At 68.8% G+C, this 57671-nt stretch carries 52 protein-coding genes (1 of these 52 running past the window's edge); 33 read left to right on the forward strand and 19 right to left on the reverse strand.

Annotated elements, in window-relative coordinates; translation table 11 throughout:
* The first annotated feature begins 111 nt into the window (after positions 1–111).
* Positions 112–1551: an HNH endonuclease signature motif containing protein gene (locus tag MHN84_RS22330; protein WP_241206705.1), complete on the forward strand. Its 1440-nt coding sequence runs from the start codon at positions 112–114 to the stop codon at positions 1549–1551.
* A gap of 7 nt (positions 1552–1558) precedes the next feature.
* Here the strand turns inward: MHN84_RS22330 and MHN84_RS22335 are convergent, their stop codons facing one another.
* The 3 genes from MHN84_RS22335 to MHN84_RS22345 are packed head-to-tail and all read right to left on the reverse strand — an operon-like array spanning position 1559 to position 5619.
* Positions 1559–2983, reverse strand: a complete 1425-nt coding sequence (locus tag MHN84_RS22335; RefSeq protein WP_241206706.1) for a wax ester/triacylglycerol synthase family O-acyltransferase — start codon at positions 2981–2983, stop codon at positions 1559–1561.
* Between the two features lie 22 nt (positions 2984–3005).
* Positions 3006–4463, reverse strand: a complete 1458-nt coding sequence (locus MHN84_RS22340) for a YdiU family protein (RefSeq protein WP_241206707.1) — start codon at positions 4461–4463, stop codon at positions 3006–3008.
* Positions 4464–4473: 10 nt separating this feature from the next.
* A complete protein-coding gene (locus MHN84_RS22345; protein WP_241206708.1) occupies positions 4474–5619 on the reverse strand; it encodes a hypothetical protein in 1146 nt (381 codons plus the stop codon).
* 183 nt (positions 5620–5802) lie between these two features.
* Here MHN84_RS22345 and MHN84_RS22350 point away from each other — a divergent pair, with 183 nt between their 5' ends.
* The 3 genes from MHN84_RS22350 to hrpA are packed head-to-tail and all read left to right on the forward strand — an operon-like array spanning position 5803 to position 10986.
* Complete coding sequence (locus MHN84_RS22350; RefSeq protein ID WP_308192979.1) at positions 5803–6696, forward strand: mycobacterial-type methylenetetrahydrofolate reductase; 894 nt, start codon at positions 5803–5805, stop codon at positions 6694–6696.
* The gene (locus tag MHN84_RS22355) at positions 6693–7076 is read left to right on the forward strand and encodes a VOC family protein (RefSeq protein WP_241206710.1); all 384 of its coding nucleotides are present in this window, start codon (positions 6693–6695) and stop codon (positions 7074–7076) included. The genes MHN84_RS22350 and MHN84_RS22355 overlap by 4 nt, the downstream gene beginning before the upstream one ends.
* Position 7077: 1 nt before the next feature.
* On the forward strand, positions 7078–10986 hold the full coding sequence (hrpA, locus tag MHN84_RS22360; protein ID WP_241206711.1) for an ATP-dependent RNA helicase HrpA: 3909 nt from the start codon (positions 7078–7080) through the stop codon (positions 10984–10986).
* A 6-nt stretch (positions 10987–10992) separates the two neighbouring features.
* Here hrpA and MHN84_RS22365 read toward each other — a convergent pair whose 3' ends face one another.
* A complete protein-coding gene (locus tag MHN84_RS22365; RefSeq protein ID WP_241206712.1) occupies positions 10993–12630 on the reverse strand; it encodes a GAF domain-containing protein in 1638 nt (545 codons plus the stop codon).
* 99 nt (positions 12631–12729) lie between these two features.
* On the opposite strand from MHN84_RS22365, the gene MHN84_RS22370 reads away from it, so the two are divergent.
* From MHN84_RS22370 to MHN84_RS22400, 7 genes are read left to right on the forward strand one after another with little or no spacing between them, the layout of a single operon-like run.
* A complete protein-coding gene (locus MHN84_RS22370; protein WP_241206713.1) occupies positions 12730–13779 on the forward strand; it encodes an ABC transporter substrate-binding protein in 1050 nt (349 codons plus the stop codon).
* Positions 13776–14612 carry an ABC transporter permease gene (locus MHN84_RS22375; protein ID WP_241206714.1) on the forward strand — a complete coding sequence of 279 codons (837 nt, stop codon included), beginning with the start codon at positions 13776–13778 and terminating at the stop codon, positions 14610–14612. Before MHN84_RS22370 ends, MHN84_RS22375 begins: the two co-directional genes overlap by 4 nt.
* Positions 14609–15379: an ABC transporter permease gene (locus MHN84_RS22380; protein ID WP_241206715.1), complete on the forward strand. Its 771-nt coding sequence runs from the start codon at positions 14609–14611 to the stop codon at positions 15377–15379. Before MHN84_RS22375 ends, MHN84_RS22380 begins: the two co-directional genes overlap by 4 nt.
* Positions 15380–15394: 15 nt before the next feature.
* Positions 15395–16141, forward strand: coding sequence for an ABC transporter ATP-binding protein (locus MHN84_RS22385; protein ID WP_241206716.1), 747 nt, complete (start codon positions 15395–15397; stop codon positions 16139–16141).
* Positions 16138–17133: an amidohydrolase family protein gene (locus tag MHN84_RS22390; protein WP_241206717.1), complete on the forward strand. Its 996-nt coding sequence runs from the start codon at positions 16138–16140 to the stop codon at positions 17131–17133. Before MHN84_RS22385 ends, MHN84_RS22390 begins: the two co-directional genes overlap by 4 nt.
* Positions 17126–18334, forward strand: a complete 1209-nt coding sequence (locus tag MHN84_RS22395; RefSeq protein WP_241206718.1) for an FAD-dependent monooxygenase — start codon at positions 17126–17128, stop codon at positions 18332–18334. Before MHN84_RS22390 ends, MHN84_RS22395 begins: the two co-directional genes overlap by 8 nt.
* 14 nt (positions 18335–18348) lie before the next feature.
* Positions 18349–18783 carry a hypothetical protein gene (locus MHN84_RS22400; RefSeq protein WP_241206719.1) on the forward strand — a complete coding sequence of 145 codons (435 nt, stop codon included), beginning with the start codon at positions 18349–18351 and terminating at the stop codon, positions 18781–18783.
* On the opposite strand, the gene MHN84_RS22405 is transcribed toward MHN84_RS22400, so the two are convergent.
* On the reverse strand, positions 18780–19940 hold the full coding sequence (locus MHN84_RS22405; protein WP_241206720.1) for a zinc-binding dehydrogenase: 1161 nt from the start codon (positions 19938–19940) through the stop codon (positions 18780–18782). The genes MHN84_RS22400 and MHN84_RS22405 overlap by 4 nt on opposite strands.
* Positions 19941–19970: 30 nt before the next feature.
* Here MHN84_RS22405 and MHN84_RS22410 point away from each other — a divergent pair, with 30 nt between their 5' ends.
* The 6 genes from MHN84_RS22410 (at position 19971) to MHN84_RS22435 (ending at position 26622) form a co-directional block, all read left to right on the forward strand.
* Entirely contained in the window at positions 19971–20762 is a 792-nt protein-coding gene (locus MHN84_RS22410; protein ID WP_241206721.1) for a glutaminyl-peptide cyclotransferase, read from the forward strand.
* 14 nt (positions 20763–20776) lie between these two features.
* A complete protein-coding gene (locus tag MHN84_RS22415; RefSeq protein WP_241206811.1) occupies positions 20777–21649 on the forward strand; it encodes a DUF1295 domain-containing protein in 873 nt (290 codons plus the stop codon).
* Entirely contained in the window at positions 21646–22746 is a 1101-nt protein-coding gene (locus tag MHN84_RS22420; RefSeq protein WP_241206722.1) for an FAD-dependent oxidoreductase, read from the forward strand. The genes MHN84_RS22415 and MHN84_RS22420 overlap by 4 nt, the downstream gene beginning before the upstream one ends.
* 158 nt (positions 22747–22904) lie before the next feature.
* Positions 22905–23489 carry a (2Fe-2S)-binding protein gene (locus MHN84_RS22425; protein WP_241206812.1) on the forward strand — a complete coding sequence of 195 codons (585 nt, stop codon included), beginning with the start codon at positions 22905–22907 and terminating at the stop codon, positions 23487–23489.
* A gap of 2 nt (positions 23490–23491) precedes the next feature.
* On the forward strand, positions 23492–24469 hold the full coding sequence (locus tag MHN84_RS22430) for a xanthine dehydrogenase family protein subunit M (RefSeq protein WP_241206723.1): 978 nt from the start codon (positions 23492–23494) through the stop codon (positions 24467–24469).
* Positions 24466–26622, forward strand: coding sequence for a xanthine dehydrogenase family protein molybdopterin-binding subunit (locus tag MHN84_RS22435; RefSeq protein WP_241206724.1), 2157 nt, complete (start codon positions 24466–24468; stop codon positions 26620–26622). Before MHN84_RS22430 ends, MHN84_RS22435 begins: the two co-directional genes overlap by 4 nt.
* A 9-nt stretch (positions 26623–26631) precedes the next feature.
* Here the strand turns inward: MHN84_RS22435 and lipE are convergent, their stop codons facing one another.
* The 3 genes from lipE to MHN84_RS22450 form a co-directional block, all read right to left on the reverse strand.
* On the reverse strand, positions 26632–27873 hold the full coding sequence (gene lipE, locus MHN84_RS22440) for a lipase LipE (RefSeq protein WP_241206813.1): 1242 nt from the start codon (positions 27871–27873) through the stop codon (positions 26632–26634).
* Complete coding sequence (locus tag MHN84_RS22445) at positions 27870–28304, reverse strand: hypothetical protein (RefSeq protein WP_374238404.1); 435 nt, start codon at positions 28302–28304, stop codon at positions 27870–27872. Before MHN84_RS22445 ends, lipE begins: the two co-directional genes overlap by 4 nt.
* 83 nt (positions 28305–28387) lie before the next feature.
* Positions 28388–28792, reverse strand: a complete 405-nt coding sequence (locus MHN84_RS22450) for a heme-binding protein (RefSeq protein WP_241206725.1) — start codon at positions 28790–28792, stop codon at positions 28388–28390.
* Positions 28793–29079: 287 nt separating this feature from the next.
* Between MHN84_RS22450 and MHN84_RS22455 the strand changes: the two genes are divergently transcribed.
* Together MHN84_RS22455 and MHN84_RS22460 are read left to right on the forward strand one after the other, a co-directional pair.
* Positions 29080–29466, forward strand: a complete 387-nt coding sequence (locus MHN84_RS22455) for a VOC family protein (protein ID WP_241206815.1) — start codon at positions 29080–29082, stop codon at positions 29464–29466.
* Positions 29463–30323: a rhomboid family intramembrane serine protease gene (locus MHN84_RS22460; protein ID WP_374238405.1), complete on the forward strand. Its 861-nt coding sequence runs from the start codon at positions 29463–29465 to the stop codon at positions 30321–30323. The genes MHN84_RS22455 and MHN84_RS22460 overlap by 4 nt, the downstream gene beginning before the upstream one ends.
* 15 nt (positions 30324–30338) lie before the next feature.
* Here the strand turns inward: MHN84_RS22460 and MHN84_RS22465 are convergent, their stop codons facing one another.
* From MHN84_RS22465 to MHN84_RS22485, 5 genes are all read right to left on the reverse strand, one after another.
* Positions 30339–31823, reverse strand: a complete 1485-nt coding sequence (locus tag MHN84_RS22465; RefSeq protein WP_241206726.1) for an APC family permease — start codon at positions 31821–31823, stop codon at positions 30339–30341.
* 30 nt (positions 31824–31853) lie between these two features.
* Positions 31854–33593 carry an NAD(P)/FAD-dependent oxidoreductase gene (locus MHN84_RS22470; protein WP_241206727.1) on the reverse strand — a complete coding sequence of 580 codons (1740 nt, stop codon included), beginning with the start codon at positions 33591–33593 and terminating at the stop codon, positions 31854–31856.
* Positions 33590–33934, reverse strand: a complete 345-nt coding sequence (locus MHN84_RS22475; RefSeq protein ID WP_241206728.1) for a hypothetical protein — start codon at positions 33932–33934, stop codon at positions 33590–33592. Before MHN84_RS22475 ends, MHN84_RS22470 begins: the two co-directional genes overlap by 4 nt.
* Before the next feature lie 40 nt (positions 33935–33974).
* Positions 33975–35408 (reverse strand): gamma-aminobutyraldehyde dehydrogenase, encoded by a 1434-nt coding sequence (locus MHN84_RS22480; RefSeq protein WP_241206729.1) that lies wholly within the window; start codon positions 35406–35408, stop codon positions 33975–33977.
* A 197-nt stretch (positions 35409–35605) separates the two neighbouring features.
* Complete coding sequence (locus MHN84_RS22485) at positions 35606–36283, reverse strand: GntR family transcriptional regulator (RefSeq protein ID WP_241206730.1); 678 nt, start codon at positions 36281–36283, stop codon at positions 35606–35608.
* 157 nt (positions 36284–36440) lie between these two features.
* Between MHN84_RS22485 and MHN84_RS22490 the strand changes: the two genes are divergently transcribed.
* The 6 genes from MHN84_RS22490 to MHN84_RS22515 are packed head-to-tail and all read left to right on the forward strand — an operon-like array spanning position 36441 to position 46456.
* Positions 36441–37604 carry a phosphotransferase gene (locus tag MHN84_RS22490; protein WP_241206731.1) on the forward strand — a complete coding sequence of 388 codons (1164 nt, stop codon included), beginning with the start codon at positions 36441–36443 and terminating at the stop codon, positions 37602–37604.
* A 32-nt stretch (positions 37605–37636) separates the two neighbouring features.
* Positions 37637–38956 (forward strand): aspartate aminotransferase family protein, encoded by a 1320-nt coding sequence (locus tag MHN84_RS22495; RefSeq protein WP_374238408.1) that lies wholly within the window; start codon positions 37637–37639, stop codon positions 38954–38956.
* Complete coding sequence (locus tag MHN84_RS22500) at positions 38953–41841, forward strand: FAD-binding and (Fe-S)-binding domain-containing protein (RefSeq protein WP_241206733.1); 2889 nt, start codon at positions 38953–38955, stop codon at positions 41839–41841. The genes MHN84_RS22495 and MHN84_RS22500 overlap by 4 nt, the downstream gene beginning before the upstream one ends.
* Positions 41838–43370 (forward strand): NAD-dependent succinate-semialdehyde dehydrogenase, encoded by a 1533-nt coding sequence (locus MHN84_RS22505; RefSeq protein ID WP_241206734.1) that lies wholly within the window; start codon positions 41838–41840, stop codon positions 43368–43370. Before MHN84_RS22500 ends, MHN84_RS22505 begins: the two co-directional genes overlap by 4 nt.
* Positions 43371–43379: 9 nt before the next feature.
* Complete coding sequence (locus MHN84_RS22510; protein ID WP_241206735.1) at positions 43380–44084, forward strand: beta-phosphoglucomutase family hydrolase; 705 nt, start codon at positions 43380–43382, stop codon at positions 44082–44084.
* Positions 44084–46456 carry a glycoside hydrolase family 65 protein gene (locus tag MHN84_RS22515; protein ID WP_241206817.1) on the forward strand — a complete coding sequence of 791 codons (2373 nt, stop codon included), beginning with the start codon at positions 44084–44086 and terminating at the stop codon, positions 46454–46456. The genes MHN84_RS22510 and MHN84_RS22515 overlap by 1 nt, the downstream gene beginning before the upstream one ends.
* Here MHN84_RS22515 and MHN84_RS22520 read toward each other — a convergent pair.
* Complete coding sequence (locus MHN84_RS22520; protein ID WP_241206736.1) at positions 46439–48316, reverse strand: potassium transporter Kup; 1878 nt, start codon at positions 48314–48316, stop codon at positions 46439–46441. The two genes, MHN84_RS22515 and MHN84_RS22520, sit on opposite strands and share 18 nt — an antisense overlap.
* Before the next feature lie 52 nt (positions 48317–48368).
* Between MHN84_RS22520 and MHN84_RS22525 the strand changes: the two genes are divergently transcribed.
* A complete protein-coding gene (locus MHN84_RS22525; protein ID WP_241206737.1) occupies positions 48369–49157 on the forward strand; it encodes a hypothetical protein in 789 nt (262 codons plus the stop codon).
* A 47-nt stretch (positions 49158–49204) separates the two neighbouring features.
* Positions 49205–49510 (forward strand): hypothetical protein, encoded by a 306-nt coding sequence (locus tag MHN84_RS22530; RefSeq protein ID WP_241206738.1) that lies wholly within the window; start codon positions 49205–49207, stop codon positions 49508–49510.
* A 7-nt stretch (positions 49511–49517) separates the two neighbouring features.
* Here MHN84_RS22530 and MHN84_RS22535 read toward each other — a convergent pair whose 3' ends face one another.
* Complete coding sequence (locus tag MHN84_RS22535; RefSeq protein WP_241206739.1) at positions 49518–49856, reverse strand: aminopeptidase; 339 nt, start codon at positions 49854–49856, stop codon at positions 49518–49520.
* A gap of 102 nt (positions 49857–49958) precedes the next feature.
* Here MHN84_RS22535 and MHN84_RS22540 point away from each other — a divergent pair, with 102 nt between their 5' ends.
* Positions 49959–50885 (forward strand): DMT family transporter, encoded by a 927-nt coding sequence (locus tag MHN84_RS22540; protein WP_241206740.1) that lies wholly within the window; start codon positions 49959–49961, stop codon positions 50883–50885.
* On the opposite strand, the gene MHN84_RS22545 is transcribed toward MHN84_RS22540, so the two are convergent.
* Both MHN84_RS22545 and MHN84_RS22550 read right to left on the reverse strand, forming a co-directional pair.
* Positions 50861–51436: a sigma-70 family RNA polymerase sigma factor gene (locus MHN84_RS22545; protein WP_241206741.1), complete on the reverse strand. Its 576-nt coding sequence runs from the start codon at positions 51434–51436 to the stop codon at positions 50861–50863. The two genes, MHN84_RS22540 and MHN84_RS22545, sit on opposite strands and share 25 nt — an antisense overlap.
* Before the next feature lie 114 nt (positions 51437–51550).
* Entirely contained in the window at positions 51551–51964 is a 414-nt protein-coding gene (locus MHN84_RS22550) for a TIGR03668 family PPOX class F420-dependent oxidoreductase (RefSeq protein WP_241206818.1), read from the reverse strand.
* Positions 51965–52082: 118 nt separating this feature from the next.
* Between MHN84_RS22550 and MHN84_RS22555 the strand changes: the two genes are divergently transcribed.
* From MHN84_RS22555 to MHN84_RS22570, 4 genes are read left to right on the forward strand one after another with little or no spacing between them, the layout of a single operon-like run.
* On the forward strand, positions 52083–53231 hold the full coding sequence (locus MHN84_RS22555) for an ABC transporter substrate-binding protein (RefSeq protein WP_241206742.1): 1149 nt from the start codon (positions 52083–52085) through the stop codon (positions 53229–53231).
* 1 nt (position 53232) lies between these two features.
* Positions 53233–54075, forward strand: coding sequence for an ABC transporter permease (locus MHN84_RS22560; RefSeq protein WP_374238406.1), 843 nt, complete (start codon positions 53233–53235; stop codon positions 54073–54075).
* Positions 54072–54845 carry an ABC transporter permease gene (locus MHN84_RS22565; protein WP_241206744.1) on the forward strand — a complete coding sequence of 258 codons (774 nt, stop codon included), beginning with the start codon at positions 54072–54074 and terminating at the stop codon, positions 54843–54845. Before MHN84_RS22560 ends, MHN84_RS22565 begins: the two co-directional genes overlap by 4 nt.
* The gene (locus tag MHN84_RS22570; protein ID WP_241206745.1) at positions 54842–55876 is read left to right on the forward strand and encodes an ABC transporter ATP-binding protein; all 1035 of its coding nucleotides are present in this window, start codon (positions 54842–54844) and stop codon (positions 55874–55876) included. Before MHN84_RS22565 ends, MHN84_RS22570 begins: the two co-directional genes overlap by 4 nt.
* Positions 55877–55951: 75 nt before the next feature.
* Here MHN84_RS22570 and pyrE read toward each other — a convergent pair whose 3' ends face one another.
* Positions 55952–56530 (reverse strand): orotate phosphoribosyltransferase, encoded by a 579-nt coding sequence (gene pyrE / locus MHN84_RS22575; RefSeq protein WP_241206819.1) that lies wholly within the window; start codon positions 56528–56530, stop codon positions 55952–55954.
* 38 nt (positions 56531–56568) lie between these two features.
* Positions 56569–57381, reverse strand: coding sequence for a HugZ family protein (locus tag MHN84_RS22580; RefSeq protein ID WP_241206746.1), 813 nt, complete (start codon positions 57379–57381; stop codon positions 56569–56571).
* 175 nt (positions 57382–57556) lie between these two features.
* On the opposite strand from MHN84_RS22580, the gene MHN84_RS22585 reads away from it, so the two are divergent.
* Positions 57557–57671, forward strand: partial view of an MSCRAMM family adhesin SdrC gene (locus MHN84_RS22585; protein WP_241206747.1) — the 5' end (the start) only. Its footprint extends 890 nt past the window's final position; the window shows 115 of its 1005 coding nt (coding positions 1–115); its start codon is at positions 57557–57559; the stop codon falls past the right edge of the window.

Below are 57671 nucleotides of genomic sequence, written 5' to 3' on the forward strand. Positions count from 1 at the left end.
CATGGAAGTTCACCGCTTCCGCATCATCTACAACACCATCCGACCCCACCAAGCACTGGCCGACCACACCCCCAAACAGGCCTACCTCGCCAACAAAAACCTGCCACTTTCTTGACTCAAGACACGGAGGCGCGGGAGGCGGTGGCGGGGCTACGGGCCGCCGTCGATGCCGTGCTCGCCGCCGATCTCGATCTCTCGACCGCCCCGGAAATCACCGAGCTGCTCGACGAGCTCGAATCCGCCGGCTGCCGCCTGCCCGCGGCCCGGCACCGGGCGTTGGCGCGGTTGCAGGACGAGACGTCTGCGGTGCAGATGGGGGCCAAGAACTGGCGCGACGTCCTCGCGACCCGCTACCGGATCAGCGGGTCGGAGGCGCATCGCCGCCTGACCGAGGCCGCGCTGCTCGCACCGCGGCGGTCGATGACCGGAGCACCCCTGCCGCCCGTGTTGCCGGCGACCGCCTCTGCGCAGGCGCAGGGGCGCATCACGCCCGAGCACGTCGAGATCATCCGGAAAACCGTCGACAAGCTGCCCGGCTTCTGCGACACGACCACCCGCGAGCAGTTCGAAGCTGACGTAGTGCGCATCGCCACCGGCGCCGGGCCCAAAGCCACCCACGACGCCGCAGAACTGGAACTGTTTCTCCTCGACCAGGACGGCCCCGAACCCGACGACACCGAACGCACCCGGAAGCGGGCTCTGAGCAAGTCGCGGCAGGGCCGGGACGGGATGACCGCGTGGCGGGCCGATCTGACCCCGGAGGCGGCGGCGATATGGGAGGCGATCTTCGCCAAATACGCCGCCCCGGGCATGTGTAACCCCGACGATGATGAGCCGTGTACGTCGGGGACACCCACGCAGGCCCAGATCGATGGTGATCACCGCAGCCTGGCCCAGCGCCAGCACGATGCGCTGGTCGCAGTCGGACGGATCGCCCTGATGAGTGGTGAGCTCGGTCAATTGAACGGGTTACCGGTGACCGTGATCGTGCGCACGACCCTGCAGGACCTGGAATCCCGGGCCGGGATCGGGACGACGGGTGGCGGCACCCGGCTGCCCATCAAGGACGTGATCCGCATGGGCGCGCACGGCAGTCACTATCTGGCGGTGTTCGACCGGGCCACCGGTGCCGCTCTGGACCTGTTCCGGACACGGCGGGTGGCCTCGGCGGCGCAGCGGGTCATGCTGATCGCCCGCGACGGGGGCTGCACCAAACCCGGCTGCCCCGTCGGGGCCTACGGCTGCCAGGTCCACCACGTCACCCAGGACTGGGCTGATGGTGGGCTCACCAACGTCGACGACCTCGGCCTGGCCTGCCCACCCGACAACCGCAGCGTCGGACCCGGCGGCTGGACTACCTCGATGAACACCCGCCACGAGGTCGAATGGGCCCCACCCGAAGAGCTCGATACCGGCCAAACCCGCATCAACACCCACCACACCCCCGAACGACTCCTCCGACCACCCGACGACGAGGAAGGACCCACCCAGGAATCGGCCGATCCGTCAGAACCCGGCGGACCCGCACCACCCGACAACGAAGCGGCGTGAGTGCCGACTAGCCCTCGGAGGCCGCCTCGAGCTCGGCCAGGGCCTCGCCGCTGTAGACGGCCAGGCGCTGCAGATGGGGCAGCCGGTCGCGGCAGCCCACGAACCCGATGTTCAGAGTGTCGGCGTAGCTCTGCAGCGTGATGTTCAGCGCCATGCCGTGGATCGGGATGGACACCGGATAGGTTGCCTCCAGCCGAGAGCCGTTGAACCACAACGGTTCCCGCGGACCCGGCACATTCGAGACGCAGAGGTTGAACGTGTAGGGCCACGGCGCCTTCACACCGGTCAGGGCGCCGGCGATCTGGGTGCCCGCGGGCGCCAGCAGAGCGGCGCTGTAGGCGATGATCGCCGCCGGCGACATGTTCTGCAGCTGGGCCTTGGCCGCTCCCGTCGCAGCGGTGATGGTGCTCAGCCGTTCCACCGGATCGGCGATGTCGGTGCCCATCGGCGCGAGGATCGCACCGACGGCATTGCCGCCGCCCTCATCGCCCTTGGGTCGGACGTTGACTGGCAGGAAGGCGATCAGCGACCGGTCCGGCAGTTCGTCGATCTCGGAGAGGAACTTGCGCAGACCGCCGCCGAGGATCGCCAACGCCACGTCGTTGATCGTCGCGCCGTGCTGGGAGCTCAGCTTCTTGAGGCGGTCGAAGTCGTACTGCTGAGTCGCGAATCGCCGATTGCGGCTGATGCGCGCGTTGAGGATGCTGTGCGGCGCCGACGCCGAACCGGCGATCTGGGCGTACTCGCCGTCACGGCGGATCTGCGTGTTCACCACCGCGGTCGCGAGGTCGACCGCCGAGCTCACGCCGCCGGTGACCGTCGAGCCGATGCCGCCCAGCGCGCGCAGCGTCGCGGAGATCGGGTTCACCGTCTCGGTGCTGGGAAGCGGCCGTTCACGGGCGGGCAGCGGCACGTTGAAGAACATCCGGGTGTCCCGCGACTCCGGGTCGGTGGACAGGCTGCGGGCGAGCATCCGCATCGCGCTGTAGCCGTCGACCAAGGCGTGGTGGATCTTCATGTACAGCGCGAACCGGCCGCCTTCGAGGCCCTCGATCACGTGCAGCTCCCACGGCGGCCGGGTCAGGTCGAGGTGGTTGCTGTGCAGCCGCGAGACCAGGACGCCGAGCTCGCGTTCGTCACCGGGGCTCGCCAGTGCCGAGCGGCGCACGTGGTAGTCGAAGTCGAAATCGGTGTCCTCGACCCAGCTGTGCAACGGGCTGAACTGCAACCGCGGGTGGGCGAGCTTGAGGTTCCACGGCCGCATCACCTCCTGGCGGCGCGCCTCGGCGATCATCTCGCGCAGGTAATCGGTCGTCGCGTCGGGCGGCGGCGTGAACGGCAGCAGGCCGGCCACGTGCATCTTCGAACTCGGTGTTTCCCCGTAGATGAACAGCAGGTCCTGCAGACCGAGCCTCTTGCTGGTGGCGCTCACGCCGCCACGGTACGCGGTGTTCTCAGGTCCCACAGAAGGTTCGGAACGAGGCGGAGAACTCCTGATGGCCGGGCTCTGCGTAGCGCTGCAGATCCGGACGCGGCTCGAACGGTGAGCGCACCGCGGCGAGCAACGATTCCACCGGGCCCAGCTCGCCGACGGTGGCGGCGGCCAGGGCTTCCTCCACCAGATGGTTGCGGGGGATGTAAACGGGATTCACCGCGTCCATGGCCGCCGGATCGGGATCCAGCGCGCGCCAGCGGGCCAGCCAGACGTCGAACCCGGCGAGATCGACGAACTCACCGCGCACCGGCTCGGCGTTCCCGCGGGCCGCCTCGGCCAGCCGCCGGTAGAACGACGTGTGGTCCACGCCGCTGTTCTGCATCTGAACGAGCAGCTCTTCGCTGAGCGCATCGGCTGCATCAGCAGGTGCGCCGGCGAGCCCCAACTTGGCCCGCATGCCCCGATTCCACCGCGCCAGGTAACGGTCGCGGAACCGCCCCAGCGACTCCTCGGCCTGGCCCACGGCCGTGTCGATGTCCGCGTGGAGCAGCGGCAGCAGTGCCTCGGCGAAGCGCGCCAGGTTCCACAGCGCGATGCCCGGCTGGTTGCCGTAGGCGTAGCGGCCCCCGTGGTCGATCGAGCTGAACACCGTCTGCGGATCGAAGGCTTCCATGAACGCGCACGGCCCGTAGTCGATGGTCTCGCCCGAGATCGTCATGTTGTCGGTGTTCATCACGCCGTGCACGAAGCCGACGAGCATCCACTGTGCCACCAGGTCGGCCTGCACATCGATGACCGCCTCGAGCAGGGCTCGGTAGGGAACCTCCGCGTCCGCGCAGGAGGGGTGATGACGCGCGATCGCGTAGTCCGCCAGCCGGCGCAGCACACCGATGTCCTTGGTCTGACGGGCGATCAGCGACGCGTACTCGAAGCTGCCGACACGTAGATGGCTGGCCGCGACCCGGGCGAGGACGGCCCCGGGCAGCTCGGTCTCGCGGTACACCGGCCGTCCGGTCGCCACCACCGACAGCGAACGGGTGGTCGGGATGCCGAGCGCATGCATCGCTTCGCTGATCACGAATTCCCGCATCATCGGTCCGATCGCAGCCAGGCCGTCGCCGCCGCGCGCGAACGGGGTGCGCCCCGACCCTTTCAGATGCAGGTCGCGCACCTGCCCGTCGGCGTCGACGAGTTCGCCGAGCAGCAGCGCCCGCCCGTCGCCGAGCCGTGGGACGAAGCCGCCGAACTGATGACCCGCGTAGGCCTGCGCCACCGGCGTCGCGTCGGCCGGGACCGCGGTGCCGGCGAGCAGCCGCACCCCCTCGGGCCCGCGCAACCATTCCGGGTCCACACCCAACTCGGCGGCCAGGGCCTCGTTGAGCACCAGCAGCGTCGGGTGGGGCGCGTCCTCGGCCTGCCATCGCACCGCGAGTTCGGGCAGGTCGCGAACGAACGTGTCCTGCAGCGCGATACTCATCCTTCCCAGCCTACGGAGACGGCTCGACGAGCGCGATGGCGTCGACGTCGTCCTCGACGGGGATCCTGCGGGAACTCTCCTCGACCACCAGCGCACCGGCCGGATCGCCGTACCCGTCGCTGTGCGGCAGTACCAGCGCCCGCTGCCCCGGAGCCAGCTCGGTGGTCTGCAATGCCGACGTCGGCGGGGTGACCTGCGCGATGTGATCCCCCGTCAACTGCCACACCACCGGCGGCGCGGCCTGCGATTGGCCGCAGCGCCACGTCGTCAGGCTCAGCTTCGGCGGACCCTCGCGGGGCCACCACAGCTTGGTGATCCGGAATCCCGCCGCCGGGTCGGTGGCGGCGACGTCGAACGTCTGCTGGTTGCCGTCGGCATCGGACTGCACCACCGCCGCCGTTCCGCAGGCATCGCCGGTCGCCCGGTAGACCGCGTAGGCCAGCGACCCGCCGTCGGGGGAGAGCCGGGCGACCGAGACCGGGCTGTTCGCGTCGACTTGTCCCAGCGACGTCGGGGGGCCGGAGCCGCGTACCGCATAGAGGGTGTCCGGGCCGCCGAACGGAGACGGCGTGCCTTCGACGCGGGCCAGCACCGCGGTCCCGCCGCGCGCGACGATCAGCCGGGGGTCGCCCGCCGGGACGGGCGGGAGGTCGACGGTCTGCAGCAGCCGCGGTGTCGCGTCGGATGCGGACAGGTCGAGACTCATGAGCCGGTTCGGCTGCTCCCACCACACGATCGTGCTGCCGCCCGCGGTACCCAGCGTCGGGCCCACCGGAACCTGGCGGATACCGCCCCGCCGGTTCTGCACGTCGATGACGGCGACGTGGTTGTCCACGGTGCGGGCGAAGACGAATCGGCCGTCCTCGGTGGTGATCAGATCGTTGTTGGGCGTGAAGGCGCCGGCCACCGTGGCGATCTTGGTGGTGCCGTCGACGAGGCCGATCTCGTCGGCGGCGCGGTAGGCCAGCATCGGGCCGGTGGGTGCGGTCGGGGTCGTCGACGGATCGAACGGCGAGGTGACTTGTGGCGCAGCAGGGTCGGTGCTGGTCGATGACGTCGGCCCGGGCGGTGACTGCATGCCGCTGCACGCCGCGACCAGAACGGTCAACAGCGCGAACAGCGCGGCGGTGAGGGCGGGTCGGAACGAATTTCTCATAGGGGATCGCTCTCCATGTAAGCCGAAGAAAAGGCCGATCGGGGCCGCAGGGTGGGTGCGCGGCGCGCCCCGCGCCGCCCCGCTCGGTATGGTGATTGCTCGCCGGCGACGGGGGAATCGTGGGCTGACGAGCAACGTCGGCCGGACAGCCGGACTCGAGAACCTCAGATGTGGAGCAACGCTGTGAGTCTGAACACCATCGCTTTGGAGCTGGTGCCGCCGAACGTCGACCGCGGTCGCGAGCAGGCTCTCTCCGACGCCGAGAAGGTGCTGCGCTGCTCGGCCGAGGCAGGCGTCGGCGGTCGGGTCCGGCACGTGATGATCCCGGGCATGATCGAGGAGGACGACGACCGTCCCCTCGAGATGAAGCCCAAGCTCGACGTCCTCGAGTTCTGGTCGATGATCAAGCCCGAACTGCCCGGTGTGCGCGGGCTGTGCACTCAGGTCACCGCATTCATGGACGAGCCGACGCTGCGCGGCCGGTTGACCGAGCTCAGTGACAGCGGATTCGACGGCATCGCGTTCGTCGGCGTGCCGCGCACGCTGAGCGACGGTGAGGGCTCGGGGGTGGCGCCCACGGATGCGTTGACGATGTTCGACGAGGTCGTCGACAACCGCGGGGTCATCCTCATCCCCACCCGCGACGGCGAGCAGGGCCGCTTCACGTTCAAGTGCGACCGCGGCGCCACCTACGGCATGACCCAGCTGCTGTACTCCGACACGATCGTCGGCTTCCTCACCGAGTTCGCCGCGACGAGCGAGCACCGGCCCGAGATCCTGCTGTCATTCGGCTTCGTGCCGGCGGTGGAGACCAAGGTCGGCCTGATCAACTGGCTGATCCAGGACCCCGGCAACGCGGCCGTCGCCGCCGAGCAGGAGTTCGTCAAGCAGCTGGCCGGCGCGGAGCCGGTGGAGCGGCGCAAGTTGATGGTCGACCTGTACAAGCGCGTGGTCGACGGCGTGGGCGAGCTCGGCTTCCCGCTGAGCATTCACTTCGAGGCCACCTACGGCATCAACACCCCGGCGTTCGAGACGTTCGCCGAAATGCTCGCCTACTGGGCGCCCGATACCCCATGACGCAGACCCCCGTCGGCACGCTGGGCTCGACGTCGATCGACTGCCCGAACCCGGGCGAGCTGGCCGATTTCTACTCGGCCCTGCTCGGCATGCGACGGCTGGTGGAGACGCCCGACGGCGGCGTCGTGGCGATCACCGACGGAAAGGCCATCCTGGCGTTGATGCGTGTCGACGGTTACGTCCCACCGACGTGGCCGGACCTAAAGGTGCCGGCCCAGATGCATCTCGATGTGTCGGTGACCGATGTCGAGGCCGCGGTGGCAGCCGCCGAGCGGCTCGGCGCACGCCAGGCCGAGGTGCAGCCTCAGCCGACGCTGTGGCGGGTGATGCTGGACCCGGTCGGTCATCCGTTCTGCCTGACCGCGGTGACCGCCGGCTGAGATGCCCGACGCGAGATCCGAACAGGTCCGTGCGCTGCGCGCGCGGCTGGACGGCCTGACGCTGCGGGATGCGTCGCGGCTGGGCCGCAAGCTGCGCCAGCTCAGATCTCCCGAGCCCGCCCAGCTGGACCGGCTGACCCAGCAGATCGCGACCGCCGAGGCGTTGGTCGCCACCCGCAGGGCTGCGGTTCCGACGATCAGCTACCCGGATCTGCCGGTCAGCGAGCGCCGCGATGACATCGCCGGCGCGATCGCGGCGAACCAGGTGGTGATCGTGGCCGGCGAAACGGGGTCGGGCAAGACCACGCAGCTGCCGAAGATCTGCCTGGAGTTGGGCCGCGGGATCCGCGGCACCATCGGGCACACGCAGCCGCGCCGGCTGGCCGCGCGCACGGTGGCGCAGCGGATCGCCGACGAGCTCGGCACCCCGCTGGGTGAGGCGGTCGGCTACACCGTGCGCTTCACCGACCAGGCCAGTGACCGCACGCTGGTGAAGCTGATGACCGACGGCATCCTGCTGGCCGACATCCAGCGTGACCGCCGCTTGCTGCGCTACGACACCCTGATCATCGACGAAGCGCACGAGCGCAGCCTCAACATCGACTTCCTGCTCGGGTATCTGCGTCAGCTGCTGCCCCGTCGGCCCGACCTGAAGGTGATCGTCACGTCGGCGACCATCGAGCCGGAGCGTTTCGCCCAACACTTCGCCACGGACGGCCTACCCGCCCCGATCCTCGAGGTCAGCGGACGCACGTACCCCGTCGAAATCCGTTATCGCCCACTGGAAGTCCCCGTGGTCATCGACGATGAGGATCCCGACGATCCCGACCACGAGGTGGTGCGCACCGAGGTGCGCGATCCGACCGAGGCGATCGTCGACGCCGTCGCCGAGCTTGCGAGCGAGCCCCCGGGCGACGTCCTGGTGTTCCTGTCCGGCGAACGCGAGATCCGCGACACCGCAGAGGCGTTGCGCGCTGACCTCGGCGAGCGGGCCGAGATCCTGCCGCTCTACGCCCGCCTGCCGACCGCCGAGCAGCAGAAGGTGTTCACCCCGAGCCGGGCCCGCCGGCGAGTGGTGCTGGCCACCAACGTCGCCGAGACATCGCTGACGGTGCCCGGCATCCGTTACGTCGTCGACCCCGGAACCGCACGGATCTCGCGGTACAGCCGGCGGACCAAGGTGCAGCGGTTGCCGATCGAACCGATCTCCCAGGCGTCGGCCGCGCAGCGGGCCGGCCGATCGGGGCGTACCGCTCCGGGTGTGTGTATCCGCCTGTACTCGGAGCAGGACTTCGAATCCCGGCCCCGCTACACCGATCCGGAGATATTGCGCACCAACCTCGCCGCGGTGATCCTGCAGATGGCCGCACTCGGGTTCGGCGACATCGAGGGGTTCGGCTTCCTGGACCCGCCCGACGCGCGCAGTATCCGTGACGGCATCGCGCTGCTGACCGAACTCGGCGCCTTCACCGACGGTGAGCTCACTCCTCTCGGCCGCCGGCTGGCGCAGATCCCGGTGGATCCGCGCCTGGGCCGGATGATCCTGCAGGCCGATGCGGAGGGCTGTGTGCGCGAGATGCTGGTGCTCGCCGCAGCGCTGTCCATCCCGGACCCGCGGGAGCGGCCCAGCGATCGGGAGGAGGCAGCCCGGCAGAAACACGCGCGCTTTTCCGACGAACACTCCGACTTCGTGTCGTTCCTAAATCTGTGGCGCTACCTCGGCGAGCAGCGAAAGGAGCGTTCCGGCAGCTCTTTTCGGCGGATGTGCCGCGATGAGTTCCTGCACTACCTACGGATTCGGGAGTGGCAGGACCTGGTCGGGCAGCTGCGGGGCATCTGCCGCGATCTGGGCATCACCGAATCCGACGAGCCGGCCGACGTGGCGCGGGTGCACGCGGCACTGACCGCGGGCCTGCTGTCGCACATCGGGATGCGCGAGGGCGACGCCCGGGACTATCTGGGCGCGCGAAACGCCAGGTTCGTGCTGGCACCCGTCTCGGTGCTGACCCGCCGCCCACCGCGCTGGGTCGTGGTGGCCGACCTGGTCGAGACCAGCCGGCTCTACGGGCGTATCGCGGCCCGCATCGATCCCGAGGCCGTCGAGCGGGTGGCGGGGCACCTGGTCGTCCGCACGTACAGCGAGCCGCATTGGGATGCCGAGCGTGGCGCGGTGATGGCATACGAGAAGGTGACGCTCTACGGGCTGCCATTGGTGGCACGGCGGCGGGTGAACTACGCGCAGATCGATCCGCCGGTGGCCCGCGAACTGTTCATCCGCCACGCCCTCGTCGACCAGGAGTGGCGCACCAAACACCATTTCTTCGCCGACAATGCCCGGCTCAGAACAGAACTCGCCGATCTCGAGGAGCGCGCCCGCCGTCGTGACCTGCTGGTCGGTCACGAGGAGATCTACGCGTTCTACGACGCCAGGATCCCCGCCGACGTGGTGTCGGCACGGCATTTCGACGGGTGGTGGCGCAAACAGCGGCACCGTACCCCCGAGCTGCTGACGCTGACGCGAGACGACCTGCTGCGCAACGAGTCCGGTGCCGATCAGCCCGACGCCTGGCAGGCCGACGACGTCGCGCTGCCCCTGTCCTACCGGTACGATCCCGGTGCCACAGACGACGGTGTCACGGTCCACGTGCCCGTCGACGTCCTCGCCCGGTTGGGTGGTGACGAGTTCGCCTGGCAGGTACCGGCCCTGCGCGAGGAACTGCTGACCGCGCTGATCAAGTCGCTGCCCAAGGACCTTCGTCGCAATTTCGTGCCCGCGCCCGACACCGCCCGCGCGCTGCTGTCGTCGATCACGCCCGATGACGGCCCGCTGCTCGACGCGGTCCAGCGCGAATTGCGGCGCCGCACGGGCGTTCTCGTTCCGATCGACGCATTCGACCTGGACAAGATCCCGGCGCATCTGAGGGTGACGTTCGCGGTGGAGACCGCCGACGGCACGGTGGTGGCTCGCGGAAAGGATCTCACCGAACTGCAGCACACGCTGGCCGCGCCGGCCCGGGATGCGGTGGCGGCCGCGGCCGGTGACCTGGAGCGCACGGGCCTGCGGGCGTGGCCCGACACGGACGAGCTACCGCGCGTGGTGGAACGACCGGGGCGTTCCGGCAACACGGTGCGCGGCTACCCCGCGCTCGTCGACGAGGGAGCGTCGGTGGCGGTGCGGGTGTTCGCGAGCGCCGCCGAGCAGGCCGTCGCGGCGCCTGCCGGTACCCGGCGCCTGCTGCGGCTGACGGGGCCATCGGTGGCCAAGCAGGTCGAGAAGGCTCTCGACATGCGAACCCGGCTGTCCTTGGGGACCAACCCGGACGGCTCACTGGCGGCGTTGATCGAGGACTGCGCCGACGCCGCGATGCAGCTGCTGGTACCCGAACCCCTTTGGACAAGAACAGAATTCGAGCAGGCCCGCAGCCGCGTGACCCGGGAGCTGGTGCCCACCACCCTCGACGTGGCGCGCCGGGCGGAGAAGGTGGTCACCGCCCTGCACGAAGTGTCGCTCGCGCTGCCCGACACGCCGTCGGCGGCGCAGGCCGATGCGATCGCCGACATCCGTGCCCAGCTCGCGCGGCTGGTGCCCGCCGGCTTCGTGGCAGCGGCGGGGGCGCCGCGGCTGGCCGACCTCACCCGATATCTGACCGCGATCAGCCGCAGGCTCGAGCGGCTACCGCAGGCGCCGGTCGCCGACCGCGAACGGATGGCCCGGGTGGATGCGATGCAGGACGCCTACGACGAGGTGGTCGCGGCGCTGTCCCCGACCCGGGCGGCCGCGGCCGACGTGCGCGACATCGCCTGGATGATCGAGGAATTGCGGGTCAGCCTGTGGGCGCAGCAACTCGGTACGCCCCGCCCGGTGAGCGAGCAGCGGATCTACCGCGCGCTGGACGCGATCACGGCCTGACACTGCTCACCCCAGCGCGGCGATTCGGGCGACCGTCAGCGCCGACGTCAGCTGCAGCAGGTCGGCAGGACGCGACATCGCCAACCCTGTCAGTTCTTCCAGGCGGCGCATCCGCTGGGCCACCGTGTTGGGATGCAGGTGCAGCCGTGCGCCGGCGGCGCGCCGGTCGAGCCCGGCGTCGATGACCACTCGGGCCGTGTCGAGCAGCGCCGTCGAGCGGGTGCGGTCGTAGTCCATGGCGCGGCCCAGCACGGATGTCGCGAACTCGGTCAGGCGCGCCGTGTCGCCCAGCTCGAGCAGCAGCTGGTCGACCGTCAGCTGGGTCAGGTCGATCACGGCCGGGGCCCCCGCGCCGGCGGCCAGGTCCAGGGCGCCACGGACGGCCCGGAATGCGGCGGGCAATCCCGCGGCGTCGACTGTTCTCGACACAGCGGCGATCACCCCCGGGACGGCGACGGTGTCGAGCAGCCGGCGCGTTGTCTTCATGGCATTTCCGTGGGGCCAGAGCAGGATCACGTCGCCGCGGTGCACGGCGGACAGCGGGCGCTGCGTCGTGTGCCGGAAGAAGCGGTCGGCCGCGGCCAGCAGAGTCTCACTGTCGTTGCAGCGCAACGCGATCAGTGTCTGTGTGCCGGCGAGATCCCAGCCCAACCGCCGGGCCCGGTCGATGATCGCGGGCAGCCCGCCGGGATCGGTGCCGAGTACGTCGGCCACCAGTGAACCCCGCAGGCGCTGTTCGACTTCAGCCGCTGTGCGCGCACGCAGCAGCTCGAGTGCGGTGACGACCGCGGCTTGTTCGACCGCGCGAACGTCCACGGCAGACAACGGCTCGTCCGTCGCAGCGACGTGGATGTGCGCCACCGGGGCGCCGTCGAGGATCACGTCGGTGACGGTCGTGGGCTCGGTGTCCATGGGCGAGCCGGCGGCGGCCAGTTGTTCGCCATAGACGTCGTCGATCAGCACCGGCCGCCCCAGCAGTCCGGCCAGTGCCTCGGCGACACCGGTGACCCCCTCACCACGGAGGGCCGTCGCGGTCAGCAATGTGTGCACCTCCGCGGCGCGCCGCAATTCGGCGATCGTCGCCTGTTCGGCGGCGCGCAGTTGGGCGGTGCCGAGCGCGACGGCGACCTGGGTGGCCAGCGTGCTGACCAGTCCGACCTCCGCTCGATCGAACCGGTGCGGGCCGGCGCGGTATCCGTTGAGTGCCCCGACCACGGCACCCGAGCGGCGCAGCGGTACCGAGATCAGTGCCCGATAGCCCTGCTCGTGCGCCACCCCACTCCAGGTGAAGTGCGGTTTGCGATCGATGTCGTCGACCGTCACCACCTCGCCCGTCCGAAACGCGATGCTGGTCGGTGCCTCGGACTCGTCACGCACGTCGAGCAGGATCGGTCGGTCGGCGTTGACCTGGGCGACGTAGTCCGGCGACAGTCCGTGCGAGCCGACGATCGTCAGCGCAGTGCGATCGGCGGTCGGCAGGAACACCGCGCAGAAGTCGTACCTGAGCAGCGTGCAGGCGGTCTCGGCCACTCTGTCCAGGACGGCCTCCACCGGAGTGTTCCCGCCGACGGCTTCCCCGATGTCCGCCAGGGCGGCCAGCCAGACCTCCAGCTGACTCTCGCCGCTGTATGTGTCAACCGACATGAGAATTAGCGTAAGTATGTCTGTCAAGACATTGCCTCTGCCGGCGCCGACCTCCACAGTGAGAGTCGTGACCGCGGTCACAGACCAAGGAGGTAGCCGGTGACACTTTCGATTCGGACCTGGGCGCGCGCGGCGCTCGCCCTGGTCGTCAGCGCGGTCCTGCTGGCCGCGACCGGCTGCGCGGCCGGGCTGGGCGGGCCGGCATCGTCACGCACCGCTCGTGACGGCGTCATCCGGTTCACCTTCGCCCCCGACCCGATCTGGGACTACATGAACGAGACCGGCGTGGTGGCGCAGTGGGAGCGCGACACCGGCTACCGCATCGAGACCAGCGCGACGTGGGACGAGTTCGGCCTCTTCGCCGGCGGTCATGCCGACATCATCTCCACCGCGTCGTTCGAGGTGCCCGGCCTCGAAGAGCAGACCCGGCGCGAGACCGTCATCATCGGCCGCTACAACGCCGAACGCAGCCGCATCCTGGTGCGCGCCGACGACCCCGCACAGACGCTCGCCGATCTGAAGGGCAAGCGGCTCGGTGTGTTCACCACGGTGTCGGGCACGCTGGTGTGGAGCGCCCTGGTCAAGCAGATGCACGATGCACAGCTGGTCGACGGGGACTACCAGATCATCGTCGCCGACATCCAGAACCTGTCGAACCTGTTGGCCCGCGGCGAGATCGACGCCTGCATCTGCTATCCGGACCTGTCCGCCCGCGAGCTGCGGGATGGCTCGGTGCGCCCGCTCTACGACGGGAAGTCATCGGCCGATCTGTTCGCCGAACTGAACGCGCCGGGCCACGACGGCCCGATGGGCAACGTCTTCGTGGGCCGTAAGGACTGGGTGGACGCCCACCCGGGTGAGGTGTCGGCCTTCCTCGACCTGTGGGACCGCGGCCTGGCCGAATGGCAGGCCCACCGCGACGAGATGATCGAACGCTACCCCCAGCACTTCGCCGTCAGCACGCCCGAAGACATCGCGTGGATGAAGGCCTATGTCGCAGAACATGACTGGGTGGTCGACGAGGTGCGCTTCGACCCGAAGTGGGCCGCCGACGAGAGCTCCGTCTTCGACCTGATGCGCGCCACCGGCGTCATCGGCGATGACGTCACCGATCCGAAGTTCCTGCCGACCGAAGGAGTTCAGCCGTGACCTCGACCGTCGCCCCGCCGGATTCGCCGTCCGTACCCGCGTCCGCCACCCGGCGCCCCCGCCGGCGGCGCCCCGGCCTGACCGCGAACCTGCGGTGGCTGGCCTCGGGCACCGCACTGGTCCTCGCGGTCGCGATCTGGGCGGCCGTCGCCGCGTGGATCGACGACCCGATCGTCCCCCGTCCCGCCGGGGTCGCCGAGCAGGTGGGCGCGATCGTCGTCTCAGGCGAGGCACTGTCCAACTTCACGGTCAGCATCGCCAAGATCGCCGCCGGGTTCGTGATCGCGATGGCCGGTGGCCTGGTCATCGGATTCCTGATGGGTCGCAGCCGGTTCATGACGGCGTACTTCTCGCTGCCGCTGTTCGTTCTCGGCAACATGCCGGGGCTGACGTACGCGGTGTTCGGACTGCTCATCTTCGGTGTCGGCGCAGGCGGTCCGATCGTGGTCTCCGCGTTGGTGGCGCTGCCGTTCATCGCGATCAATGTCGCCGAGGGAGTGCGCTCGGTGGACGGCAAGCTGCTGTCGATGTGCCACGCCTTCGGCCGCAGCCGCACCGACGTGTTGCGCCACCTCTACCTCCCTGCAGTGACGACGTTCGTCTTTGCCGGCGTGCGATACGGGTTCGCGATGGCGTGGAAGGTGGAGGCGCTGACCGAGGTGTTCGGCGCGAGCAGCGGCGTCGGCTTCATGATCCGCAAGGCCTACCAAGAGTTCCGCGTCGACGACATGCTCGCCTGGACAACCCTTTTCATCGTCGCGATGGTGCTGATCGAGCGCGGGCTGGCCGCGCTGGAGAATCGCTTCTTCGCCTGGCGCAAGGAGATCGCATGACCACCATGACCCGCCGGATCTCGAGCGGATCACTCTCGGCCACAGCGGTTCTGGCCGCCGTGGCGAGCATCCTGGCCGCCTGGCAGCTGGCCGTCGTCCTCGGCAATCGCGTGCCATCACTGCCGGACGCGGTGACCCGGCTGGGTTCTGAAGCCGCCGCCGGCGAACTCTGGGGCAACCTGGCGATCAGCATGAACCGATTCGTGCTCGGGCTCGCGGCCGCGCTGGTGGTGGGCGCCGCGCTGGGCGTGCTGATGGGACTGTCCCGGGTGGCGGATCTGGCCTTCTCCGATCTGACCGCCGCCGGACTCGCCATCCCCGCGGTGATCTGGGCGTTGCTGACCACGATGTGGTTCGGTTTCGGCTGGCTCACCCCGGTGGTGACGGTGTTCCTGTCCGGGCTGCCCTTCGTCGTGGTCAACATCGCCAAGGCCACCCGGGCTGTGCCCGCGGAGTTGGTGTTGATGGCACGGGCGTTCGGGGTGTCACGGGCGAAGGTGCTGCGCCAGATCGTCGCACCGGCGGTGGCCGGGTCCACCGTGGCCGCCGTGCGCTTCGCGATCATGAGCGCCTGGAACGGGCTGCTGCTGGCCGAATGGTTCGGTTCCACCTCGGGCGTCGGCTGGCGCGCCCGCTACTGGTACGACGCCAATCAACTCGACGGGTTCCTCGCCTGGGTGCTGGTGTTCATCGCCCTGCTGGTGGTCGCCGATCTGCTGATCCTGGGTCCCATCGAGCGCCGCACCACCCGCTGGCGCACCGTCTAGAAAGCGAGAAAGTCCATGGCTGCAATCGAAATCCAGAAATTGATCAAGGAATTCACCGACCGCCGCGGAGCGGTCACCCGGGTCATCGACGAGGTCGACCTGACGATCTCGGGCGAGACCTTCGTCTCGGTGGTCGGCCCGTCGGGCAGCGGTAAGACCACGCTGCTCAACATCGTCTCCGGCATCGAGTCCCACACATCCGGCACGGTGTCGCTGCGGGCCGGCTCGCGCGACGCCCGGGTCGGCTATGTGTTCCAGGATCCGCGGCTGCTGCCGTGGCGCACCGTGATGGCCAACCTCGGCTTCGTCCAGCACGAGCGCGACGGGTGGCAGGACCGCGCGCGGCACTACCTCGACCTGGTCGGCCTGAGCCACTGCGCCGACCGGTTCCCCGCGCAGCTCTCCGGTGGTCAACAGCAGCGCATCGGCATCGCCCGCGCGTTCGCCGTCGAGCCCGACATCCTGCTGATGGACGAGCCGTTCAGCCACCTCGACGCGATGACCTCGCGCACCCTGCGCGAGCATCTGGAACGAATCTGGCTGGAGTCGCGCCGCACGGTCATGTTCGTCACCCACGACGTCACCGAGGCGGTGCAGCTCTCCGACCGCATCGTCGTGCTCGCCCCCGGCGGTCGGGTGCACGAGATCATCGACGTGGACCTGCCGCGCCCGCGCCGCGCCTCCGATCCGGCGGTGGCTCTGCTGCAGGCCGAGGTGCTGGCCCGCTTCGAGGCGCTCGAGGCGATGGGTTCGGCGGCATGACCGTGCGCTCCGGACCGATCGATGTCCACGCACACTGGTTGCCGCAGCACCTGTTCGGGCTCGCTCCCGGCTCCCCGCTGCCCCCGTTGCGCGATCACCACGGCGAACTGCACTTGGGCGAGTTGCCGTTGTCCATCGAGACCGAGGCGATGAGCGACGTGTCCCGGGTGCTGGCGGACACCGACGCCGCGGGCCTGGGCGCCCGCGTGCTGTCGGCCCCGCCGTTCGCGTTCCCGGTCGCCGGCACTGGCCCCGGAGCCGAGGTCGACGCATTCGTCGGTACCTACAACGACGACCTCGCCAAGGTCTGCCGGGACAGCGATGGCCGGCTGGTGGGTATCGGGCTGGTGTCACTGCACGATCCGGAGGCGGCCACCAAGCAGATGGCGGCGCTGGCCGGCACCGACGGGATGTGCGGGATCGCCATGCCGCCGTTGCTGGGCACGGCGTCGTTCGATGTCGACCCGATGCGGGAGATCGTCGGCGCCGCAGCGGATCTCGGTCTGGCGGTACTCGTGCACCCGATGCAGCTGCCCCGGCCGGAATGGTCGTCGCACTACCTGGCGAACCTGATCGGCAACCCCGTCGAATCCGCCACGGCGGCAGCCGCACTGACCCTCGGCGGTGTGCTCGACGAGTTCCCGACCTTGCGGATCTGCCTGGTGCACGGAGGTGGCTGCGCGCCCGCCCTGGTGGGTCGCTGGGCGCACGGCTGGCAGCAGCGCACCGACGTACGCGGTGCCGGCACCCGGCCACCGCGGGAGATGTTCTCCCAGTTGTGGTTCGACACGCTCACCCACGACGTGCCGGCACTGCAGATGCTGCTCGCGCATGCGGATCCGGCTCACATGATGGCCGGCAGCGACTACCCGTTCGACATGGGCACCCCCACCCCTCTCGACCTCCCGCATGCGGCGGGCATCGACGACGCCGCACTGGAGGCCAACGCCCGAGCGTTCCTCGGGCTCGACACAGGAGAACACCATGAGTGACGTGAATTGGAGCGGGCACCGGGCGCTGGTGATCGGCGGATCGATCGGAGGCCTGACAGCCGCGCTGCTGCTACGCCGCCTCGGCTTCGACGTCGACGTCTACGAACGCACGCCGACCGATCTCGACGGGCGCGGCGGAGGCATCGTCCTGCAGCCCGACACACTGCGCTGGTTCGCCGAATGCAGCACCCAGCACCCGGAGACAGTGAGCACCAGAACACATTTCGTGCAGTACCTCGGGCCGGACAACACCGTCGTCCATCGTGAGGACGCGCCGTGGAGCTACACGTCATGGGGCACCTTCTACCGGGCCCTGCTCACCGACTTCACTGATGCGGCGGGCACGGGCCACTATCACCTCGGCGAGTACGCCGCCGGCTTCGACCAGGACGCCGACGCCGTGACGGTGCGGTTCGCCTCGGGCAGAATCGAATCCGCCGAGATCGTCGTGTTCGCCGACGGCATCGGGTCACCGAGCCGGCGCCGCATCGCGCCCGACGCGCGCATGGAGTACTCCGGGTACGTCGGCTGGCGCGGCACGGTGCCCGAGCGTGAGGTGTCACCCGAGACGTTCGAGCTGCTGCATGACTCGATCAGCTACAGCGTCGCGCCGCACACCCACATCAACGTGTATCCGATCCCCGCGCCGGGGGGCGGTTTGGCCGTAGGGGAGCGGCTGCTCAACTACGTCTGGTACCGCAACGTGCCCGAGGGCCATCAGCTCGACGAGCTGATGACCGACAAGCGCGGCTTCGTGGCCGGGGTGTCGCTGCATCCCGGCCAGGTGCAGGACCGCTTCGTCGACGAGATGCGTTCGGCGGCAACCGAACTGCTCGCACCCTCCGCCGCCGAGGTGGTGCTGCGTACCGAGCAGCCCTACCTGCAGGCCGTCTATGACGTCGGCGTGTCCCAGATGGCACTCGGCAGAGTGGCGCTCGTCGGCGACGCCGCCAGCGCAGCCCGGCCGCACGCCGCGGCGGGTACCGCCAAGGCCGCCGCGAACGCGTGGGCTCTGTATGACGCACTCTCCGACAGCGCCGACATCGCCGAGGCGCTGGCCAAATGGGAGCCCGGCCAGCTCGAGCTGGGGCAGCGGCTGCTGCGCCGCGTCAAGGAGATGGGCACCCGCTCGCAGGTGGACTGCACCTGGGTGCCCGGCGACCCCGACAACCGATTCGGCCTGTACGGCCCGGGCCACTGACTCAAGGAGAGACCATGACCAGTACCCGTGAGTTCCTCACCGAAGCCCCGCTGGCGGGGACGCTGGTGGGTACCGACTTCGACGGCTGGAGCGACGACCTGCGCGCCGAGTTCGCCGAGCACGCGCACGACGGGCATGTCGGTTCCCGGCTGCTCAGCGAGAACGACCGCGTCCGGGTCTGGGAGATCCGGCTCGCACCGGGCGAGCGCTGGCATGCGCACCGCCACGTGCTCGACTACTTCTGGACCGCGGTCAACGCCGGGCGCAGCAGGCAGCACACTGCCGACGGCACCACCCGTGAGGTGTCCTACGCCGCCGGCGAGACCCGCCACTTCCGTTTTGCCGCAGGGGAATTCCTGCTGCACGACATCGAGAACGTCGGCGACACCGAGCTGGTGTTCACCACCGTCGAACACCTCGACTCGGAGAACGCGGCGCTGTCTCTCTAGGGGGCGACGGCAGCACTCGCCGGATCGATGAGGATCTTGGCGTGCGTCTCGGGATCGCCGAGGGCGTCGAACGCCGCGGCGACCCCGTCGAGGCCCACCGTGCCGGTCACCAGCGCCGAGGCGTCGAGCTTGCCGTCGGCGAGCATGTGCAAGGTGTCGCGGAACTCCAGCGGCGTGTAGCCGAACACGAACCGGACGTCGACTTCCTTGCCGATCGCCATGGCCGGCCGGATCTTGTCGTCGCCCATGCACACGCCGACCACGACGATCCGCGACGCCAGCGGGGCGGCGCCGATGACGCCGTCGATCATCCCGGGCACTCCGACGCACTCGAAGATCACCGGCCGCTTGGGCGCCGTCCCGCCCAGGCGGTCGGCCAACCGGTAGACGTGCGACCAACCGGGCACCTTGCGCAGTTTCTCCATGGAGCCCATGCCGAACTCGTACAGCGCCGGGAGTTCGGTCATCCCGCGTTGTTTGGCGGGCACCGCCTCATAGGGCGAGTCCGCGGCCGGGTCGACGACGACGTCGGCGCCGCAGCGGGCGGCTAGCGCCCGCCGGCCGGGGGAGAAGTCGCTGGCGACGATCGTGCGGACGCCGAGTGTCTTGAGGTGACAGATCACCGCGAGACCCACGGGCCCGCAGCCCAGCACGATCGCGACGTCCTTCGTGGCGATCTCGCTGCGCCGCACCGCGTGATACGCCACCGCCATCGGTTCGGTCAGAGCCGCGGTCGCCGGGTCCAGCCCGTTGGGCACCGCGAACGTCATCGCGGCTTCGGCCAGCACCTGCTCGGCGTAGGCGCCCGGCGCCAGCGGCGAGAGACCCGTCAGGTGCACTCCGCCGTGGGCGCGCAGCAGCGGGAACGACACCACCGTGGTGCCGGGGGCGAACTCCTTGCCCACCTTGCGGCCGCGCTCGGCGACCACGCCGCAGAATTCGTGGCCCATCACGACCGGGGTGTCGCTGCGCATGAAGTCGGTGTAGCCGCCCTCGGCCATCACCTCGGTGAGTTCGTCGGCGTGGTTCCTGGCGTGCAGATCGGATCCGCAGATGCCGCAGCGCAGCACCTGGAGGACCAGCTGGCCCCCGGCGGGGACGGGATCGGGCGCCTCGACCACGTCGAGGGAACCGTGCGCACAGGAGACCGCTTTCATCGGCCCATCGTCGCACGGTAGAACAACGGTATGACCAGACGGCAGAAGTGGGCGGGGATCGCACTGGCGGTGCTGGCCGTCGTCACCGTCGTGCCGGGCGCGCACGCCGAGCCTCAGCCGCCACCGGGGACCGCCGCCGTGCCGATCGTCGAGCCCGTCGTGCTCGGCGAGATCCCGCACGACCCGATGGCGTTCACCGAGGGCTTCGAGATCGACGGCGATGTGCTGTACGAGGGCACCGGCGAGGTCGGCACCTCCCAGCTGCGCGAGCTCGACCCCGACACCGGCGCTGTCCGCAAGGCCGTGGACATGCCCGGCCGCTACTTCGGCGAGGGCGTCACCGTCGTCGGTGACAATATCTGGCAGCTCACCTACACCGACGGCGTGGCCGTCGAATGGGATCGCGCCACGCTGACCCCGATCCGGGAAGTCCCGCTCGCGCCGCAGGGCTGGGGGCTCTGCCGCGACGGTGACCGGCTGATCCGCAGTGACGGCACCGCCCGGCTGCGCTTCCAGACCACTGCCGATCTGACCGAGACGGGCGGGGTCGACGTCACCAAGGACGGCCGGCCGGTCACCGGCCTGAACGAACTGGAGTGCGTCGGCGACCGGGTGTGGGCGAACGTGTGGCCCACCGACCAGATCGTTCGGATCGATCCGGCCACCGGCGTGGTGGATCTCGCGGTCGACGCGAGCGGGTTGCGTGCGCGCGGCATCCCACCGACGGCGCAGGTGCTCAACGGTATCGCGCACGTCGCCGGTGACGAGTTCCTGCTGACCGGCAAGTACTGGCCGACCACCTTTCGGGTCAGGCTGGGGTGACGCCGGTGACCGAGATGAGCAAGGCGCGCTCGCTGTCCATCGTGACCGTGGCCTACGTCCTGGCGGTCGCCGTGGCCGCGGCGTGGCTGCTGTGGGGCCCAGGCACCGGGCGGTTGTGGCTGGACACACTGATCGCCGACGTGCTCGCCACGCTGGTGGTGTTCGCGTTCAGCCGCGCCTACGGCAATTCCAGCTTCTATGACGCGTATTGGAGCGTGATCCCCCCGCTGCTGCTCTTCTATTGGTGGAGCCAGGGCGAGGGCGACACGCTGCGCTCGTGGCTGTTGGCCGTGCTGGTGGTGGTGTGGGCGGTGCGCCTCACGGGCAACTGGCTCTACGCGTTTCCCGGCCTGCACCACGAGGATTGGCGCTACCCGATGTTCCGTGAGCGGGCCGGTCGCTGGGAGTTCGTGGTCGACCTGGTGGCGATCCACCTGATCCCAACGCTGCAGGTGTTCCTCGCGATGGTCCCCGCCTACATCGCGGTGACGAGGCCGGAGCGCGGCCTGGCGTGGCTCAGCATCGTCGCGTTCGTGCTCGGAATGGCCGCGGTGGCACTCGAATTCGTCGCCGACGCGCAGATGCACCGCTTCGTGCGCGACCGGCGGCCCGGTCAGGTGATGGACCGCGGGCTGTGGGCGTGGTCGCGGCATCCGAACTACTTCGGGGAGTTCGGGTTCTGGTTCGCGGTGGCCCTGTTCGGCGTGGCGGCATGGCCGACGGCGTGGTGGTTGTTCGCGGGCGCGGCCGCGATGCTCGCGATGTTCCTCGGCGCGAGCATCCCGATGATGGAGGAGCGCAGCCTGGCGCGCCGGCCGGACTACCGAGCGGTGATGGACCGTGTCCCCCGGTTCGTGCCCAGGCCGCCGGCGAAGGTGCGCGCGTGAAGCGGGTGGTGATCGCAGGCCTCGGCGACACCGGCGTGCTCACCGCGATCAAGCTGGCCCGCCACGCACAGGTCACCGGAATCTGCAGCAAGCCAGGCCTCGTCAGTGGGCAAGAGCTGGGCTGGCGGCTGGCCCGGCCCGACGAGTGGGCCCGCCACAACTGGATCCCCTACCGACGGTTCCGGGGTCTCGACCGGGTCACCACTGTGCACGGCACGCTCACCGCGCTGGACCTCCAATCCCGCTGCGTCGCCGTGGAACTCGCCGACGGCACCGCACAGCAGGTGCCCTACGACGCGCTCGTCATCGCCACCGGGGTGCGTAACGGGTTCTGGCGCACGCCCGTGCTCCAGGCTGCCGACGAGGTCGACGCGGATCTGCGCGCACCCCATCAGAAGCTCGCCGAGGCGCAGTCGGTGATCGTCGTGGGCGGTGGCGCGGCCGCGGTCAGCAGCGCCGCGCAGATCGCGACGACCTGGCCCGAGACCCGGGTGGATCTGTACTACCCGGGCGAACGCGCGCTCGTCGGGCACCATCCCCGGACCTGGAAGACGGTGCAGCGCAGGCTCACCGACGCAGGAGTGCGGCTGCACCCCGGCCATCGGGCCGACGTGGACCAGACCCCGGCCGAGCTGACGACCGATCCCGTGCACTGGCGCACCGGCCAGCCACCCTCGACCGCCGACGTGGTGCTCTGGGCGATCGGGCGAGTCGTCCCCAACACCGGCTGGTTGCCCGCCGACCTCCTGGACGAGGAGGGCTTCGTGCGCGTCACCTCCACGCTGCAAGTACCCGGGCACCCGGAGGTGTTCGCGATCGGTGACGTCGCCGCGACCGATCCGCTGCGCAGCTCCGCACGCAACCGCGCCGACGGCCTGCTGGCCCGCAACGTGCGCGCGTTCTTCGACGGCGGCGAGCTCGGTGAGTACAAGCCGCCCACTCGGCGTTGGGGTTCGGTGCTCGGCATCCAGCCCGACGGGTTGGAGGTGTTCGCGCCCAACGGGCGGGCGTTCCGCTTCCCGGCCTGGTCGTTCGAGCGGGTGTTGATGCGCATGATCGTGGCGCGCGGAATCTACCGGGGGATCAGGACGCGCTGACCCCGCATCCCCGCCGCGGCGACGAATGTGTCGGAGTTATGAGTTCCCTATGCGTCGAGCGGCCGTGTCCGGAAACGCGCTTACTGTGGTGAGCAGTGGACGAAGACACAGGGAACGAAGAGACGCGATCGACCCCGGATCACGATTACCCGGCGTGGATGAACCGCAGGACGTTCGTGGGGACCACCGCTGTTGTCGGTGGTGTCTTCGTCGGTGGCTCGCTACTCGCCGGGTGTAGTGACGACGAGGGTGACGGGGAACCGGCCGCGGGTCCGGCCGGCACCACCGACGTCACGCTGAGGATCAACGGTGAGGAACGCCGGATCGCGGTCGACAACCGCACGTCGCTGCTCGACATGCTGCGCGAGCGCGCAGGCCTGCCGGGCACGAAGAAGGGCTGCGATCAGGGTGCCTGCGGCGCGTGCACCATTCTCATCGACGGGCAGCGGGCCAACTCCTGCCTCACGCTGGCGGTGATGCACGAGGGAGCCGAGATCACCACCATCGAGGGCCTGGAAACAGACGGCCGGCTCCACCCGCTGCAGCAGGCCTTCATCGACAGGGACGCGTTCCAGTGCGGGTTCTGCACCGCCGGACAGATCGTGTCGGGGGTGGCTTGCATCCGGGAGGGCCACACCGGCTCACCCGCCGAGATCCGAGAGTGGATGAGCGGCAACATCTGTCGTTGCGGCGCCTATACCAACATCGTGGCCGCCGTGACACAAGCGGCCGACAAGGCATAGCCGTGTTCCCCTTCGCGTTCTCGAAGGCCGCCGACGAAGCCGGGGCGCTCGACGCGGCTGCCGCCGGCGCCCGCTACATCGCCGGTGGCACCACGCTGATCGACCTGATGCGTGAGACCGTCGAGCGACCGGACGCAGTCGTCGACATCAACGGGTTGCCGTACCGCGATATCTCCCTCGACGCATCACGGCTGCGTGTCGGTGCGCTCGTGCGGATGTCGGAACTCGCCGCGCACGCCGACGTGCGGCAGCGGTTCCCCGCCATCACCCAGGCCTTGGAACTGAGCGCGTCGGCGCAACTACGCAACATGGCGTCGATCGGCGGCAATCTGATGCAGCGGCCGAGGTGCCTGTACTTCCGCGACGTGACCGCGGCTTGCAACCGACGCACCCCTGGCGCGGGGTGCTCGGCCATCGGCGGCCGCAATCGCCACCATGCCATCCTCGGCACCAGCGACGCGTGCGTCGCCACACACCCGTCCGACCTCGCGGTTGCCCTGGTGGCTCTCGACGCCGCTGTGGTCGTTCGAGACCGAGACGGCGAGCAGACGATCCGGCTCGCCGACTTCTTCCGCCAACCGGGCAGCCGGCCCGACCAGGAACACAACCTGCCGCCCGGTGCCCTCATCGTCGCCCTCGAAGTCCCGGTCACGGCCACGGCCGCACGGTCGGGCTACCTGAAGGTGCGCGACCGGCAGTCCTACGAGTTCGCGCTGACCTCGGCCGCGGTAGCGATGGACATCTCCAGTGGGGTGATCCGCACCGCCCGCGTCGCGGTGGGCGGCGTCGGCACGGTGCCGTGGCGGCTGCCGTCCGTGGAGGCGGCGCTGACGGGGCAGCGGCCCAGCGCGCGGCTCTGGTCCACGGCGGCCGCCTCGGCTGCTGATGGAGCAAAACCGCTGTCGGAGAACGGATTCAAGGTCGAGCTGGTCAAGCGGACCGTCGAACGCCAGCTCGCGACCGTGGCCGGTATGCCATGACCGGCTCGCGGCCCGTGGCCGGACAACCCGTCACCCGGGTCGACGGACGCCTGAAGGTGACGGGCAAAGCCGCCTACGCCGCCGATCACCCGATCCCGGACCTGCTGTACGCCGTCCTGGTCGGCGCCACCGTGGCGCGGGGCGGCGTCGGCCGCATCGACGCCGCCGAGGCGAAGGGCCAACCCGACGTGGTGGCCGTCCTGACCGACTTCGGCGGGGTGAAGCTGCCGTACGACCCCACGCAGGTGGCCTCGTTCGGCCAACCGGTGGCGATCGTCGTCGCCGCCACTCTCGAGGCCGCCTCCCACGCCGCGTCGCTGGTCACCGTCGACTACTCGCCGGGGCCTTCGGTGACCGACATCGATGCGCCGCAAGCGGTTCCACAACCGAGTACCCGCACCCGCGACTACAGCCGCGGTGATGCCGATACCGCACTGCGGACCGCCGCGGTGGTGTCCGACCTGACCTACGCGATCGAGCGCAACAACCACAACTCGATGGAGATCCCCGCCACCATCGCCCGCTGGGACGGTGACGGGCTGACCGTGTGGGACAAGACCCAGGCGGTCGCGCGATCCCAGGAGGCCTACGCCGAGGCGTTCGGGCTGCCGGCCGAGCAGGTGCGGCTGATCTCGCCGTTCGTGGGCGGTGCCTTCGGCTCGGCGGGCCGGGTCTGGCCGCACCAGCTGCTGGCGGCGTTCGCGGCCAAGCAGGTGCGCCGTCCGGTGAAGCTGATGTTGACGCGCAAGCAGTTCTACACCACGGTCGGGTACCGGCCGACGAGCCGGCAGCGGCTGGCCATCGGCGCCGACCGCACCGGGCGCATCTCGGTCATCGTCCACGACGGGCGGGTCGAGACCTCGCGCGACATCGGTTACGAGGACGGCATCGTCGGTGCGCCGCGGATGCAGTACGCCGCCCCGAACATGCGCTCGACGTACCGGGTGGTGCCGCTGGACGTGAACTCGCCGACCTACATGCGCGGTCCAGGCGACACCACCGGCGCCTTCGCGTTGGAGTCCGGCGTGGACGATCTGGCGCACCGGCTCGGCATCGACCCCATCGAACTGCGCCGGCGCAACGAGCCTGACCGGGATCAGGAGGAGGGGCTGCCGTTCTCCACCCGCCGGCTCACCGAGTGCTTCACCCGGGGCGCCGCGGCGTTCGGCTGGTCGCGCCGCAGCCAGCAGCCGCGGACGGTGCGCGACGGTACCCAGTTGATCGGAATGGGCACGGCCGCAGCGATTTACCACACCAACCGCAACAAGTGCTCGGTGCACGCGAAGATGAACTCCGACGGCACGGCCGAGTTCGACACCGCCACCAGTGACATGGGCCCGGGTACCTACACCTCGATGACCCAGATGGCCGCCGATGCGCTTGCCCTGCCGATGAACCGGGTCCGCTTCGACCTCGGCGACTCTCGGATGCCGCCCGCTCCGATCCACGCCGGCTCCATGACCATGGCCAGCGTCGGGTCGGCAGTGAACCATGCCGGCGTCATGTTGCGAGACCGGCTGGTGCGGACCGCGGTGGTGGATCCCGGCTCACCGCTGAACGGTCTGGCGCCTGAGGCCGTCACGGTCACGGACGGCCGGATGTCAGCCCGGACCGACCCTGGCCGCGGTGAGTCCTACCAGGATCTGTTGCGCCGGCGGGGTTGGCCCCATCTGGAGGCGCGCTACGACTGGTCGCCCGACGACGCGAACACCCGCTTCTCGATGAACGCCTACGGCGCGGTCTTCGCCGAGGTCGCGGTCGATGAACTGCTCGGGACGGTGCGGGTGCGCCGGATCTACGGGTGCTACGACGCCGGACGAGTGATCAACCCGATGTTGGCGCACAGCCAGGCCATCGGCGGGATGGTGGGGGGAATCGGGATGGCGCTGCTCGAGGCCACCCACCTCGACCACCGCGACGGCCGAATCGTCAACGCCAACATGGCCGACTATCTGGTGCCCGTCAACGCCGACGTACCCGAACTCGACGCCGCGTTCCTGGGCGGGCAGGACATGATCGCCGACCCCATCGGCGTCAAAGGGCTGGGAGAGGTGGTGATCGTCGGGGTGCCTGCGGCGATCGCAAACGCCGTCTTCAACGCGACGGGCCGGCGAGTGACCGACCTGCCGATCACGGTGGAGGCGCTGTTGTGAGTCCGGTGATCAGACCCGGGGCATCTCGGCGTTGATGCGGTCCAGCAGCTGCGGGTAGCGCTTGGCTTCCTTGTGCCCACTCGGCTTGCCGCTGCTGACCACCGCGACCGACAGCGCGCGGTCCGGGTCGGCCCACATCGCGATGTCGGTCAGGCCGGTGTGGCCGAAGGCGCCCACCGCGTCGCGGCCGAACGGGCCGAACCGCCCGGAGCCCAACATGTATCCGGTGCCCCACCGCATCGGCTTCAAGCCGGTCGCCAGGTCGGGCCGCAACCGGCGCGCCTCTCTGGTCGCCGTGCGCAGCGTCGCCGGCGACATCACCCGAACGCCGTCGAGTTCACCGCCACGGCAGAGGATTTCGGCGAACCGGGACAACTCGTTGGCGTTCGAGACCGTGCTCGACGACGGGATCACGCTGGTCAGAAACGCCGGGGTGTTGGAGAACGGGATGATCCGCTGCGGCGTGCCGCCGACGGCGATCTTGAAGGCTTTCGCGATCGGTGCCGGTAGCGGCTTGCCGGTGACGTGACTGGGTGCCACCAGCGGAACATCCTGTGGTGCAACGCCGTAATTCGTCCACCGGAAGTTCAGCGGCGCGAGGATCTCCTCGCGCAGGATGTCGCGGATGCTGCGCCCGGTCGCGGCGTTGATGATCTCGCGCATCAGCGGCCCCCACGTCACACCGTGATAGATGTGCACCAGACCTGGCGGGTACACCGGCTTCATCTTGCCGAGCATCTCGCGTGCGTAGTCGCTGTCGTCCATCCGTTTCAGATCGGGGCGCGGACCGGTCGCGAAGGGCACCCCGGCGCTGTGCGTCATCACGTGCCGGATCGTGGTGCGATCCTTCCCGTGGCTGGTGTAGGTCGGCAGGTAGTCGCAGACCCGGTCCTCGAGGGAGAACACTCCGCGCTCGATGAGCATGTGCGCGATGGTCGTGGTGATCGCCTTGGCCGTCGAGTACACGCAGAACGGGGTGTCCGTACCGACCACGATCTTCTCGGCGTCGGGCGGATCGGCGGGGCCGTTGCCCCAGGCGTGGCCGATGGCCCGGTCGAGGACGACGCGGCCGTCGCGGCGTATGCACACCTGGATCGCCGGGTGCATTCCTGCGGCGTACCAGTGCCGAGCGGCCTGCCAGATGCGCTCGACCGCGGCGGGATCGACGCCGGTGTGGTCCTCGGTGCCGACTGAGGTGACCGCATCGAGGTCGTCGGGGACCGCGATCCGGCCGTCCGCGGCGGAGCTCAGCGAGGCCCTCCGTTGAACATGCCACTGCCGATCGCCTGGGTCAGCGCGCCCAACAGGTCGCCCGGACCCGGCTGGGGCGGCATCGGGGCGTTGGTGAGCTGCCAGGTCTGGCAGTCGCTGGTGGTGAACGTCGTGTCGGTCGCGTCGATCTGGACGAACGCCGGCTTCTTCGTCAGAGCGTTGTCGACCAGCTTGTCTCCAGCCGAGCGCTTCCAGTAGCACGCACCGTTGTCGACAGGGCCGGCGGAGGAGTACACGCCGGGGACGATGTCCTTGCCGACGGCGTACGACCCGTTGGCGTCGATGGTGGTCTTCGGGCCCTCGCCGGCAGGTGCGGGCGCGGGCGGGGCGGGCTGAGCGTGAGCCAAGGGGACCACGACGCAGGAGCCCGCGAGGGCGATCGCGGCGGTGGCCAGACGCATCGATGTCATGAGTACAGCCTCATAGAAAGCCAGTCTAAGTGCTGCGGCGGCGGGCGTGAACCCGCCGCCGCAGCCTCGGTGTCCTGCCGGCGTCAGCCGGCCATGAACGTGTCGTAGGCCGACTGCAGATCGGCGGGCAGCACGGTGACGTTGCAGGTGCGCTGCGTGTCGCCGATCGGCGCGAGGATGCCCCGCAGATCGTGGTACTCGCCCGGGTTCGCGGTGAAGTAGCCACGCAGGTTGGCCTCGGCCTCGGGACGAGGCTGGCTCATCGCGGCCGTCACGGCCTGGTTGGCGCCGGGATGGCTGTCGAGGTACTGCCGCGCGGCGGTGGTCGCCGAACCCACGGTGCCCGCGACCTGGCTGGCGGTGCAGCCCGGGGCCGGCTGGGCCGACGCGACCGGCGCGGCCACGCCGGCTGCGGCCAACCCGCCGAAGACACATGCCGCCCCGACGCGAGCCAGGTTCTTGCGCACGCTGATAGCACTGGAATTCATGGTGTTGTGGTCCTTCTTCGAATGTCGATCGTGTTGCTCGTCCCCGCCCGTAAACCACGGTAGCCGCGCGCCGAGGGGCTCAAACAGGAGAAGGGAACGGTGGTCGGCGGGGGTGCCGCGGTGTTACACCCCTGGGCGTGACATCGGCAACAAAACGGCCGGGGAGATTGGGTGCTCGGTGAGTTTTCTCAGAATTCCAACCACACTCTTAGCTGATCGTGATTTGGGTTGTGTCCGAATCGTTATGCGCCGACGGCTAATTTGGTGGCGTGAAGTTGGAATTGCTGATGCCCGGCATCGAGGTGGGACTCGTCACCACGAACCTCGACGCGATGACCGCGTTCTACGAAGGCTTCCTCGAACTCGAACCGCAGGGCGAGATCGAGTTCTCGGGCGGGTCTCAGCGCCGCTATTCCCTGGGGGCGTGTGTCCTCAAGCTGGTCACCTACACCACCCCGCCGGCGCCGGCCGTGCCCGGCGGCGGCCGGACCCAAGCCGGCCTGCGGTATTTCACGATCGGGGTCACCGGGCTGCGCGGCGTCGCTGACGCGTTCGAGGCGTCGCCCTACGAGGTCGTCGAGCCACCGACCGAGTTCGCGCCGGTGCCCGGGATGGGGTTCATGTTCGTCGCCGACCCCGACGGCAACCACATCGAGCTGTTCGGCACCCTGTGAGTCAGCCCGGTTACCCACCCCCGCCGCCGGCGATGTGCTACCGCCACCCGGACCGGCCGACCTACGTGCGCTGCACCCGCTGCAACCGCTACGTCTGCGGCGAGTGCATGCACAGTGCCGCAGTGGGCCACCAGTGTGCCGAGTGTGTCGGCGCCGGCGCCCGATCGGTGCGTCAGGCGACCACCCCGTTCGGCGCGGTGGCGCGCCGGTCGACGACGCCGGCGGTCACGTACACGCTGATCGGGATCAACGTCGCGATGTTCGTCCTGCAGATGGCTCTGCCGGGGTTGGAGCGCGCCCTGGCGCTCTGGCCGGTCGCCGTCGCCGACGGTGAGTGGTATCGGCTGCTGACGTCGGCGTTCCTGCACTTCGGGTTCGCCCACATCGCGTTCAACATGCTTGCGCTGTACTTCGTGGGTCCGCCCCTGGAGATCGCACTGGGCCGGTTGCGCTTCGCCGCGCTGTATCTGCTCAGTGCACTCGGGGGCGCCGCGCTGGCGTATCTGCTGACGCTCAACGCGCTGACCGCGGGGGCCTCGGGGGCGGTGTTCGGTCTGTTCGGCGCGACGTTCGTGGTGGGCAGGCGCCTGAACATGGACGTCCGCGGGGTGATGGCGGTGATCGTGCTGAACCTGGCGTTCACGTTCGTCTTCCCTCTGATCAGCGGGCAGAACATCAGCTGGCAGGGCCACATCGGCGGGCTGATCACCGGAGCCGCGGTGGCCGCCGCCTACGCCTACGCGCCGCGCGCCCAGCGCACGGCTGTGCAGCTGGGCGCGAGCGCCGCGATCCTGGTCCTGATCGTCGCCGTAGTGCTGTGGCGTACGGCCGACCTGCGGGCGACGTTCGGCCTATAGCCGATCGGCGGCCGGCTAGATGCGGTCGCCGAGCGTGGAGTTGAGCTCTGCATAGCGGCGCGGGGAGCGCGCGCGGATCACATACGCACCGATGACGCCGATGATCAGGGATGCGAACAGCATGGTGGTGAAGGTGATCTGCAGCCACCCTCCCCCGCCGAGCAGGACGTCCATGCCCGTGATCGCGTACCAGAGGAACGGCAGCAGTCCGGCGACGCCGAGCAGGGGGGCGATGAAGGTGTTCCAGGGCCGCTTGTCGACATTCGACCGGCGGAAGAACACGAAGATGGCGATGCTGGCGATGGTCTGCAGCAGGATGATGCCGGCGGCGCCGACGCCGGTCCACCAGGTGAACAGGGTGGTGTAGGGATCGAGCCGGAAGATCGCGAAGACGGCGACGACGACAGCGACCATGGCGATCTGCACGTAACAGGCCAGTGCCGGCGATTTGCGTGTCGGATGGGTCGTGCCCAGCCGAGACCAGATGACGCCCTGACGACCCAGCGAGTACAGGTAGCGGGCGACGTTGTTGTGGAACGTCAGGATGGCGGCGAACAGGCTGGTGATGACCAGGAGCTGAAAGGCCTCCGTGCCGGCGCGGCCGAGGACGCTGTCGCTCACGGCGAAGACCAGGTTGCCGCCTTCGGTTCCGGCGAGCTCGACGATGTTCCCGACGCCCACGGCGTTGACGATGAGGAATGCGGTGACGGCGTAGAACACCCCCATGAAGATCACCGCGGCGTATGTGGCGCGCGGGACGGTGCGTTTGGGGTCTTTGGCTTCTTCGCCGTAGATGGCCGTGCCCTCGAAGCCGATGAACGAGGCATGAGCGAACATCAGCGCGACACCGATCGCACCGGCGAACACCGCCGAGGGAGCGAACGGTTCGAGCGAATAATCACTGAGGGGATTGGGTGAGTTCACGAGGATGCCGATGTTGAGCACCAGGATGACACCGGTCTCGAGGGTCAACAGCACAGCCAGCACGCGGGCACCCGCGTGGATCTGGCGGACGCCGAGGAAGAGTGACGCACCCATGGCCAGACCCGAGAAGACCCACCACGGGACGCCGACACCGGTGTGCCGAGAGGTGAATTCGGCTGCGTAGTAGCCGAAGCCGCCGATGACTCCGAGCTGGATGGCGTTGTAGGCGAAGATCGCCAGGGAGGCCGACCCGAGACCCATCGGTCTGCCGAGACCCCGGGTGATGAACGCGTAGAAGGCGCCGGCGTTGGTGATGTGCTTGCTCATGGCGACGTAGCCGACCGCGAAGACGGTCAGCACGACCGCCACGGCGACGAAGGCGCCCGCGATCCCGACGCCGTTGCCGGAGCCGATGATCACCGGGAACAGCGCCACGACCACAGTCAGCGGGGCGGCAGCGGCGACCACGAAGAACACGATGCCGAGTACACCGATCTGGTTGCGAGCCAGGCTTTCCGAGCCGTCAGGCGAGTCCTTCAGGGTGGCCAACGACTGGGGGTCATCCTGGTGCAGCATGGCGGTCCTTCGGGGGTTGAGTGGGGTCGGTTAACGGGTGGTCTTGCTGCGTGCCGCGAACTTGACGACCTTGCGCAGGGCGGGGCTGCTCGCCACGGTGTAGCCGAGCTTCTTGCCGGTCTTGGTGTCCATGACGGTCTCCATGGCACGGTCGATGACACCGGCCTTGGGCGCCGGGCCGACGCGCTGCGCAGTCGGTGCGGGGGTTCCGTTCAGGTCGGCGATGACGACCTGAGCGGCGTTGTGGCCGTTGGCGCCCATTACTCCGCCGCCGGGGTGAGTGCCGGAGCCGCAGAGGTAGTAGTTGTCGACCGGGGTGCGGTAGTCGGCCAGTTCGGGGGTGGGCCGGTTGTTGAAGAGCTGGTCGAAGAACATCGCGCCGTGGAAGATGTTGCCGCCGGTCAGCCCGTAGTCGCGTTCGAGGTCCTTCGGGGTGATGATGACCCGCTCGAGGATGTGGCCGCGCAGGTTGGGCGCGTACCTGTACAGCACCTCCAGCACACGGTCCGCCCAGTCCTCGCGGATGGTGTCCCAGTCGGTGCCGGCCAGTTCGAACGGCAGCTGTTGCACGCCCAGCGTCATCGTGTGCTTGCCCTCGGGAGCCAGGGTCGAATCGTGCGTGGACTGGATGACAGCCTCGATCACGAAGTCGTCCGGGATCTCACCGCGCCGCTCGGCTTCCCAGGCGCGCTCGAAGTTCTCGATCGAGGCACCCATGATCGCCTGCGCCTGGTGCTGGGGCCCCTGCACGCCGGCGGGGAAGCCGATGTAGTCGGGGAGCTCGTCGATCAACAGGTGGATGCGGGCCATCGAGCCGCGGGCGTCGTAGTCCTGCAGTTTGGCGGTGAGTTTCGCATCGACGGCACCGGCCGGTAGCAGGTGCAGCATGGAGCGTTGCGGGTCGGCGTTGGAGATCACCGTGCGCGCCGAAATAATCTGTCCGTCAGCCAGTTTCACGCCAGTGGCTTGGCCTCGGCTGACCACGACCCGTTCGACCGGGGAGGAGAGCCGGATCTCGGCGCCATGTGCCTGTGCGCTGCGGGCCATGGCCTGGGTGATGCCGCCCATGCCTCCCTTGACGAAACCCCACTGGCCGAGCGTGCCCTTGAACTCTCCGACCGAGTGATGCCCGTAGACGTAGCCGGTGCCGGGGGTGGACGGGCCGCCCCACACGGAGATCATGCCGAAGAAGGTGAACAGACCCTTGATGTGTTCGTTCTCGAAGTACCGGTCCAGCAGATCCTTCGTCGAGAGCAACACCATCTCGTTGAAGAGATCCTCGGCGCCGGCGGCCTCGAAGGCGGCCAGCACCTGGGAGCGGCTGGGGGCCGGCGAGAGCAGGAACGGCGTGAGAATGGACGCGAATTTCTTGACACGCAAACCGAATTCGAGGAAGGCGGCGGCATCGCGCGCGGAGAACTTCTCGATCTCCCTGAGGGTCTTGTCCATGTCCTTCCACACGAACAGATGGCTGCCGTCCGGGAAGATGCTGACCTCACTGGCTGCGGTCTGATACATCTCCAAGCCGTAGCGCTCCAGCTCCAGATCGGCGATGATCTCCGGGCGCAGCAGGCTGGCGATGAACGCACACGACGACCAGGTGGCGCCGGCGATGAGTTCCTCACTCGTACACGCGCCGCCGACGACATCGCGGGCCTCCAGGACCAGGACCTTCTTGCCCGCACGGGCCAGATATCCGGCGGTGATCAGACCGTTGTGGCCCGCGCCGATCACGATGGTGTCGTAGTCGGGGGCGGTGGTGGATGTCATTGGTGTTCTCCCGGGATGGCGTGAGTGAAGTAGGTGCGGACGGTGGCCGGGTCGACGAGTCGGTCGAACCCCGCGATGACGGGTTTCATGCTCGGGTGGTGGTCGCGGAACTGCTCCCAATCGGCCCAGTCGGTGACCTCCATGACCTCCAGGATGTCGGCCGGAGCACCGTCAGGTGCATCGTTGACGCGGAACGCTTCGAAGCGTCGAACGAGATCACTGCGGGCGAGGCACGTCGGCCGGTCCAGCTCGGTGGAGAACCGCTCGAACTCGGCCGGATCGACGCCGGGCAACATGGAGAACAGATTCACCGCTACCACCGTGCGGTTGTGAACAGTCATCGCAGGACCTCTGAAATCGTTGTGCAGCTCGGGGTTTCGTTCAGCTGGCCAGATTGATCATGATGTGCTTGATCTCGGTGTACTCCTCGACGGAGTAGATCGACATGTCGTTGCCGTGTCCGGACTGCTTGAATCCGCCGTGCGGCATCTCCGAGACGATGGGCAGGTGGTCGTTGACCCAGACCGTGCCGAATTGCAGCGTGCGCGCGGCGCGCATCGCCCGGCCGACATCGCGGGTGAAGACCGATGCCGCCAGTCCGTACTCGATGTCGTTGGCCCAGGCGAAGGCCTGCTCTTCGCTGCTGAAGCGGGTAGTGGTGACCACCGGGCCGAAGACTTCCTTCTGGACGATCTCGGAGTCCTGCGCGGCGTCGACGACAAGGGATGGCTTGTACCAGAATCCGGGGCCTGAGCCGATGCCGCCGACCGCCAGCGAAGCCGGGCCGGAGGCGACTGCGCGATCGACGAAGCCGGCCACCCGGTCGCGCTGGCGTTCGGAGATGACCGGGCCCATCTCGGTGGATTCGTCGGCGGGCTCACCCATGGCCACCTTGCTCACGGCGCGGGTCAGTTCGGTGACGAACTCGTCGTAGATGCCGTCGGCGATGTACACGCGAGAAGCGGCCATGCAGTCCTGACCGGAATTGCCGTAACCGCCTTCGCAGATCTTCGCGATCGCGAGTTCGGCGTCACAGTCGTCGAAGACGAGCACCGGCGCCTTGCCGCCGAGTTCCAGATGGAGCCGTTTGAGGTTGTCGGCGCCGGTGCGGGCGACGACCTTTCCGGTGGCGGTGTCGCCGGTCAGCGAGCTCATCCGGACCCGTGGGTGACCGGTCAGTGCAGCACCGACGGTGTCGCCGTGGCCGGTGACGACGTTCAACACGCCGGCCGGGAACAGGTCGGCGGCCAATTCGGCGAGGCGCAGCGTGGTCAGCGGCGTCTGCTCACTGGGCTTGAGCACCAGCGTGTTTCCGGTCATCAACGCCGGGCAGATCTTCCAGATCGCCATGACGAGGGGGAAGTTCCACGGCGCGACGCTGCCGACCACGCCGAGCGGGTCGCGCCGGATGATGCTGGTGTGGGTGGGGGAGTACTCACCCGCGGCGCGGCCCTCCAACACGCGCGCGGCGCCGGCGAAGAATCGCATGTTGTCGACACCGAAGGGGATCTCGTCGCGCGCCACTGAAATCGGCTTGCCAACGTTGCGCGACTCCAGCTGGGCGAATTCCTCGGCGTGAGCCTCCAGACGGTCGGCCAGCTTCAACAGGAGTTCGGCGCGCTTGCCGGGTGTGGTCGCCGCCCAATCGTCGAACGCCTTCTCGGCCGCGCTGACCGCGCGACCGACATCCGCCGCATCGCCCAGCGGCACGGTGGCGATCTGTTCGCCGTTCGCCGGGTTGATCACGGCTTCGAGTGCGCCGCTGGCGGCGGGGACATGCTCTCCTGCCACGTACATGAGTGGGCCGTCGGCCATGAAAGTTCTTCTCCAAGTCAGTGAGAGAGGTAGGCCCGCCGAGCGGACATGCTCAAGTGTTGAACAGTTGACATGGAGAACTTAAGCACAGGGTTCAGGTGTCCGCAAGACGAGCGGTCAGAAAAATCGTGGTGGTGATACGGGCGTCATCAGCGCGGGCGTCGCGCCGGCGCGGCGACTACCGACGCGAGTCCGGTTCAGCCCGCACTGCGGGCGGCGAGGATCTTGCGAACTTCGTCACGGTTCTCGGTGATGATCTCGGCGATCGTGTCGCGAGCTGCGACGGGATCCCGGGAGGTGAAGGCCGCCACGATGCGCTGGTGCTCGTCTTCGAGTCCGGATCCGGTCTCGTACTCGTGGTGATCCAACGAGAGAACCAGCAGGAAATAGCGGAGATCGCCGAGTAATTCGGAGTAGAACTTGTCGAGCCGCGGACTGTTCATGAGACCGACGATGGCGCGGTGGATGTCCAGATCCTTCTCCACGATGATGCGCGGATCGTGGGTCGTCATGGCACTTTTCAGCGCCTCCATGGCGTTGAGCAACGGCTCGAGATCCGTCTCGGGTCCCAGTGACGCCGCGGCCGCGGTCTCCAAGTGCAGACGAGCGCGGTAGATGTCGAGAACCTCCTCATCGGAGGGGTCCCACACCACCAGGCCGCGGTTGAAGGTGTAGCGCACCAGCCCGGTGCCCTGCAGGAGTCGCACGGCTTCTCGCACGGTGTTGCGCGAGATGCCCAGGGCGTCGGCGACCACGGCTTCCCGGATGCGCTCACCGGGTTTGAGTTCGCCTTCGAGGATCATGTCCATCAATCCATCGGCGATCTGCTGCGCACTACTGCGCCCGACGATCTGAATCCGTTCGGCGATGGACATGGCTTCAGCGTACAACTGTTGAACAGCCGTTCCGATCGCTCGTCGGCGCAGCACGCTGGGCGGCTGGACTCAGCCTGCTCTAATGTTCTACAGTTCAGCCACAGACCCCAGTGCGCTCGGAGACTGCGGGCCCCTTCGGCAGGAGAACAGGATTCCAATGACGGACGCTTTCGACGACGGGGCCCTCGTCGCCCCGGTGCGGGCGCCTGCGCGGGATGTGAACGTGATCAAGGGCTCAGCGGCACTGGATCGCATCGCACGGGAGAGTGCGCTCGGTGAGTCCACGGAGCAGCGCTTCCCGGAGCATCGAGTCGACGCCGAACTGCAGCGCCAGTATCAGCTCGCCGGTGAGCTGATCCGTATCCCCACCGAGAAGGACGACACGTTCCGGCTGGACGCCGACGTCGGACGGTTTCTGGTCAAGATCGCTCCAGCGACCGAGACCGCCCAGATCGTCAATCTGCAGTCCGCGGTCATGCTGCACCTGGAGAAGAGTCGTCCTCCCATTCGCGCCCAGCGATTGATCCGCGGAGTGCACGGCCAAGTCGAATCCAGCGTGATCGATCCGGGCGGGAGGACGCGCATCATGCGGGTCATGAGCTATCTCGATGGCGCACTTCTCTCGTCGGTCACTCCGAGCACGACCCAGTTCCAGCAAGTCGGTGCCACGCTGGCGCGTCTCGACACGGGCTTGATCAACTTCCGTCATCCCGGTGAATCACGTTCGCTGATCTGGGATCTGAAGAACTTCATGCACATGCGGCCGCTACTGGAGCTGGTCAACGACCGCGACGATGTGACGATGGCGTCCTGGATCTTCGATCAATTCGATGCTCTGGTCGCACCCCGGCTCGGCACCCTCGCGACGCAGATGATCCACGGTGATTTCAGCCCTTTCAACGTGGTCGTCGACCCCACGGCAGACGAATTCGTGGTCGGCGTCATCGATTTCGGTGATGTCGTACGCAGTCCCGTGGTGTTCGAGTTGGCCGTTGCGGTCGCCAATCACATCGGCATCGACGATCGGCGGCCCTGGGACAGTGCGCTCGAGATCGTCCGGGGCTACCGTGCGGTCCGACCGATGTCCGAGCGTGACGTGGCGCTGCTGGCGATCGCTGGACCCGCGCGGCTTCTGCTGCGCGCCTTGATCTTCGGCTGGCGCGCGGCGGTGGATCCGCGCAGCCGTGACTACGGGTTGTCCCATTCGGCACGAGATTGGAGCAGACTGCGATCTGCGCTGTCGATGGCCACACCCACCGTGCAGGAACTGCTATCGACCACCGCCGCGTCGCCGACCCAGACAGGAGCACACCGACGATGAGAGAGGCGTTCACGCCGCGAGCATCCGAGCCGATGGTGAACGGGTTCGACAGGTCGCGCATCGACGAGCTTCCCTCGCGCACCCGCGACCAGGTGCAGGCCCGGGATCGTCTCCTCGGGCCGGGCTACCGGTTGTTCTACGAAGACCCCGTGGAGATCGTGCGCGGGGAAGGGACGCTGCTCTTCGACGCCGACGGCACCGACTATCTCGACGTCTACAACAACGTGGCCAGCGTCGGGCACTGCCACCCCTATGTCGTCGACGCGATCCACCGGCAGCTGTCGACGCTGAACACCAACACCCGCTACATCCAGCAGTCGATACTGGAATACAGCGAGCAGTTCCTGGCCACCATGCCCGCCGCGATCGGGCACGTCATGTACACCTGCACCGGTTCTGAAGCCAACGATCTCGCGATGCGGGTGGCCCGGTATCACACCGGGAACCAGGGCATCATCGTCACGTCCGGCGCCTACCACGGACTCACCTCGGACGTGTCGGCCTTCTCACCGTCCCTGGGCGTCGGCGTCCCCCTCGGACCGCACGTGCGCACCGTCAGCGCACCGGATCGCCTGCGCCGTGGCGGGAATGAGAATCTGGTCGCGCAGATGCGCAGCGAGGTGCGCGAGGCGATCGCGGATCTGGAGCGCCACGGGTTCGGTGTGGCGGCCTTCATCGCCGACATGATCTTCTCCTCCGACGGGATCTATGCCGACCCCGCGGGCTTCCTGCAGCCCGTCATCGAGGAGATCCACAGCGCCGGCGCGTTGTTCATCGCCGATGAGGTGCAACCCGGCTTCGGCCGCACGGGCCGGCACTGGTGGGGCTTCCAGCGACATGGCCTCACCCCCGACATCGTGACCACCGGTAAACCGATGGGCAACGGCATTCCCATCGCCGCCGCCGCCTTCCGGCCCGAACTGCTCGTGGAGTTCGGCCGTAACATCCGGTATTTCAACACCTTCGGCGGCAACTCCGTGTCGATCGCGGCGGCGCAGGCGGTGTTGGACGTGATCAACGACGAAGAGTTGATGCACAACGCCGACACGGTGGGCGACTACATCGCAGCCGAGATCGCGACCATGGCTGCCGCCTACGAGCAGATCGCCGAGGTCCGCGGAGCCGGCCTGTTCGTGGGGGTGGACATCGTCGCCGACCGTGAGTCCCACACCCCCGACGGAGACGCGACGTTGCGTGTGGTCAACCACATGCGCCGGCGCCGCGTGCTGATCTCGGCGTCGGGACCGCGCGGTAGTGTCCTCAAAGTCCGCCCGCCACTGCCGTTCTCGATGTCCGACGCCGACCGTCTGCTGGAGAATCTTGCGGCGGTGCTCGCCGAGGAACTGCATTGACCTCCACGCTCGTACAGCGGCTGACCGCCCGTTCCGTCGAGGTCGACACCAGCAGCAGGCGCCTGGCCGAGTACAGCTATGACGCCTCGAACTATCGGGTGGTGCCGTCGGCCGTCGTCTTTCCCCGTGACGCGGCGGAGGTCAGCGAGACCGTCGGACTCTGTGCGGAACTCGGCGTCCCGCTGGTGGCGCGCGGTGGCGGCACGTCGATGGCTGGCAACGCCGTCGGCCGCGGAGTCGTCTTGGATCTGTCGCGTCACATGAACCGTGTCGTGAACATCGACGCCGCCACCAGAACCGCCGTCGTCGAGCCCGGCGTCGTCGTGGCGCAGTTGGCGGCGGCCGTGCAGCAGAGCACCTCCAACCGGTTGACGTTCGCACCGGACCCGTCCAGCCGTAACCGCGCCACCGTGGGGGGCTCGATCGGGAACGACGCCTGCGGAAACCACTCGGTCCGCTACGGGCGTACCGGCGACCACGTGGTGTCGTTGGACCTGGTGCTCGCCGACGGCACCCGCGTGACGGCCACCCGCGCCGGGTTGCATGCCACCGATCCGGCGGACACCCTCGCCGCTGAGCGAGCCAGTGCCCTCTCCGCCGACCTGCGCACCCTGGCAGCCCGGTACATGGCTCAATTCCGGCTGGAACTGGGTCGCATCCCCCGGCAGGTGTCGGGATTCCATCTCGCTCATCTGTTGCCGGAGAACGGCTTCGACGTCGCGCGTGCACTGGTGGGAAGCGAGGGTGCGTGCGCCGTCGTGGTCGGCGCCACGGTCACCCTGGTCGACGTGCCGCCCTCGGCGCTGCTGCTCATCGTCGCCTACGACGACATCGTCGACGCCGCCCGTGACGTCACCACGATCCTGAAGTACTCGCCGGCGGCGATCGAAGGCATCGACGAACAGATCGTCGCCACGATGAGAGCGCGGCGCGGCGACGCTTCCGTCGCCGCATTGCCCGCCGGCCGCGCCTGGCTCTACATCGATCTCGACGGTGACGACGACCAAACCGTCGCCGAATACGCGAAGCGCCTCGCTGCCGAACTCCATGTCAACGGACGCGCTCGGCAGTCCCGTGAAGTGCGCGATCCCGCCGAACGTGCGACGTTGTGGCGCGTCCGAGAGGACGGCGCCGGCTTGTCGTCTCGACTGCAACTGGCCGACGGCACCACCGTGACCTCGTGGCCCGGCTGGGAGGACTCCGCCGTCGCCCCGGAGAACCTCGCGGACTACCTCGCCGATTTCCGGCTCCTGCTCCAACGACACGGGCTGATCGGCGTGATGTACGGCCACTTCGGCGCCGGCTGCATGCACATCCGCATCACGTTCGATCAACGCACCCCGGTAGGGCGGGAGGTGATGGCGCAATTCCTCACCGCCGCAGCCCGCTTGGTGGTCGAACACGGCGGCACGCTCTCAGGCGAACACGGCGACGGACGCGCCCGCTCGCAGCTGCTGCCCGAAATGTACTCGCCGACGATGATGGAGGCGTTCGCCGGATTCAAGGATCTGTTCGACCCGACGAACATCCTCAACCCCGGCATGATCGTGGCGCCCGAACCGGTCACCGAGCAGCTCGCACTGGCCGGCATCCCGGCACTGCCCTGGCAGACGACCTTCACCCTCGAGGACTCCGCCGAGCCAGGTTCCAGCCCGTTCGCCGAGGCCGTCCAGCGCTGCATCGGGGTGGGCAGGTGCCGCTCGCACAGCGGCGGCGTGATGTGCCCGAGCTACCGGGCCACCGGCGACGAGAAGGACTCGACGCGGGCACGCGCCCGCGTTCTGCAGGACATGGTGCGCGGCGCCCGCACGACGGAGCAGGGTTGGGCCTCCACCGACGTCCGCGACGTGCTGGACCTGTGCCTGTCCTGCAAAGCCTGCTCCACCGACTGCCCGACCGGTGTCGACATGGCCACCTACAAGGCGGAATTCCTCGACCACCACTACCGCGGACGTATCCGCCCGATGTCGCACTACTCGCTGGGGTGGCTACCGCGGTGGTTGGCCATCACATCGCGGACGGCCCCCGCCGTCAACGCCGTCCTGGCCGGCCCGCTGCGATCGCCGGCGCTGCGCCTCGGCGGCCTGACCGCGCAGAGACCGCTACCCACCTTCGCGTCTCGCCGCGAGCTGCTCGCCCACGTCGGCGCGCCGAGTGGCGGCTCCGCCGACGTGGTCCTGCTGGTGGATTCGTTCACCAAGGGGTTTCGCCCCGAGGTCGCCGGAGCGGCGCGTCGGGTCATCGAGGACGCCGGCCACCGTGCCGAGGTGCGCACCGACGTGTGCTGTGGCCTCACCTGGATCTCCACCGGACAACTGCGCCACGCCCGGAAACGCCTGACGCGCACCGCGGCCGCCCTCGACGACCGCACCGACCGGCCGATCGTCGTCACCGAGCCGAGCTGTGCGGCCGCGCTGCGCAAGGACCTCCCTGAACTCGTCCCCGGTGATGCCGCCCAACGGGTGTCGCGGCGTATCCGCAGTTTCGCCGAGCAGATCACTGCGCAGAGCGAGAGCGGCTGGACGCCGAAACCGGTTCTGCCCGAAGCTGTCACCCTGCAGACCCACTGTCACGAATACGCAGTGTTCGGCGCGGCCACCCAGCGCCGCGCTCTTGCCGCTGTCGGCGTCGACACGGTACGTGAGGCAACCGGATGTTGCGGGGTGGCAGGCAATTTCGGCTTCGAGCGCCGGCACTACGACGTCAGCATGGCGGTCGCCGAACTGGCTCTGGCTCCGGCGCTGCGCGCCGACCCCGACGCGGTGGTGCTCACCGACGGCTTCAGCTGCCACATGCAGGCCAGGCAGTTGGCGAACGCTCCGACCACCCGCAGCTCCCTGCACCTCGCTCAAATCCTCGACCCGACATTGGAGAACCAACGATGACGTCGACCACGCTGAACCCTGGTCTCGCGGGGATACCCACCGGGCTTCTGATCGGTGGGGAATGGCGCGCCGCGAGCGACGGGGCGGTGTTCGAGGTGGAGAACCCCGCCACCGGAGAGCTGTTGGCCAGCGTTGCCGACGCCGGGCCCGGGGACGCTGACGCGGCGCTGGAGGCCGCAGTCGCGGCGCAGGGCGCATGGGCTCGCACCGCCCCGCGCGTCCGCAGCGAAATCCTAGAGCGCGCATACGATCTGGTGATGTCCAGGCAGGACTGGCTGGCCGAGGTGATGACCTGCGAGATGGGTAAGCCACTCGCGGAGGCCAGAGGCGAGGTGGCCTACGCCGCAGAGTTCCTGCGGTGGTTCTCCGAAGAAGCAGTCCGGATCTCCGGCGACCACACCACCACCGGCGACGGTGCGAACCGCATCATCGTCACGCGGGAACCGGTGGGACCGTGTCTGCTCATCACGCCATGGAACTTCCCGCTGGCGATGGGCACCCGAAAGATCGCGCCCGCCGTGGCCGCCGGCTGCACGATGGTCCTCAAACCTGCGCCGCAGACTCCGTTGACCTCGTTGGCTCTGGCGGCGATCCTGCAGCAGAGCGGTCTGCCCGAGGGGGTGCTCAACGTCGTCACCACCACCGATGCAGCGGCGGTGGTGCAGCGCTGGATGAGCAGCGGAAAAGCCCGCAAGATCAGCTTCACCGGGTCCACCGGGGTCGGCAAGGTCCTGTTGCGCCAGGCCGCCGACACGGTGATGCGATCGTCGATGGAACTGGGCGGCAACGCACCGTTCATCGTCTGCGCCGACGCCGACATCGACACCGCGGTGGACGGCGCGATGGCGGCCAAGATGCGCAACATGGGGGAGGCGTGCACCGCGGCGAACCGCTTGTACGTCCACCGTTCTCTCGCCGAGGAATTCGGCGCGCGACTCGCAGCGAGGATGGCCGAACTGCACGTGGGCAACGGCCTCGAGGACGACACCGACGTCGGGCCGCTCATCGACGCCGGGGGCCGGGCCAAAGTCCAGCACCTCGTCGACGACGCGCTCGCCCGCGGTGCCACCGCCTTGACCGGGGGTCACCTTCCCGACGGTCCGGGATACTTCTATCCACCCACCGTGCTCGCGAACGTGCCACCCGATTCCGAACTGATGACCACAGAGGTGTTCGGTCCGGTCGCACCCGTCATCCCGTTCGATGACGAGGACGACGTGATCGCCCGGGCCAACGACACCGACTGGGGTCTCGTCGGATACGTGTTCACCCAGGACATCGATCGCGCCTTCGACCTGAGCGAACGTCTCGACGTCGGCATGGTCGGCGTCAACACCGGAGTGGTGTCCAACCCTGCCGCACCCTTCGGAGGTGTCAAGCAGTCCGGCCTGGGACGCGAGGGCGGCAAGGTGGGGATCGACGAATTCCTCGAGTACAAGTACCTGTCGGTCCCCCGGCGCCGGGGTAGGGCGGATATGCGTACCGCCGTGCCGGCCACGGGCGGCGTGGAAAATCGTCCGTCTGGGTAGAAAGGGAGGGTGTTCGGCTTACCCGATCAGATCCGTGCCTGCCTGTTCGATCTCGACGGCGTGCTCACCGACACCGCCAGCGTGCACAAGCGGGCATGGAAGGCGATGTTCGACGAGTTCCTCCGGCAGCGCGACGGCGACGACTTCACCCCGTTCGACGCGGGCTCCGATTACGACGACTACGTCGACGGCAAACCGCGTGGGGACGGGGTGCGCTCGTTCCTGCAGAGCCGACACATCGACGTGGACGACGACTGCGTGCGCGCGCTCGGCGACAAGAAGAACACCGCCTTCCAGCAGACGCTGGAGAAGGACGGGGTCGAGGTGTTCGACGGCTCGCGGCGGTACCTGCAGGCCGTCGCCGAGGCCGGGTTGCGCCGCGCCGTGGTGTCCTCGAGCGCCAACACCGAGCAGGTCCTGCAGATCACCGGCCTGGCGCAGTACGTCGAGGTGCGCGTCGACGGTGTGACACTGCGGGAGGAACATCTGCCCGGCAAGCCCGCACCCGACAGCTTCCTGCGGGCCGCCGAGCTGCTCGGCGTCTCACCGGCCGAGGCCGCGGTGTTCGAGGACGCCCAGTCGGGGGTGGCCGCGGGCCGCGCCGGACACTTCGGCGTCGTCATCGGCGTCGACCGGGTGGGGCAGGCCGACGAACTGCGCGAGCACGGCGCCGACACGGTGGTCACCGACCTCGAGGAGCTGCTCGACCGATGATGATCACCGACGAGGCCTTCCCGGTCGAGCCGTGGCAGATCCGCGAAACCCAGCTCGTGTTCGACCTGCTGCCGCAGACCGAGTCGATCTTCGCCCTGTCCAACGGCCACATCGGCTTACGCGGCAACCTCGACGAGGGCGAACCCTTCGGGCTGCCCGGCACCTACCTCAACGGGTTCTACGAGACACGGCCACTGCCCTACGCCGAAGCCGGGTTCGGCTATCCCGAGGACGGTCAGTCGATCGTCGACGTGACCAACGGGAAGCTGATCCGCCTGCTGGTCGAGGACGAACCGTTCGACGTCCGCTACGGCCACCTGCTGTCCCACGAGCGGGTGCTCGACATGCGGGCCGGCACCCTGACCCGGGACGTCGAGTGGAAATCGCCCGCGGGTAAGCACATTCGCGTGACCTCGGTGCGGCTGGTGTCACTGGCGCAGCGTGGGCTGGCCGCGATCGAGTACATCGTCGAGGCGGTCGACGATCCGGTGCGCGTCACCCTGCAGTCCGAGCTGGTGGCCAACGAGGACCAGCCCGAGCCGTCTGACGATCCGCGGGTCGCGTCGGTGCTGAGGAAGCCGCTCGAGGCGATTCAGCACGAGGTCAGCGACAACGGTGCGGTCCTGATCCACCGCACCCGGACCAGCAACCTGATGATGGCCGCCGCGATGGACCACGTCGTCGACGCCCCCGGCCGCGTCGACATCAGCGGTGACGCCGGAGGGGACTGGGCCCGCACCACCGTGGTCTGTGGACTGCAGCCCGGGGAAAAGCTGCGCCTGGTCAAGTATCTCGCGTACGGCTGGTCGAGCATCAGGTCCCGGCCCGCGCTGCGCGATCAGGTGGCCGCGGCCATCGCCGGAGCGCGCTACACCGGCTGGGACGGTCTGCTCGCCTCCCAGCGCGAGTACCTCGACGACTTCTGGGACAGCGCGGACGTCGAGGTCGACGGTGACGCCGACTGCCAGCAGGCGGTGCGGTTCGGGCTGTTCCACGTGATACAGGCCAGTGCCCGCGCCGAACGTCGCGCGATCGCAGGCAAGGGCCTCACCGGCACCGGTTACGACGGCCACGCCTTCTGGGACACAGAGGGATTCGTGCTGCCGGTGCTCACCTACACCGCACCCCACGCCGCCGCCGATGCACTGCGCTGGCGCTCCTCGACGCTGGATCTGGCCCGTGACCGCGCTGCCGAACTCGACCTGAAAGGTGCCAGCTTCCCGTGGCGCACCATCGCCGGCGAGGAGTGCTCCGCCTACTGGCCCGCCGGTACCGCCGCATTCCACGTCAACGCCGACATCGCGATGGCGTTCGACCGCTACCGGGTGGTCACCGGCGACGACTCGCTGGAAAAGGAGTGCGGGCTGGCGGTTCTCGTGGAGACCGCCCGGCTGTGGTTGTCATTGGGACATCACGACCGCAACGGGCTCTGGCGTATCGACGGCGTCACCGGCCCCGACGAGTACACCGCGGTGGTGCGTGACAACGTGTTCACCAACCTGATGGCGGCGAACAACCTACGCATCGCGGCCAACGCGTGCCACCGAAACCCCGATGCTGCACGCGAACTCGGCGTGGACAACGAGGAGACCGCGGCGTGGCGAGATGCCGCCGAGGCCGTGCACATCCCGTACGACGACGAGCTCGGCGTGCACCCTCAGTGCGAGGGCTTCACGACGCTGCGGGAGTGGGATTTCTCGGCGAACGCCGAGTACCCCCTGCTGCTGCACGAACCGTATGTACGCCTCTACCCGTCGCAAGTGGTCAAGCAGGCGGATCTGGTGCTGGCCATGCAGTGGCAGAGCCACGCGTTCACCCTCGAGCAGAAGGCCCGCAACGTCGACTACTACGAGAAGCGCACCACTCGTGACTCGTCTCTGTCGGCGTGCACCCAGGCGGTGATGTGCGCGGAGGTCGGCCATCTCGAGCTCGCGCACGACTACGCCTACGAGGCCGCGTTGATCGATCTGCGCAACCTGCACCACAACACCGGCGACGGGCTCCATCTGGCGTCGCTGGCGGGCAGCTGGACCGCACTCGTCGGCGGCTTCGGCGGGCTGCGCGACGACGAAGGCATGCTGAGCCTCAACCCGCATCTTCCCTCGGGAATCAAGCGACTCTCGTTCCGCTTGCGCTGGCGCAACTTTCGCGTCACCGTCGAAGCCGACCACTCGTCGGTCACCTACACGCTGCGGGACGGACCGCACCATCGCCTGACCATCAGCCACGCCGGCGAACCGCTGGAGATCAACACCGACTCGCCCACCACGGTGTCCGTCAAGCCGATCACCCCGCTGTTGCCGACGCCGACCCAGCCACCCGGGCGGGAGCCCATGCGCAGGCACTTGAAGAAATCAGACCTCGAGGCGTGAGCCGATGACGACGGTCCGCTCCAGTGGCAGCCCGAAGTAGGCGGCGGCATCGGAGGTGATGTAGGACGTGGCGATGAACAACCGGGTGCGCCACCGCGCCATCGATCGCCGATGTCCCTCGCACAGTTCGAGTTTCGACAAGAAGTAGGTCGCGTGCGCCAGGTCGAGCGGGCCTTCGGTCTGCTCGGGTTCGACCAGGCTCAGCGCCTTGGGCACGTTGATGTGTTCCATGTACCCGAACCGGGCCACCACGTGCACGATCCCGTGATCACTCGCGCCGAGCCGGTCGACGGTGATCCGTTCGGAATCCGGGACCCGCGGCACCGGCTCGGTGGTGAGAGTCATGATCACCACATGGGTCGCCAGCACGTGGTTGTGTTCGACGTTGGCGCGCATGGACAGTGGTGCCGTGTCGTCGCCTCTGTTCAGGAAGACCGCCGTGCCGGGCAGTCTCACCAGCGGCGGATCCATCGTGGCCAGCCCGTCGATGAACTCCTGCATCGGGCCTTCGACGCGGCGCCGTTCCTCGGTCACGATGCCCCGGCCCCGCTGCCACGTCGTCATCACCACGAACGCGACGACGGCGATCAGCAGCGGCAGCCACGCGCCGTGCACCAGCTTGGTCATGTTGGCCGCGAAGAACATCAGATTGACGGTCAACAACACCGCTCCACCGCCGAGCACCAGCCACAGCGGTGCTCCGGCGCGGGTCCGGGCGAGGTAGAGGAACAGCAGGGTGGTGATCGTGATCGTGCCGGTGACCGCCATCCCGAACGCGTACGCCAGTGCCGAGGAGCTGCGGAACGCGAACACCAGGATCAACACCGCCACCATCAGCATCCCGTTGATCCAGGGCACGTAGACCTGGCCCATCGCGGTGGCCGACGTGTAGTGGATGCGCAGCCGCGGCAGGTATCCCAGCTTCGCGGCCTGCGACGCGACCGAGAACGCGCCGGTGATCACCGCCTGTGAGGCGATCACCGTGGCCGCGGTCGCCAGCACCACCATCGGGATGCGACCCCACCCGGGTACCAGAAGGAAAAACGGTGCGGCGACGGCACGTTCGTCGGACAGCACCAGGGCGCCCTGCCCGAAGTAGTTCAGCGTGCAGGCCGGCAGCACCAGCCCCAGCCAGCCCACGGTGATGGCTCTGCGGCCGAAGTGCCCCATGTCGGCGTACAGCGCCTCGGCGCCGGTGACCGCGAGCACGATCGCCGCGAGCGCGAAGAACGCGATGTGGAAATGCTCGGACAGGAACTCCAGTGCGTGCGTCGGTGACAGCGCCCAGAGGATGTCGGGGTTGGCGGCGATGCCGCGGATGCCGCACGTACCGATCACGGCGAACCACACGATCATCACCGGACCGAAGAACCGGCCGACGGTTTCGGTGCCACGCCGCTGCACGGAGAACAGGACCACGATGATGACCGCCGTCACCGGCACCACGAAGTCGGCGAAGCCGGGGTCGATCACCTTGACACCCTCGACCGCCGAGAGCACCGAGATCGCCGGGGTGATCATGCTGTCGCCGAAGAACAGCGCCGCGCCGAACACTCCCAGCGCGGCCAGCACCGCGGACACTCGCCTCGCCCCCGACTCGGGGGGCTTCGAGAACTTCTTGACCAGCGTGATCAGCGCCATGATGCCGCCCTCACCGTGGTTGTCGGCGCGCATCACCAGCGTGACGTAGGTGAACGTCACGATCATCATCACCGACCAGAAGATCAACGACACCACGCCGTAGACATGTGGGCGGGACACCGGCACCGGGTGCGGGTCGTGGGGGTCGAAGACGGTGGCGAGTGTGTAGATCGGGCTGGTGCCGATGTCGCCGAACACCACACCGAGTGCGCCGACCACGATGGCCGGGCGGAGTGGATGACGACCAGTGTTCTCGGTGATAGTGGACAGTGTGACCGACGCGGTGGCAGACGCACTCGATGCGCTCTATGCGGCGCGCCCCGAGGACTTCACCGCGCGCCGGAAAGAGCTGGCGGCGGCGGCCAAGCGTGCCGGTGACGGCTCCGCCGCGAAACAGATCGGCGGCAGCCGTAAACCCACCGCCGCGGCGTGGGTGGTGAACCTGCTGGCGCTCACGAGCACCGCGCGAACACGATTGGCCGACCTGCGCGCGCGGTTGCGGGATGCGCACGCGGCGATGGACGGTGAGGCGATCCGCGCCCTGACCTCCGAGCAGCGCCGCCTCGTCGAGGAACTGAGCCGGGCGGGTTTCGCCGCCGCCGGGATCACCGAGCCGTCGCCAGGGATGCGCGACGATGTCGTGTCCACCCTGCAAGCCGCGGTCGCCGACCCGGACGTGCTCGCTCGATTGGGTCGGCTGACCAAGGCCGAGCAGTGGTCGGGCTTCGGTGACTTCGGCGTCGCGACGGCGGTGACGGCCACGCGTGGCCCGGGCCGACCCGTGCCGCGGGCCGCCCCGGCCCGGCCGGTGACGTCGCCGGCGCTCACAGCGGCACTGGCCCGGCAGGCCGACGCCGATTCCGCTCTGTCGGAGCTGCAGTCCGATCTGGCCGCGGCCCGGTTGCGCGCCGAGGACGCGCGGCGCCGCCTCGCCGCCGCCGAAGAGGCGCTCGGCGCAGCCGAAACGGCGCTGCGCGCCGCAGAAGACGCCTACTCGGCCGGCAAGCACGCGAGCCGGGAGGCCGCAGCGGCCGTCAGGGCCGCGAGATCAGCGCGCTGATTCCCGCTACCCTGGGCCCAGGCATCCACACAGGGGAGGCACGGGAGATGAAGCTTCGAGTGCTGCCGTATGTCACCGTCGAGGTGGACGACCGGCTCCAGCGCAGAATGCGGCGCGCCGGGGAGCGGTGGCGGCTGAACATGCGGGCCTACCTGCTCAGCGCGGCCGACGACGTCGACACGGCCGTGGACACCGCCGGGGATCGGGTGCGCGGGTTGTGTGACCGCGCCGTCAACCGGATCGACTCCGTGGCGGCCACCGTCACCGACAGGATCGCACCGGAACCGCAGGCGCAGCCGGCGCCGCAGGAGCGGCCCCGGCTGCGGGTGGTCAAGGGCGAGCGCGCCAGCTAGCAGCCGGCTACGTTCGCACCCGACCGGTCCGGCCGCCGACGAAGAACGAGCCGGCGAGCACGACCAGGCCGACGACGGCCACCGGGATGGACCAGGAGCGCCGCGACGACAGCGCCGATTCGCATTCGGCGACGAAATCCTTGTGGGGGATGAGCTCGTTCAGGACGGGCAGGTTGGCCGGGTTCTGCCCGTCGACGTCTCGCGCTTGCGACAGATCCGAGGCGATCGCGTTGCCACACCCGATGTCACCCTGCGGCCCGGGCACCGACACCGGCACGAGTAGCGCGATGACTCCGACGAGCAAGACCACCGCGCCGACGAGCATGACCAATCTCCGCAGATTCATGGCGCAGGGAGTGCCCAGTTCCGCGGAGCTGAAACAAGATCGATCTCCGGCACGCGCCGAGCCGGGTGGGCAGCAGGCCCTCCGATGTGCTGTCCTAGTCGGGTGATCGGCCATGGTGTGACCGTCCTGCTGTCGTTGTTGGCGGCGGTGTTTCTGGCCATCGGCATCGTGGTGCGGCAGCGGGCCACCCTCGACGTGCCGGCCGAGCACGGCGTCAGCTCGGTGATGGTGCTGACGCTGATCCGCAGACCGCTGTGGTGGGCGGGAACCGCGGCGGCGGTCGCCGGCTATGTGTTCCAGGCGCTCGCGCTGGCCAACGGGTCGCTGCTCCTCGTGCAGCCGATCCTGGTGTCGGCACTGCTGTTCGCGCTGCCGCTGTCGGCCCGTCTGGCGCATCGCCGGGTGACCCGGGCGGAGTGGGCGTGGGCGCTGCTGCTCACCGCGGCGCTGGCGGTGTTCGTGGTGCTCGCCAAACCCAGCCCCGGTGACTACGAGGCGTCACTCGGGACGTCGGCGATCGTCGCCGTCGTGTGCACGGTGTTGGTGATGGCCTGCGTCGTGGTCGCCCTGCGCAGTGCCGACTGGCGGCGCGCGGTGCTGCTCGCCGTCGCGGTGGGTGTGCTGTTCGGCGTCGTCGCCGTGTTGACGAAGTTGGTCATGCACGTCCTGATCCACGAGGGATTCCTCGCCGTCCTGGTCACACCGGTGCCCTACCTGTTGGTGGTGCTCGGGGTGATCGCGGTACTGCTGCAGCAGTCGGCGTTCCACGCCGGCTCCCTGCAGACGTCGGTGCCGACGATGCTGACGCTGGAGCCGGTGATCGCGGTCGTGCTCGGGGCGGTCGTGCTCGGCGAGCACCTGGACGTCGGCCGCCTCGACGCGGTGGCGCTGGCGATCTCGACGCTGGCGATGGCGGCCGGCACGATCGCGCTGGGCCGCGACGAAGGTGCCTACGAGGAACAACTGATCGCACCCGCCGACGCCGAGTCCGCGGGGTCTGTCGGTCAGGCCGCCTCGGGCACCGAGTAGCCGACGGAGGCCGCGACGTCGCGCAGCGCCAGCCGCAGCCGCAGCCGGCCGCGGTGCAGGCGCGACATCACGGTGCCGATCGGGATGTCGAGCCGGGTGGCGATCTCGCGGAACGCCAGGCCCTCGATGTCGGCGTAGTAGACCGCGGTGCGGTACTTCTCGGGCAGGGAATGCATCGCCGCCGCGATCGCCGGGTCGCCGATGAGCGCCAGCACCTGTTCTTCGGGGGAGCCCGCGACGCCCGCGCGTCGATGGTGGCTCAGCAGTTGGCGTTCGGAGAACTCGTCGGTGAACTCCAGGGCCGGCCGCCGCTGCGCCTTGCGGTGCTCGCTGATGTGCGCGTTGACCATGATGCGGTACAGCCACCCCGCCAGGTTGGTGCCCTCACAGAACCCGTCGAATGCCGCGAACGCCTTGGCAGCCGTCTCCTGCAGGAGATCCTCGGCACTGACGGGGTCGCGGGTCAGCCGCACCGCATGCCCGCGCAGCTGCCGCAGCAGCGGCACCGCGTCGCGTTCGAATCGTTCGGTGAGCTGGCGGCGATCGGTCATCGGGGCTCCTCGGCGTGCGTGGATGTTGCCCTCGACTCTTCCGCCGGGACACGCACCGCGTCTGCCCGGCTGACCCCCAACCGCACGGCGGACAACCACCGCGGCCTCTACCGGCTAACCCCCACCCCAGGACGCCCAGCGGTGAATCCGGATGCTGATCACGGGCCCGTCGAGCGCGACCCGTTCGTACTGCGGGTACTTCGCGCGCAGGGCAGCGTACCCCGCCGTCACCGTGTGGCCGGCCCGGTGGATCGTCGCCGTGCCGTCCGCGCGCACCCACCACAGCTGCGACCAGTCGTCGTCGTAGTGCTCGACCAGCAGGCTCACCTCGGGCCGGTGCGCGATGTTGTCCAGCCGGCGCAGCCGCTGCGTCGACTTGGGTTTCGCGTCGACGGCGGTGAACACCATGTCGTCTCGACCGGGAGCCATCGCGAACACCACCGGGACGACGTGCGGGGCGCCGTCGGGCCGCACGGTGGCGAGCACCGCCACCGGCGCGCGGGCGAATGCGGTGACCGGCCCGGACATGCTCACCTGCTCAACCCTAGGCGCGAGCAGCACCGCCAGGTTATGGTTCACCGCGATGACACGGCCAGGTAATCGCTGCGCCACTGCGCCGCCTCCTGCTCACCGGAAGGTCTCAACCATGCCCTCTGCCAACACCACTGGACGACTGTCCCGGTTCCTCGTCTGCGCCGCCTCCGCACTGCTGGTCGTCGGTGCCGCCGCATGTGCCCCGCCGGAGAAGAACGACTCCGGCTCTCAGACGCAGTCCGGTGTCAAGGCCGCCGAGGCCACCTCGGCCGCCGACTTCGGCGGCATGGACGGCCTGGTCGAGGCGGCCAAGGGCGAGGGTGAGCTCAATGTGATTGCGCTGCCACCGGATTGGGCCAACTACGGGGCGATCATCAAGGCCTTCTCCGACAAGTACGGCATCAAGGTCAATTCCGCGCAACCCGATGCGTCGAGCCAGGACGAGATCAACGCGGCCAACCAGCAGAAGGGCCGCAGCAGCGCGCCGGACGTGTTCGACCTCGGCCAGTCCGTCGCGCTGGCCAACACCGCGATGTTCGCGCCGTACAAGGTGGCGACGTTCGACGACATCCCGGCCGCGTTCAAGGATCCGAACGGGACGTGGGTCAACGACTACGGCGGTTACATGTCGATCGGATTCGACTCGGCAAAGGTGCCGCCGGTGACGAATGTCAACGATCTGCTCAAGCCGGAGTACCAGGGCAAGGTCGCGCTCAACGGCGACCCCACCCAGGCGGGCGCGGCGTTCTCCGGTGTGCTGATGGTGGCGTTGTCGCAGGGCGGTTCGGCCGACGACATCGCCCCCGGAGTCGAGTTCTTCCGCAAGCTCAAGCAGGCGGGCAACTTCCTGCCGGTCGATCCCACCCCCGCAACCATCGAGTCGGGGCAGACCCCTGTCGTGATCGACTGGAACTACACGAATTCCGCTGAGACCAAGAAGCTTCCGTCCTGGACGGTGCTGGTGCCGCCGAACGCCGCGGTCGCCGGGTACTACTACCAGGCGATCAACAAGGAGGCACCGCATCCGGCGGCCGCGCGACTGTGGCAGGAGTTCCTCTACAGCGACGAGGGGCAGAACCTCTACGCTGCGGGCGGCGTCCGCCCCGTTCGCGCCGACACCATGATCGCCGACAAGACGCTGGACGCCGAGGTCGCCAAGGCCTTGCCGGTGGTCGACGGGCCGGTCACGGTGCCGACCCCGCAGCAGACGGAAGCGGCCTCGAAGTACCTGTCGGAGAACTGGGCTGCCGCGGTTGGCTGACATGCGCCGCGTCCGAGACGGCCTGCCGCTGGTGCCGTTCCTGGCCGTCGTCGTGGTGTTCCTGATCATCCCGACGGTCACCGTCGTGGTCGGTGCGGTCTACCTCGACGGGGTGTTCTCGCTGGATCGCATCGCGGCGTTGTTCACCGGCACGGCGCTGTCGGCGCTGCGCGACAGCGTGCTGCTGTCCGCGGCCACGGCCGTGCTCGGTGCGGTGCTCGGTGCGCTGATGGCGTGGCTGATCGTCAGCAGCCCGCCGACGTCGATGGTGCGCCGGGCGGTGCTCTCGCTGTGCAGCGTGCTGGCCCAGTTCGGCGGCGTCGCACTGGCTTTCGCGTTCCTGGCGACGGTCGGGCTGAACGGTGTGCTGACGCTGTGGGTGCAGCAGGCCACCGGCTGGAACCTCGCGGGCTCGGGGTGGCTGTACGGCCTGAGCGGTTTGACCCTCGTCTACACCTACTTCCAGATCCCGCTGATGGTGATCGTCTTCGTGCCCGCGCTGGAGGGCCTGCGGGAGCAGTGGCGTGAAGCGGCGGTCAGCCTCGGCGCCTCGACGTGGGATTACTGGCGCGAGGTCGCGGTACCGCTGCTGACACCCGCGTTCCTCGGCTCGATGCTGCTGTTGTTCGCCAACGCCTTCGCCGCCTATGCGACGGCTGCCGCACTCGTCAGTCAGGGCAGCCCGATCCTGCCGCTGCTGATCCGGGCGTCGCTGGTCAGCGAGGTGGTCCTGGGGCAGGCCGGCTTCGCCTACGCGCTGGCGTTGGAGATGATCGTCGTGGTGGCCGTGGTGATGATCGCCTACAACCGGCTGGTGCGGCGCAGCGCGCGGTGGCTGTCATGACGCGGATGGTGCGCGGGCTGCTGTGGGTGCTGTTCGGACTCTTCTTCTGCTTCCCGCTCTACGCGATGGCCGACTTCTCCACCCGCGACCTGATCTCCGGCGGGCGCACCGGGCAGGCCTGGGCCAACCTGATCGCCGACGAGGCGCTCTACCAGGCGATCATCGTCTCGCTGTCACTGGCGGTGCTGACCGTGCTCGCAATGCTGATTCTGTTGGTGCCCACCATGATCTGGGTCCGGCTGCGCGCACCGTGGGCCAAGGGCATGATCGAGTTCCTCTGCCTGCTGCCGCTGACGATTCCCGCGCTGGTGATCGTCGTCGGGTTGCGCAACGTCTACCTGTGGGTCACGTACTTCCTCGGGGAGTCCGCGTTGACGCTGACGTTCGTCTACGTCGTCATCGTGCTGCCGTTCGCCTACCGGGCGTTGGATGCCGCGCTGTCGAGCATCGATCTACAGACGCTCTCCGAGGCGGCGCGATCGCTGGGTGCGGGCTGGGCGACGACGATCCTGCGGGTCGTGGTGCCCAACATCTGGTCGGGCATCCTGTCGGCCGCGTTCATCTCGATCGCCGTGGTGCTCGGCGAGTACACCATCGCCTCGCTGTCGGGATACGAGACGCTGCAGGTGCAGATCGTGACCATCGGCAAGAGCAACGGGCCGACCTCGGTGGCCGCGTCGCTCGCCACGTTGCTGTTCGGCTTCGCGCTGCTGCTGATCCTCTCCCTGGTCACCCGCGGCCGCCGCCACCAGACAGGAGTGACCACGTGACCGGAGTTGCCGTCGAGCTCACCGAGCTGACCCGTCTCTACGGTGAGACCCGGGCGCTCGACGGGCTCACCCTCCACATCGAGCCGGGCGAGATGGTGGCGTTGCTCGGCCCCTCGGGCTGCGGCAAGACCACGGCACTGCGCATCCTCGCCGGCCTCGACGAGGCGACGTCGGGCACGGTGACCGTCGGCGGCGTCGACGTCAGCAGGGTGCCCGCCAACAAGCGGGACATGGGCATGGTGTTCCAGGCTTACAGCCTGTTCCCGCACCTGACCGTGCTCGACAACGTCGCCTTCGGCTTGAAGATGCGGGGAAAAGCCAAGGGCGAGAGGCTTTCCCGGGCCGCCGACATGCTCGAGCTGGTGGGCCTGGGGGCGCTGGGCAGCCGCTACGCCAAAGAGCTTTCCGGCGGACAGCAGCAGCGTGTGGCGCTGGCCCGCGCGCTGGCGATCCAGCCCCGGGTGCTGCTGCTCGACGAACCGCTCTCGGCGCTGGACGCCAAGGTGCGCACCCAGCTGCGCGACGAGATCCGGCGGGTGCAACTCGACGTCGGCACCACCACGTTGTTCGTCACCCACGACCAGGAGGAGGCGCTGGCCGTCGCCGACCGGGTCGGGGTGATGAACAAGGGCCGGCTCGAACAGCTCGCCGAACCCGCCGAGCTCTACGCGCACCCCGCGACGCCGTTCGTCGCGGACTTCGTCGGGCTCAACAACAAGGTGCCCGCTTCGGTGTCGGGTGGTCGTGCGTCGCTGCTGGGTCTGTCGCTGCCCGCGGCACCGGGTTCGGTCGACGGTGAAGGTGTGGCGATGGTGCGGCCGGAGTCGGTCAGCGTGACCGCCGACCCGTCGGGTAGCGCGACGGTGACGTCGGTGTCGTTCCTCGGGGCGATCTCGCGGGTTCACCTGACGGCCGCCGACGGCGCCGCGCTGATGGCTCAGATGGCCAGTTCGGCTGCCCGGGATCTGCAGCCGGGGCAGCGGGTGGCGCTGCGCGTGGACAGCGACGGCGTGCTGGTCACCCGGGCCTGACGGGCGCCGAGTTCGACGAAATGGCGGGATCTCCTCGCACTTTCCCGCCCGAACGTCGGTTTGGGCGGGGAGGGGTCACACGTCCTTGACCGGGTCGATACCCAGGTCGCGGTAGCTCACGAGCGCGTGAAACGGGATGCCGCGCTTGGCGAAACGGGCCGCGGCGATGTCCCCGCGATCGACCATCGGGATCACGCCCGTCACCACGACGCCGATGGGCGCGATGCGCTCCAGTGCCAGCTCGGTGGAACCGCCGGTGCTGATCACGTCGTCGACGAGCAGCACCCGGTCCCCGGACTGCAACCGGGTGCCCTCGATCCACTGCTCGCGACCGCGGCTCTTCTGCTCCTTGCGCACCGAGAACCACGCCTTGCCGGTCACCATCGCCACGCCGTGCGCGAGCGGGTCGGCCCCCATCGTCAGGCCGCCGACCGCATCGAACTCGATGCCGTGAGCTGCGGCCAGATCGGCCACCGCGCGGCTCACCACCGACAGCCGCTCCCCGGTGTCGACGGCGAACTTGCCGTCGATGTAGTCGTGGCTGAGCTGGCCGCTGGCCAGCCGGAACGGCTCCTCACGACGTTCGTGCCCGCGGGTGCGGATCAGCTCGAACGCGGCCTGCCAGGTCTCGGGACGCTGCATCTGCTCGGACATCTGCTCGGACATAGCGCGATCGTAGTGCCCGCCCTGGATCACTGCCCGCGGGCCCGACGCGTCAACTCGACCGCGGCGGAACGCAATTCGTCGATCGAACCCAGGGGAGCGGCGAAACCGATTCGTGTGTAGGCCATTCCGCGTTCGGTCATGACACGCAGGTCGAGTCCGTATCGGTCCACGCCGGTGCACGACGCGGTGGTGGTGTCCGGGTAGCCGCCCAGTTCGCGTGCCATCGCCGCCAGTGCGTCGGCGTGATCGTCGTTGAGGTGGGTGATCGCGCCCGCGGCGTGCGGACTGACGGGGTCCGGCTCGGCGGCGGCGTAATCGGCGCTGGTCGTGGATTCCATGCGGCCGTAGCCGCCGACCCACCGCACGCGGTCCACCCGCAACACCCACAGCGTGAAGTCCGAGTAGTCGATGTAGTACTTGGCCGCAGCGACCGCCGCCAGGTGCGCGTCGCGCGCGGCGGCCTGCTCGTCGCCGCTCGGCCGTTCCACATGTCCGGCGATCGTGATGCGCGCGTTGGCCAACGGATCGGTCTCGGTGGCGGGGGCGACGACGGCGAGGCTCGCGCGCGGGTCTGCCGCCAGGTTGCGGCCGTGCTCGGCCAGATTCGACACGCAGAGCACCGGGGCGCCGCCGAGCAGGCCGTAGGTCACGAACGACGCCCACGGGTCGCCGTCGGCGGTCAGCGTCGCCAGCGTGGCGGAATTCGTCGACGCCGCGATCGTGCGGGCCTCTTCGGCCGCCGACGGGCGGGCCGGATTGACGGGTTCGCGCAGCGGCGGCGGAATGGTCGGCGCATCGCCTGGGTCGCCGTGATCGCGGGGTCGGCTTCCGGACGTCACCACGGCACCATAGCTGGCACCATGAACCGCTGACGCACGCGTCGATTTCCGGCGGCTCTCAGCAAACTCCGAACCGGCCGTGGGCTTGTGCTGATGTGCGAGAATTGCCCAGATAGTCAACGGCTTGGATTCGATCCCGGGTTCGGTACTGCGTCCGGCTGAATGAGGGGACATCATGGGGCGGCCCGCATCGCGTGTCTTCGCGGCCGCCGGTGCGCTCGTCACGGTCGTCTTCCTCAGCGGGATCGGCGCCGCACCCGTCCTGGCTCAGCCGTCGGACGGCGACGGTT

Origin of the sequence: Mycobacterium sp. PSTR-4-N (genome assembly GCF_022348085.1) — a bacterium.
Classification (GTDB): Bacteria; Actinomycetota; Actinomycetes; order Mycobacteriales; family Mycobacteriaceae; genus Mycobacterium.

Excerpts from the sequence above, each read along its gene's own strand:
- MHN84_RS22405 (WP_241206720.1), bottom strand. The coding sequence starts at position 19,940 with ATGAAAGCGGTCTCCTGTGCGCACGGTTCCCTCGACGTGGTCGAGGCG.
- MHN84_RS22555 (WP_241206742.1), top strand. The coding sequence starts at position 52,083 with ATGCCCTCTGCCAACACCACTGGACGACTGTCCCGGTTCCTCGTCTGC.
- MHN84_RS22490 (WP_241206731.1), top strand. The coding sequence starts at position 36,441 with ATGACGGACGCTTTCGACGACGGGGCCCTCGTCGCCCCGGTGCGGGCG.
- MHN84_RS22365 (WP_241206712.1), bottom strand. The coding sequence starts at position 12,630 with ATGTCGGTTGACACATACAGCGGCGAGAGTCAGCTGGAGGTCTGGCTG.
- MHN84_RS22455 (WP_241206815.1), top strand. The coding sequence starts at position 29,080 with ATGCCCGGCATCGAGGTGGGACTCGTCACCACGAACCTCGACGCGATG.
- MHN84_RS22355 (WP_241206710.1), top strand. The coding sequence starts at position 6,693 with ATGACGCAGACCCCCGTCGGCACGCTGGGCTCGACGTCGATCGACTGC.
- MHN84_RS22470 (WP_241206727.1), bottom strand. The coding sequence starts at position 33,593 with ATGACATCCACCACCGCCCCCGACTACGACACCATCGTGATCGGCGCG.
- MHN84_RS22550 (WP_241206818.1), bottom strand. The coding sequence starts at position 51,964 with ATGTCCGGGCCGGTCACCGCATTCGCCCGCGCGCCGGTGGCGGTGCTC.
- MHN84_RS22495 (WP_374238408.1), top strand. The coding sequence starts at position 37,637 with ATGGTGAACGGGTTCGACAGGTCGCGCATCGACGAGCTTCCCTCGCGC.
- MHN84_RS22505 (WP_241206734.1), top strand. The coding sequence starts at position 41,838 with ATGACGTCGACCACGCTGAACCCTGGTCTCGCGGGGATACCCACCGGG.
- MHN84_RS22530 (WP_241206738.1), top strand. The coding sequence starts at position 49,205 with ATGAAGCTTCGAGTGCTGCCGTATGTCACCGTCGAGGTGGACGACCGG.
- MHN84_RS22410 (WP_241206721.1), top strand. The coding sequence starts at position 19,971 with ATGACCAGACGGCAGAAGTGGGCGGGGATCGCACTGGCGGTGCTGGCC.
- MHN84_RS22400 (WP_241206719.1), top strand. The coding sequence starts at position 18,349 with ATGACCAGTACCCGTGAGTTCCTCACCGAAGCCCCGCTGGCGGGGACG.
- MHN84_RS22380 (WP_241206715.1), top strand. The coding sequence starts at position 14,609 with ATGACCACCATGACCCGCCGGATCTCGAGCGGATCACTCTCGGCCACA.
- MHN84_RS22425 (WP_241206812.1), top strand. The coding sequence starts at position 22,905 with ATGAACCGCAGGACGTTCGTGGGGACCACCGCTGTTGTCGGTGGTGTC.
- MHN84_RS22560 (WP_374238406.1), top strand. The coding sequence starts at position 53,233 with ATGCGCCGCGTCCGAGACGGCCTGCCGCTGGTGCCGTTCCTGGCCGTC.
- pyrE (WP_241206819.1), bottom strand. The coding sequence starts at position 56,530 with ATGTCCGAGCAGATGCAGCGTCCCGAGACCTGGCAGGCCGCGTTCGAG.
- MHN84_RS22545 (WP_241206741.1), bottom strand. The coding sequence starts at position 51,436 with ATGACCGATCGCCGCCAGCTCACCGAACGATTCGAACGCGACGCGGTG.
- MHN84_RS22535 (WP_241206739.1), bottom strand. The coding sequence starts at position 49,856 with ATGAATCTGCGGAGATTGGTCATGCTCGTCGGCGCGGTGGTCTTGCTC.
- MHN84_RS22485 (WP_241206730.1), bottom strand. The coding sequence starts at position 36,283 with ATGTCCATCGCCGAACGGATTCAGATCGTCGGGCGCAGTAGTGCGCAG.
- MHN84_RS22415 (WP_241206811.1), top strand. The coding sequence starts at position 20,777 with ATGAGCAAGGCGCGCTCGCTGTCCATCGTGACCGTGGCCTACGTCCTG.
- MHN84_RS22340 (WP_241206707.1), bottom strand. The coding sequence starts at position 4,463 with ATGAGTATCGCGCTGCAGGACACGTTCGTTCGCGACCTGCCCGAACTC.
- MHN84_RS22480 (WP_241206729.1), bottom strand. The coding sequence starts at position 35,408 with ATGGCCGACGGCCCACTCATGTACGTGGCAGGAGAGCATGTCCCCGCC.
- MHN84_RS22515 (WP_241206817.1), top strand. The coding sequence starts at position 44,084 with ATGATCACCGACGAGGCCTTCCCGGTCGAGCCGTGGCAGATCCGCGAA.
- MHN84_RS22465 (WP_241206726.1), bottom strand. The coding sequence starts at position 31,823 with ATGCTGCACCAGGATGACCCCCAGTCGTTGGCCACCCTGAAGGACTCG.
- MHN84_RS22565 (WP_241206744.1), top strand. The coding sequence starts at position 54,072 with ATGACGCGGATGGTGCGCGGGCTGCTGTGGGTGCTGTTCGGACTCTTC.
- MHN84_RS22450 (WP_241206725.1), bottom strand. The coding sequence starts at position 28,792 with ATGAATTCCAGTGCTATCAGCGTGCGCAAGAACCTGGCTCGCGTCGGG.
- MHN84_RS22445 (WP_374238404.1), bottom strand. The coding sequence starts at position 28,304 with ATGACATCGATGCGTCTGGCCACCGCCGCGATCGCCCTCGCGGGCTCC.
- MHN84_RS22345 (WP_241206708.1), bottom strand. The coding sequence starts at position 5,619 with ATGAGAAATTCGTTCCGACCCGCCCTCACCGCCGCGCTGTTCGCGCTG.
- MHN84_RS22475 (WP_241206728.1), bottom strand. The coding sequence starts at position 33,934 with ATGACTGTTCACAACCGCACGGTGGTAGCGGTGAATCTGTTCTCCATG.
- hrpA (WP_241206711.1), top strand. The coding sequence starts at position 7,078 with ATGCCCGACGCGAGATCCGAACAGGTCCGTGCGCTGCGCGCGCGGCTG.
- MHN84_RS22385 (WP_241206716.1), top strand. The coding sequence starts at position 15,395 with ATGGCTGCAATCGAAATCCAGAAATTGATCAAGGAATTCACCGACCGC.
- MHN84_RS22395 (WP_241206718.1), top strand. The coding sequence starts at position 17,126 with ATGAGTGACGTGAATTGGAGCGGGCACCGGGCGCTGGTGATCGGCGGA.
- MHN84_RS22435 (WP_241206724.1), top strand. The coding sequence starts at position 24,466 with ATGACCGGCTCGCGGCCCGTGGCCGGACAACCCGTCACCCGGGTCGAC.
- MHN84_RS22390 (WP_241206717.1), top strand. The coding sequence starts at position 16,138 with ATGACCGTGCGCTCCGGACCGATCGATGTCCACGCACACTGGTTGCCG.